The following is a 51,925-nucleotide window of genomic DNA, read 5'->3' as shown; positions in this document are numbered from 1 at the left end:
CGCGAGCCGAAAATCCACTTTGCAACGTGTTCTTCTTTGCAAAGTTAGTTGAGGTCGTGCCCACGGAAAGCGAAGTAATTAGTCGGAGCATTGCCAATATACATCAAACATTTCAAAATAACTACTTCGCTTAACGCAGTCATTGCGCTGATTTTATACTTTCTTAACTTATAAAAAAAGCCATCTACCAAAGAATATACTTTGGCTAGATGGCTTGCTTTTTCAATCAAGAAATACGTTTCCCTACTAGATATAGGATCCAGCTATTTTAACAAGCTATTACAAAATATAGAATACGCTCCAAATCCTTTATGAAGTATTATTCCATTTGCTTAGCTAAGAAGCTTGCAGCTGTTTCTACAGCTTTTTGCTCAACCTTACTAAATGCATCCCCTTCTTTGGAAAACACCATTACACAGCCAATTGCGTCACCGTTGGCAATAATTGGACTAACACAATAAGAATTCAACTCTTGCTCATTACCATCTGTTACTTCTAGCTGCTTCGCTTCTTTTTCAAATACTTGCGTACGATTTTCAATGATCTTCGCTAACTGAGCACCAATGCTTTTGTTTAAATAATCTTTCTTTGACTCCCCCGCAACTGCAATGACTTCATCACGATCTGAAATAATTACGGGTGACTGAAGCGAATCAAACAAAGCTTCTGCATATTCTTTCGCAAAATGCCCTAACTCATTAATTGGAGAATATTTTTTAAGAATTACTTCTCCTTCTCTATCCACAAAAATTTCTAGTGGATCTCCTTCTCTAATTCGTAGCGTCCTTCTGATTTCTTTTGGAATTACTACTCTTCCTAAATCATCAATACGACGGACAATTCCTGTTGCTTTCATACTAAGTAGCCTCACTTTCTAATGATGATTACTGCTCGTTTTTACACTAGTAAATCTTATCTCTTCGTGTAAAAATCACCAGGTGTGTTTTTAGTATGATGCAAAGCAGGATATCTATACATGAAGTACCAAAATTTTACGCATCTCGATTCGCTTTAGTTAATTTACCTATAAAATCTTCAACAATCTCATATCGTTGGTGCTTGTTATCCCTTGTATATTTAAACACGATCTTCAATTTATTGTTTTCTGTTCCCAATTGAACACCACGGCCAAATGTATTAGCAATTTCAAATAATTTAGCACCATCAATTTGTTGACTTCGATTTTCATCAACGAGCATTTCAATTTTATTCCCTTTCTCACTAAGTGAAGCCACACGTTCTTTCTTTGCAACTATCTTCAGTACAGTTACTGTGAATAAATGCTCTACTTCTTCTGGATAATCGCCAAATCGATCTATCAATTCATCTCGTAAATCTTCTACGTCATTTGTAGAAGCAATAGACTGAAATTGTTTATATATTTCGATTTTTTGCTTCTCGTCCTTAATATACGTATCAGGAATATATGCATCAATGCTCAATGCCAACTCCGTGTCAAATGGTGTGATTTCTTCAATTTCTTTTCCTTCTTTACGCGCATCAATGGCGTCTTTTAACATTTGCGAATACATATCAAAGCCTACAGAATCAATAAATCCATGCTGTTGTGCACCAAGGAGATTACCCGCTCCACGGATAGATAAGTCCCGCATAGCAATTTTAAAACCTGACCCAAGTTCAGTAAACTCCTTAATCGCCTGTAATCGTTTCTCAGCAACCTCTGTTAATACCTTATCCTTCTTATACGTAAAGTACGCATAAGCAACTCGATTTGATCGTCCTACACGACCTCTTAGTTGATACAGTTGACTTAATCCCATACGATCGGCATCATTTACGATTAATGTATTTACATTCGGAATATCTACTCCCGTTTCGATAATGGTTGTACTTACAAGCACATCGTATTCACCTTCTAAGAAAGCGAAAATAATATTTTCCAGTTCCGATTCGTTCATCTGACCATGAGCTACAGCAATTCTTGCGTCAACAAGCATACCAAGGTCTCTTGCTACTTTGTCTATGTTCTCTACCCGGTTATACAAGAAGAAGACCTGACCACCACGGGCCATCTCTCGTTCAATTGCCTCACGCATAAAAATTGGATTATACTCCATTACATATGTCTGAATTGGGAAACGATTTTCTGGCGGGGTTTCGATTACCGATAAATCCCGTACCCCTAGCATCGACATATGCAATGTCCTAGGAATAGGTGTAGCCGTTAGTGTAAGCACATCCACATTTGTTTTTAATTGTTTAATTTTTTCCTTATGTTTAACACCAAATCGTTGTTCTTCATCAACAATCAACAGGCCTAAATCACTATATTGTACATCCTTAGATAAAACACGGTGTGTACCAATAACGATGTCCACGGTTCCTTTCCTTAATCCATCAATCGTTTCTTTTTGTTGCTTTCGTGTTCGAAACCTACTTAATAACCCTATCGTTATAGCATGATCCTGAAAACGCTCGCGAATTGTTTCAAAGTGCTGCTGGGCCAAAATCGTTGTTGGAACTAGAATAGCAACTTGTTTACCATCCGCGATCGCTTTAAAAGCTGCACGAATTGCTACTTCTGTTTTTCCATACCCTACATCACCACAAAGCAGTCGGTCCATTGGACGTTCTCTTTCCATATCTTGTTTAATCTCTTCAATACAACGAAGTTGATCTTCTGTTTCTTGATACGGAAAAGACGCTTCAAATTCACGCTGCATTTCAGTATCCTCAGAAAATGCGTAACCCTTCTTCGCTTCTCTTTCTGCATAAAGCTTAATAAGATCATCCGCAATGTCTTCAACAGAGGACTGTACTTTTCGCTTTACCTTTGTCCATTCACTGCCGCCTAGTTTATACAGCTTCGGCTCTTTTCCTTCTGAACCAACAAACTTTTGAACTTGATCAATTTGATCTATTGGCACAAAAAGCTTATCATCACCAGAATACTTGATAAGCATATAATCCTTATGAAGATCATTTACTTGCAACGTTTCAATGCCTAAATATTTCCCAATTCCATGGTTCGCATGAACAACATAATCGCCAACCTTTAACTCCTGATAATTCTTGATTCGTTCGGCATTCGAAATTTTTTGCTGTTTTCGAGCTCGCTTGGTACGCTTTTTAAATAATTCCTGTTCTGTAATAAGCACCAATTTATGCATCGGTAACTCAATACCACTCGTAATATTCCCTGTAGCTATTGTAGGTTTGTCTACAGGAAGCTGTAAATCACTGGCTAACCCCACATCGATATCATAATCCATGAAAATGGAATGAATTTTTTCTGCACGCTTAGAATCGGGAGCTAATACGACAACCGAATACTCACCTTTTTCCCAGCGCTTTAACTCATTTTTAAATAAATGCATTTGCCCATGAAATTCTTGCATAGGTCTTGAAGACAAATTAATAATATTTTGCGGTTGTGTGTTTGGAATATGGCGTAAAAATACGGACATATATAAACGTGGCTGCTTCATATTTGACCAAATCGTATGCCAATCGAATGAAAATATACTGTCCTTCACCATCTGATTGGACTCCAACAAACTACTGTACCAATCAGCCTCCTCCGAATCCAGGTGCACCGCTGTCTCCTGTATACGGCTCATCTCATCAAGTATGATTTGTCCATCACTCGGCATATAATCTAGTAAACTAGCAGGGTTTTTGTAAAGATAGCCGATGTATTTATACATTTCCGGAAAGTGCTCTAAGTTCTTTAAGCGCTCAATATCCCTCTCCATGACCTCTAATAGTTTTTCTTTTGACTCTTTAGATTTCAACGATTTCAACGTTTTGGAAAGCGCTTCCTCAAGACGCTCCCCTCCAGCATGGATATCAGATTGTGATAAAAGTAGCTCTGTTGCCGGTCCAATTATTATTTCCTGTAATTTATCCAGTGAACGTTGGGTATCTGCATCAAAATATCGAATAGAATCGATTTCTTCATCAAACAACTCAATTCGAATTGGATGTTGTTCGGTTATTGGGTAAATATCAATAATTCCACCACGCCTGCTAAATTCTCCAGGAGTTGTTACCATCGATACTCGTTCATAACCCATATCTACCATCGAATTAAGATATTGTTCTACATCAATATCCTCCCCAACTGTAAATGGCAGCTGATAATTACTCCAATATTCTGGCGGAGGTAGTATACGCTTCAAAGCAGCAACAGGAGCAATTAATATACCAGATTTCTTCTTCGTCCAAGCGGTTAAGGATTCAATTCTCTGACTACGTAATTCAGGACTTGCTATTGCAATCTCTGAAGCAATTAATTCATTCACCGGATAGAGATGCACATCATCATCTCCCATAAAAGCTGTGAGGTCATCATATAACTGTTGCGCTTGAACTAATTGATGTGTAACTAATAATACCGGTTTATGAATTGAAGTATGAATGATAGAAACCAATAGACTTCTCGCCGAGCCAGACAGACCGGCAACAAGTTGCTCTTCCATTCCACTAGAAATTCCATGTATAATCGATTTTATATCATCTTTTGATTGTAAATAATTTTGAATACCTTTCATTACTAAACCTCCACGTACATAGGGTGTGCTAAAAGCGCATTGGCTTACTTACCTTTAACCTATCCTAATATTCATTCTTACATGACATTCTACATCTTTCATAGCTGATAAAGTCAAAGTGAGTTATCCACGATAATATGGACAAATACACCCTATGGACCAAATCCTTTTCTATCATTCTCTTTCAAACTAAAAGAAACGATCAAAGCCTCAATAACTATATCTGTGAAAGAAGCGCAAAAATGCCTTGGTTATTACACCAAAGCCTTTGCTGGTTATATTACTGAATAAAAAAATCTAGCTCATGGTAATGTGGATGATGTCCTAAGGCATCTTCACAATTTTCACAAATAGCTTCAATCTGCACATCACCATTTGACTTATATGTGATCATCTCTTCTTTTTCCTTTGCTGTCAATTGATCCAAACCCAGCATAGATGTATCAACTACCTGCTGTTTCAGTCTTCCTATTTCCTGACCGCAGTGTTTGCAAGTATACACAATAGACAAACTGGGAACCTCCTCGAATAACTTTCAACTCATATTAAAAGTTTATCCGAAAAACGCTTATCTTATACAATAAATAAAAGCTCCCGTTGCTATATGAATGTATGTATCCTATCCTATGAAAGCATCATTGATTATATTCATTCATTACCTGCGAAAACGAGGCGCTTAGCCATGCTTCACATGCATCCGCGGCTCTTCCAATACTGTCAGATACAGCTTCTGATTCTCCCTTTGAAAAATTACTAAGAACATAATCTACAACTGAAACAGAAGACGTTGGCCTTCCTACACCTATTCTGATCCGTTTAAAATCTTTTGTACCTAAATGATCGATAATGGAACGAATACCATTATGTCCGCCATGTCCGCCTTTTTGACGTAACCGGATTTTCCCAACAGGTAAATCTAAATCATCATAGATAATTAATATATCTTCTAGTTTTATATCATAATAATCCATTAATGGTCTAACAGCATCGCCGGATAGGTTCATAAAGGTCTGTGGTTCTAGGAGCAATACCTTTTCTCCGTCCAAGTGAACAATCGTATAATCACCCTTATACTTGGACTTATTCAACTTCCATGAATGACGATGAAGTAATTCATCAATGACCATGAACCCAACATTATGCCTTGTACCATTATATTTCTTACCAGGGTTACCTAATCCAATTATACATTTCATTTGCTTCTTCCTTTATCAGAAAATCTTTCCTAGAAAGTATCATACAATACAACAAACCCTCCTGTACAGGAGGGAGTCACTCATTGTTATATAATTTACATGTTTATCCCATATGAACGGGAAGTAAAACCATCAATGATGGAATGGTTGCTTTATTCCTTTTTTGCATCTGCATCATCTTCAGCACCTACTAATTTAGGCTCAGCATTCTCATCTGGAGCCTCTTCCACATCTTCCAATGTGTCAGGAGCCAATACCGTTGCAATCGTAGTGTCACTATCTTCAAGTACTTCGTAATTTCCTTTAATCGTTATATCCGAGACAGATATGCTATCTCCAATCTTAAGGTCTGTAATATCCACGATAATTTCCTCTGGAATATTTCCAGGTTTTGCTCGAACTTGTAACTCATACATTGGCTGTTGAAGTACGCCACCATCTTTTGTCCCTTGAGCTTCACCTTCTAAACGAAGCGCAACCTCAACATCCATCTCTTCAGCCATATTAACGATATAAAAGTCTGCATGAATTAGCTCGTCCTTCAATGGATCAATTTGGTAATCGTGTAACATAACATCTACCGATTTATTGTTTTCCACATTTAGCGTAATAATAGCATTTTTCCCTTCATCTCGAACCGTCTTTATTAATTCAATGCTATCTACAGATATGGATTCCGAATCCTTTTCTTTTCCGTAGATAACAGCTGGTACTCTACCACTATTTCGTATTTCCTTTGTTGCCGATTTAGTAAGATCCTCTCGTAATGTTGCTTCTAATTTAACTGCCACGTACATCACCCTCCAAGTTATTAGAAAAATCCTAGGCTTTTAGTTATAAGCCCTTTCTTCTTTTCTACTTTGTCTGTGTAATTCATGCAGTTGTCTATAAAAAAACATTCATATAGAGAATACCCATTAAATGCAATATCTAAACATTTAATCGAATAAGATACTTACTGATTGCAATTCGTGGACACGAATAATTGCCTCGCCAATTAACGGCGCAACCGATAACTGAGTAATTTTATTAAGCTGCTTGTCCTCTGGTAAAGGAATCGAATTCGTAATAACAAGTTCCTTGATTTTAGAGTCATTAATACGTTCAATCGCTGGACCAGATAATACTGGATGTGTACAACACGCATATACCGCTTTAGCACCATTTTCTACCAATGCATTTGCAGCAAGTGTAATAGTTCCTGCTGTATCAATAATATCGTCTATTAGAATAGCTGTCTTGCCTTCAATATTACCAACGATATTCATAACCTCGGCAACGTTAGGGCGAGGTCTACGTTTATCAATAATACCTATTGGCGCTTTTAGTCGATCAGCCATTTTACGAGCACGTGTAACTCCACCGTGATCTGGAGACATAATAATAATATCTTCTAAGCTCTTCGCTTCAAAATAATCAGACAGAATAGGAACACCTTGTAGGTGATCTATAGGGATATCAAAAAATCCTTGGATTTGTGGAGCATGTAAATCCAATGTAATGACACGATCGGCACCAGACGTTTCTAATAGATTTGCAACAAGCTTAGCAGCAATCGGTTCACGAGAACGAGCCTTACGATCTTGTCTAGCATATCCATAATATGGCATTACAATATTTATGGATTTAGCAGACGCTCGCTTCAAAGCGTCAATCATAATTAATAACTCCATAATATGCTGATTTACCGGGGAACATGTAGATTGTACAACGTATACATCACAACCACGTACACTTTCTTCGATGTTGATCTGAATTTCACCATCACTAAAGCGAGATACAGTACATTTACCAAGCATTGTACCAATATGCTCCGCAATATCTTCAGCAAGTTTAGGATTAGAATTTAATGTGAACACTTTCAAAGATGTATCTTTGTAAGTAGATGCCATGAGTTAGAACCCTCCGTTAGTCTTTTTGTCTGTTTTTAATTTTTGACGCATATCCTTCTTTATTCGTTTGTCTAGCTCTAGCTACAGACAAAGAATCTTCCGGTACATCTTTAGTAATTGTTGAACCAGCCGCCACATAGGATCCTTTTCCGACAGTAACTGGAGCAATTAGATTAGAATTACATCCAATAAATGCATCATCTTCTATCGTCGTCAAATATTTATGCTTTCCATCATAGTTTACTGTTATTGTACCACAACCAATATTGACATTGCTGCCAACTTTTGCGTCACCAATATAGCTTAAATGTGATACTTTACTCTTCTCAGCTAAATCGGTCTTCTTAATCTCTACAAAATTTCCAACTTTTGCTTGATCACCTATGGAGCTTTCTGGACGAATATGTGCAAATGGCCCAATTTTGACATGATTACCAATCTTACTATCACTAGCAACACTTTGTTTAATAACAGTCCCATTCCCCACGTAACAATTCGTAACTTCTGAATGTGGTCCAATTTCTGCATTGCCTTTTATAACCGTATCACCCTTTAATATCGTTCCAGGATGGATGATGGTATCCGGCTCTATCTCTACATCTGGTTCAATATACGTATTATCCGGATCGATTATCGCTACGCCATTTCGTAAGTGCTTTTCATTAATGCGTTGTTTCATGGTTTTTTCTGCTTCTGCTAAGGCTATACGGTCATTTACTCCTAGTGTTTCCTCAAAACTAGCTGTCATAAATGCACTGACCTTATCACCCTGTTTTTGAAGGATTTCGATAACATCCGGTAAATAGTATTCACCTTGTGCGTTATCATTGGACACATTTTGCAGCGCCTGAAATAGTGCTTGATTATCAAAACAATATGTACCTGTATTAATTTCATCAACGAGTAGTTCTTTTTCGGTGGCATCTTTTTGTTCTACGATTCTTTCTACTTCATCAACCGCATTGCGAATAACTCTACCATAGCCATATGGATTTGGAGCTTTTGCGGTTAATACAGTTGCTTTAGCACCTGTCTGCTCATGATGGTCAAATAGTGCTTGATACGTTTCGCTCGTTATTAAAGGGGTATCTCCGCAAACTACTAGTGTTGTTCCTTCATTTTCTTTTAATAAATCCTCTGCTTGGAGCACTGCATGCCCCGTTCCTAATTGCTCTTCTTGAATAACAAATTTACTTTCGTCGCCAATTTGCTCTTTAACCATATCTGCACCAAAGCCTACTACTGTAACAATTTCATCTAGCTTCACTGTGTTTATCTGATCAATGACATGCTTTACCATTGGACGACCTGCTACGGGATGGAGTACTTTGTATAGCTTAGATTTCATTCTCGTACCCTGACCCGCTGCTAAAACAACAGCATATCGCTTCGTCATAAGGAAACCTCCATCAATTCGATTTATCCATAATGAATATTATCTTAAAACCCTTTTCATTTCAATAGATAAAGCGTATAAAACAAGGTCCTCGGTAATGTAAAACTTTCCATACTTACCGCCTTTATGCACGTCTCAAGAAAGATACAGAGCGATTCGATTCATTCTAATAAGCTTAAGTAGACAAAAGCACAAAAACGATTCGAGCGAAAAAGGAGGCTTTGCGCTAGTTAGCAAATAAAATTATATTTTTTTAGACACAAAAACATTACTAAATCGCTTGCAAAAGAACAAAAGTCGCAAGCCTCCGATTAGAAACGCAGCGACTGGAGCGAGTCAACGGAGATAAAGGAATCACGGTGAGTTTTCTTATCGTAGGGCGATTCGTGAAGTTGCCTAGTTTCTGGGCGCTGGAGCTGGACGCGGCTCAACACGTCCATATTTATCCACATGGGCTACTTTTAAAATTTTCTAGACTACAAAAAAAGAAGGCTAACCTGATGTAGATTAGACCTCTAGTTGCATCCCAAATATTGTGTGCATATTAGGAAGCTCCAGCTTCTTCATACTCCACTTCAGCTTCTCCTGCACGATGGTATTCTTCTAATACAGCATCTTGAATCTTAGCACGTGTCCCAGAATTTATAGGATGTGCAATGTCTCTAAACTCCCCATCCGGTGTTCGTTTGGATGGCATAGCAACGAATAGTCCATTATTCCCATCAATAACACGGATATCATGAACTACAAATTCTTGATCCAAAGTAATCGATGCAATCGCTCGCATTCTTCCTTCCGTATTAACGCGGCGCAATCTAACGTCAGTTACTTCCATGATGTATCACCACCTTTTCCCATTTGAATCTATATTATCTAGTTCAACAAAACTATTTAAAATCCTGCTAAATTATTAAAAAAAATAAAATATTTTCAAATGGATGGAAAAAACAGGTGTTTTTGCCTTACTTACGATCGCCTATTTCTACAAAATTACCAGGATGAACCTCAATGCTTTTAGCTTTAAGATCGACATTTGATATTTTAATTAAGGAAGTATAATTTTCTACAACCCTTTCTTCTTCTTCATCGTCCGCCTCAGCCAATACACCTATTGCCTTCACTTGAGCATTGAATTCTTCTAATAAGTTAATCATTCCAGTAATTGTTCCACCAGCCTTCATGAAATCATCAATAATGCAGACATTTGCACCTTCTTCCAAGCTCCGTTTTGGAAGAACCATTGTTTGAATCTTTCTTGAGGAGCCAGATACATAATTTATACTAACGGATGACCCTTCGGTTACTTTGGGGTCTCTTCGCACAATTACTACAGGGACGTCAAGAAAAGAAGCCACCGAGTAGGCTAAAGGAATACCTTTTGTAGCAACCGTGACAACAACATCAATTTCCATCTGCGAAAATGCAGAAGCAAAAACCCGACCTATTTCTCTTACTGTTTTCGGATTACCTAAGAGGTCACTCATGTAAAGGTAACCACCAGGCAAAATTCGTACCGGATCCGCTAACTGGTGACACATTTCATGAATGAATGCTTCACTCTTTTCATGTAAATACTCTGGGATATACTTCACACCACCACCAGCTCCGGTGGTCCGTTGCAAATAACCCAATCCTTCATTACGAAATACAGCATCAATAATATCCATATCTTCGCTTACTGAAGCCTTCGTTGTTTCTAACCTATTTACGAAATAAGGTAACTGTTTATGCAATCTTGGATTCTCAAGAAAATAATTAGTCAACGCGACTAAACGATTACTTCTTTTCATAACTACACCTCAAAACCGAATATTTCCCTTTAATATACCATTATCATATGTGTTTTATCAATATTTAACCTAAAAGACGTACAAAATATACTTCATCACAAAATCCGCGCATACCGTTATAAATTCTTTTTGCCTTGCTTTCTTGCTCAACTAGACCATATACAGTAGGCCCACTTCCGCTCATTAATACACCTGAGGCTCCTGCTTGTCTCATTGCATCTTTGATCCGTTGCACTTCAGGGTATAATTGTACAGTAATTGCTTCTAAATTATTTCCTGTACTTCTGCAAAGCAGCTCAAAATCATTTGCTCTTAACGCTTGGATCACTCCTTGTGTTTGCTGATGAGCAAGTTCATCCACGATAATTCGCTGAAAAATGGTTCTAGATGACACACCTATGTCTGGCTTGGCTAAAATGACCCAGCATGGCGGAGGCGCTGGTAGGGCATTAATCACTTCTCCTCGCCCACTAGCTAGCGCGGTCTTACCATAGACACAGAATGGTACATCTGTTCCAAGTGTCGCGCCTAAATTTGCTAGTTCATCCATCGGTATATGTAGTGACCAAAGCCTGTTTAAACCTCTTAGAACAGCTGCAGCATCTGTGCTCCCTCCTCCTAATCCTGCTGAAACGGGTATGCTTTTCTCAATTTTGATATGAACCCCTCTACGAATTCCGTATTTCCGCTTAATTGCATCTGCAGCTTTATACGCTAAGTTCCGTTCATCGCTTGGCACAAATCTACTTTCCAACGAGATCTCTATTCTGTCCTGATTCAATTCAAATAATTCGATACGGTCAGACAAGTCTATTGACGTCATAATCATTTCAACGTTGTGATAACCATCATCTCTCTTACTTAACACATCAAGCGATAAGTTAATCTTCGCAGGGGCTTTCTCATAAAGCACCATCACCCGTCACCCTTCTTGTAGATAGATATTAAAATTGTAACATATTACATAATTGGAGGCGACTACAAGCAGGTACAAGTCCCGCCAAAACACAAAAAGGCAAACCCTTTAGGATCTGCCTTTTTGTTGCATGTTTGCTTCAGCAATTTCAATGGCTCGCTTAACCATATTACCAGCATCTCTAGCCTTGATACCGCCCCAACCTTCCTGCTGCACCGTGTCGTAAAATCCTAACTCTTTGGCGATTTCTTCTTTCAAATGGTCTGACATTATTCCACGTCGATTAGCCATGAAAGAACAACTCCCTTCGTATGATGAGTCTTACCTTACGACATTTATAGTTTGTAGCAGATTCGTTGTTTAATTCGCGTTATATGTATACAAAAAAGGAAAAATTTAAATGGAAAGTCAAACTACCTTCGTATAAGTAGTTCATCAAAATTACAGATAATTCAGTTATAAATCTATAAAATAAAAGCAGTAAACCTAAGGGCTACTGCTCAAGCACGGAAGCAATGGTACGTTCGTCTGTAAAACTAAGTTCCACTGTTTCTGTTAAAACGTCTGCATAGCTGTATGAAACACGTTCGAATGCATTTTCTTCTTGGTCAAGCTCAACAATAAACACAGAAGGATACGTTTCTGCTAATATTCCCGACCGCTCAATTGTTTTCCTTCTGCCGCCGTTCGCTCTAAGCTTTAACCGTTTACCAACATGACCTTCAAGACCTTGCTTTATTTCGATTAATGTTTTCGCCACTATACTCCACCTCACTGGATTTAGCATACCATAAACTTGTACAATAGTCAAATAAAACTATTTATTATAACAAGATATCAATTTTAATGTCAACAATTTATTTTGTCTATTTCGCTTATTATTTGGCATATGTTAAGTTTTTATGTATATTTTTTTAAATTAATTGGAACTTTGCTATTTACATGTGTATATTCCATGAAAAAATTACTCGTTCATTTACCAACTTGTACCATTTTTATCCAGCAACCTTACCTGAAGGCAAGTTGCTCATTCGTTTGATTCATCTTCTAAATAGGGTAACCCTGTTCTTAATAATCCTCTCGTTTCTATCCCACCCATTCCTTTATCACCTGTAAGTGTATTTCTTAGTGCTTCCCATACACTAACCTTTTCCATGAATGGTGTATAAGCAATCTTTGCTGCAATATAAACAGGATCTAACGCATGTATATTAATTCGTAGCGGAGAACTTGCGAAATTAGCACCTGCTCGAATTAGTGATTCAAAATGTGATTGGCAAGCACCTGCAAAGATAACTAGCTGATCCACATTAGGGTTAATCTTTCGTGCTTCTCGTACTGTTTCCACAAAAAACTTAGAATGTCTATATGCACGTATGTCATTTTTTCTGCCCTTGTTCTTAGAAAACGCATCATGTCCTGTAATGACGATAATGTCAGGCTGTATCTTCTCCACCAATTCACCTATTTGTATCGGCATTTCCCTTTCATGTAAATGCACTCCATGTACTTGTAATCCGATTCGTTGATATAATTCAATGCATTTCTTTAAATACATTTGATCGCCGTCTAGATGCAGAACTTTGGCTGGTAATTGAAAAAAAATCGGTTCATGCTGATAGCCTTCGGTTGCGTGATATTCACGTTTCTCTTTCATCAATTGATAGTCCTGCCGAAATAAACGGAAGGAAAATTCCTCTTTTTCCTTTCCTTTTTGTCTACGCTTCTCTAATTCTCTTTCTTGTATCTTCTTTAAATCAGATATAGGCGCATCTGCTTTCAGGCGGATATCTTCACCATATAAATCAGCACTATTTTTTTTCACACTAGCAACCCGAAACAACAAATCATGATTGTAAGATTTTCTTGTAACCAGATCACCCTTCGAATAGTTCATAACTGACACCTCACAGCCTTCCAAAACATTCTGATATAGCGTATGAGTCCATCATAAAATCTGTGCGTTTATTACAGATCACCTATATAATTACTTTTAACTACCTTGGACAGCAAAATGAGAATAAAACATAAAGTAAGTTACTTATAGAAAAAAGCTGAACGATTATTCGAAGCGTTTCAGCTCGCATTCGAATCCGTTCAGCTTTTGTGGGTCAAAACGTTTGTTGCGTTTCAATTTAACCTCATATAGGCAGAATTACATAAATGCTGCCTAGAGATAATGCTTCGTAATAACCGTCGCAGAAAATGAAGTAGTCTCTCGCAGAGACACCACTCATCCCAGCATTTTTTATATAGAACCATTCATTTACCATTTTTTCCGTCTCTTAACGGTTAGCGTTTATGTTCTATACCTAATTCACTCTTCATAAGCACATCATGTATTATTATTAACAGCTGAATAAAATGCATTTGCTAATACAGCAAATTCCTCAATAGACAATGATTCTCCACGTCTATTGCCATCAATTCCAGCTTCTTCTAATAGTTGTACAATCGTTTCTTTATCCCAATCAGGTTTAAAATGATTGACTAAATTATTGCGAAGTGTTTTTCTTCGTTGTGCAAAAGAAGCTTTAACAAGCATAAAAAAGAACGTTTCATTGTGCACTTGGACAGGCGGCTTTTCCAGTCTCACTAACTTTAATATGCTGGAATCCACATTAGGCTGTGGCATAAATGCTCGTTTAGGAACATGCATGACCACTTCTGCCTCCGTATAATACTGAACGGCAATGGTCAAGGACCCATAGCTTTTGCTATTGGGCTTAGCTGCCATTCTTTCAGCCACTTCTTTTTGAATCATTACAGTGAAGCTCTCTACAAAAAGATTGTCATGCAAAAGCTTCAGCAAAATAGGTGTAGTGATATAGTAAGGTAAATTTGCAACTAAATGTACCGGTTGTTCCTGCGAAAAGCAGGAGGAAATGACTTCTGATACATTTGCCTTCAAAATATCCTGATGGATAATTTGAATATTTGAGTAGGGTTGTAGGGTATCCTGCAAGACGGGTAATAAACGCTGATCTATTTCAAAAGCAACTACTTTATCTGCATGAATAGCTAATTGCTCTGTCAACGCACCGATACCAGGTCCTATTTCAATTGCACCTGCGTTTTTATCAATTCCTGCATGGGATATGATATTTTCCAATATGTTAGTATCAATTAAAAAATTTTGTCCCAGGCTCTTTTTAAACGAGAAGTTATACTTTATTAGTATTTCCTTTGTACGTGATGGTGTTGCAATATATTTATTCACTGTCATGCTTTTCCTCCCGCTGTATTTGTGCTAACGCATTATCAAATTCCTCTTTGGTTATTTCGAACATCGACAACCTTTTTAAAAGCTGCTTTCCGTTTGTATGACCAATTTGTAGCAGCTCACCCAATCGTTCCCGTCGTTTCTTTGCTTGCGCCCCTCCGATTAGTCCGCTGTTGATTACATTTTCCTTTGCAATTTCACTCGCGTGCGCTTCCTTTAGCTCATATACATCAGCGAGAGCCTTGCGAATCGTTTCAGGTGAAGCGTGTTCTATCCCTAAACTTTTGTTATTAGGATGCTTAGCTCGTGCCTCATGTTGAGTTAAAAACGCATGCTTGCAGCCTGGTACAGCCTGGTCAATAATATGACGAATGCGATCACCAGGATAATCTGGGTCTGTAAAAATAATAATCCCCCGTTTATCCTTCGCATGCTTTATTTGCTTTATAATCGTATCATTAATCGCTGATCCATTTGTTTCAATTGTATCAGCATTAACCGCCTGAAGAATCTTTGTTGTATCATCTCTACCTTCAACAACAATCACTTCTTTTATTTTCACATTTGTTCCTCTTTCTATACCCATAATAAATAATGCTCTTACCACTATATCATGGTAAGAGCATAAATATTAATTAATAACCTTTACTGTTACTGTTTTCCTTCCCCAATTATACGCTGCCTGCTTCGAAGGAACATGAACATCGATGCGATTTCCAACAATATGACCGCCAGTATCAGCAGCTATTGCTTCTCCATAACCTTCTACCCAAACTTTTGAACCTAATGGGATAACACTTGGATCGACAGCTATTACTTTTTTATTCGGATTTGCATTTAAATTGATACCCGTAGATGTATAACCAGAACAGCCGTTACAACTAGCTGTATACGCACTTGCACTCATTGTAAACACTTTTCCGCCAGAAGGCTTAGAACTTGATTTTTTCTTTGAGCTCGAATGTGACTTCTTGCTCGATAAGGTCACAAGCTTATTTTCCTGTTTCGTACCTACAGCTATAACTCGATTCTCACTTTTTTCAACAACATCCTTGCTTAGAAGCTCGCGGCTAACTTCTTTTCCGTTTTCTTTGACAATCTCATAGACTTTTTTCAGCTTACCGTCTTTCCCTTCCGAAAGAACCCTTTCTTCTCCCTTTGGAAGACTGCTATCTTTTCTTTTCTCTGTCTCGAAGGCAACCGCTTCTGTAACTTCATCCTTAACCTTTTTAACGCGAACAATCGTAATATTCGTATCTTTTTTCACCTTTTCATCCAATGCTGGCTTAATTCTATCCAAGCCTTCCGGATCAAATGAAATGTCTGATTGAGCTAAGATATCTTTTACTGTTCCACCTGTGGTCGGTTTTGATTTTGTTTGGTTGTTTCCATCGTTAATGGTAATCTGGTATGCCTGTTTTACTTGAATATGTAGTCCATCTTCAATGGTATCCCCTTGATTATGTGAGATATCATCATGCTGTTGAAATGAGAGATTCTTTTCTTGTAAAAATTCATCTATTGTGTCTGCAGTTGTATAGAATTCCTGCTTTTCTCCATCGATAGTTACAAAAACCTGCTTGGCTTTGTTGTACTCAATTTCCATACCGTTTTCAATAGAAGCATCTTTACTGTGTGACAAATGATCATGCTCCCCGACGGTAATTCCTACTTCTGCAAGCAGTTCTTCAACGGTATTTTTATGCGTTTTCACTGTTTGTTCTTTACCGTCTTCAGTTATGACTACTTCTGCCTTCGTAGCATCAAATAGTACTAATCCGGAAAATACAACAAGTGCCAAAACACCAATACCTGAAATAACCAGCTTCATTGTCGACGCCGGCATTAGCTTTGAAATCATTCGCATGCTTCTGCCTCCTCTTAATGCATTTTGATTATATTAACAGTTATATGCAAAGTCAAAGTATATCCGATTACGATTAAGTTACAATTAGATTACACATTAATTTGAGGAGCGGATTACTCTTTAATAAGTACAATGAAAGCATTGGTACAACTGGTTTTTCGCCATCTTTTAATTATCAATAAAAAAAAGGTTAGCTTAAATGCTAACCTTTTTTTTATACCGTTTTTTTCCTATTTTTTAACAAAATATTTTTCTTATTTTACAACCGTCATAATTTTATCCCGAAGAGAGAAATAGCGTTTTTTGTCGTGTTTTCACTAATTTCTTCCAAGGTTAAACCTCGCAGCTCAGCTATTTTTTCTGCTACTAATTTAACATAGGAAGGCTCATTTCTTTTACCTCTATTTGGATGTGGAGCTAAAAAAGGTGCATCCGTTTCAACCAACAGTCGGTCTAATGGCACCTGTACCGCTACTTCCTTTGGCTCTACTGCATTTTTGAATGTTACTGGACCTCCAAGAGAGATGTAAAAGTTCATATCCAGACAGGCTTGTACATATTTTGCTGAATCATTATAGCAATGCATAATACCGCCAATAGATGCTGCACCTTCTTCTTGAAGAATTTCAATAACATCTTCGGTCGCCTCACGATTATGAATAATGATTGGCATATTTAATTTCTTCGCCAACCGTATTTGTTTACGAAAAACGTCTTTTTGTACATCCTTCGGTGACTTGTCCCAATGATAGTCTAATCCCATCTCTCCGATAGCTACAACCTTTGGATGAGCAGAAAATTCCTCAATCCAGTTTAATTCTTCATCCGTCATATCTATAGCATCCACCGGGTGCCAGCCTACAGCCGCATAAATGGTTTCATATTGTTCTGCAATTTCGATAGCTAACGGGATCGTTTCCCGATCAAAACCGACTACCACCATATAGTTTACGCCGGTATCAAAAGCACGCTGAATTGTTTCATCGCGATCTTCAAAGAAATCCCTCGCATTTAAATGAACATGTGTATCAAATAACAAACCACTTCACTCCTTAAACACAAAGCTCAAACGCTATGTCATATATTTCACCTGTTTATCTTCAAATAAGCTTGGACAGACCGAAGCAAATAAAATTACTTTACTATATGACAAAATAAAACTTCCTTATGCTTAGAAAGGAGCTGTCCCAAAAGCCAGCTCCCTACTTATTCAAACCGAATATACTTCACTTTCCCTACAAGGTTCAACATGTCATGAACAAATTTACTCATAGCTAATGCCTTTCATACGAACCCCATTTCAACTAGAGTCATGTACTTTAAAAATTTAAAAATTGACGAACCTTACAAGCAGCCCGTTTTCCTATTTTTATTTCACGACAGATCCATTCGGCAGTGATTCTTCTACAGATGCTAAAACGAGCTTACCATGTTCATCTTCCCCACAAAGAATCATACCTTCTGATTTTTCGCCTCTTAGTTTTACAGGTTTTAAATTCGTTACACAGATTACTTTTTTACCTGGTAATTCATGTGGTTGATAGTACTGTGCAATACCCGAAACAACTTGCCGTTTCTCCGCTCCAAGATCTAATTGAAGCTTCAATAACTTATCAGCCTTCTTGACAGGCTCTGCTTTTATTACCTCTGCCACTCGCATGTCTATCTTCATAAAGTCATCAAAGGTAATTTCTTGTGTACTTTTGGTTTCTTCCTTCGTAGCTTTTTCCTTAACCTGTGCAGGATTTTGCATCATTGCTTTAATAGTTTGTACTTCTTTATCTACATCCAAGCGAGGAAAGATTGGCTTTCCTTTTTGAACTTTAGTACCTACACTAATTTGCCCTTCACGATAAATGCTATCCCATTCCTTTAATGCCGCTTCTGTGACATGGAGCTGTCGGAAGATTTCTGTAGGTGCTTCTGTTAAGAACGGCTGTAGCATAACTGCAATTTTTCTAAGATATTCAGCTAGATGGGCCATTACATTACCCAATCGTTCCTTCTGATCCTCATGTTTAGCTAATACCCACGGTTCTGTTTCATCAATATATTTATTTGTTCTACTAATTAACTGCCAAAGGGAGGATAGTGCTACAGAGAACTGCATATTCTCCATCGCTTCTTCTACTTTCTGAATCGTTTCTTTTCCAAATGCTTCAAGTGAAGCCTCAATCTCTGTTTCACTTGCTTGATATAACGGAATCTGACCATCAAAGTATTTATTAATCATAGCAACAGTACGGTTTAATAGATTGCCTAGATCATTAGCCAAATCGTAGTTAGTACGTTCTACAAATCCTTCAGGTGTAAATACACCATCTGATCCAAATGGAACTTCGCGAAGCAAATAATAGCGAAGTGCATCAAGGCCGTACTTATCTGTTAGTTGTACAGGATCAACAACGTTCCCTTTAGATTTTGACATTTTTCCATCTTTCATCAGTATCCAACCATGCGCAAAAACCTTCTTCGGCAAGGGAAGATCTAATGCCATTAACATAATTGGCCAATATATCGTGTGAAAACGAACAATTTCCTTACTCATTAAATGAACATCTGCTGGCCAGAACTTTTGATATTTACTATCATCGTCTGTACCATAACCTAAAGCTGTAATATAGTTAGTTAAAGCATCAATCCATACATATATCACATGCTTTGGATCACCGGGAACTTTAATACCCCAGTCAAAAGTGGTACGAGATACTGCTAAATCTTCAAGCCCTGGTTTTATAAAGTTATTCAGCATTTCATTTTTACGACTTTCTGGCTGAATAAACGTTGGATTATCCTCATAGAACTGCACAAGTCGATCGACATATTTGCTCATCTTGAAGAAATAGGATTCTTCTTTTACTTTTTCAACTGGACCGCCACAATCTGGACAATGCCCATCTTCCAACTGTCTCTCTGTAAAGAAGGACTCACAAGATGTACAATACCAGCCTTCGTATTGATCTAAATAAATATCCCCCTGTTTAACAAGCTGATCAAATATTTTGGACACTACTTTTTTATGACGCTCTTCCGTCGTCCGAATAAAATCATCATTTGATATTTTAAGTTTCTTCCATAAATCTTTAATACCACTTACAATGTCATCAACGTACGCTTGTGGAGTTACACCCTTTTCTGTAGCCTTTTTTTGGATTTTTTGACCGTGCTCATCCGTACCTGTTAAATACATTACATCATAGCCACGCATCCGCTTATACCTAGCAATTGCATCGCCAGCAACCGTAGAATACGCATGACCAATATGCAAATTCCCACTAGGGTAATAAATCGGTGTTGTTATATAAAACGTTTTTTTGTTATTTGGCATTCCCATTACCTCCTAAATCCACCAGCATCCTTTATTAAAACTATATACTATTGTAGCTTTTATCCGTTATTTTGCCAAATAGAGTGCAATGTCATCATGTCTTGTAAGAGAAACATAGAAAAACATCGAATTTTGTCGAAAAATATTAGATTGTTTATTTGCTTTTTTCAGATTTATACCTTATTTTAACCAATTAAGTAAAAGACAAAACCTGATATAATAGTATTTATACAGGTATTTCAAATTATTAAATTTTCAGGTAAATATTTATTGACAGAAAAAAGAAACACTGGTATTCTATTGCATAGAGTGATGTCGAAATATGACGATTTTTTTGCTTTACAAATTTTAAGGAAGAACGAAAGCCCTTGCTGACAATTGGCTCGTTTTTCTAACCTTAGGGGGAAAGAAATTGAAATCTACCGGAATTGTACGTAAAGTGGATGAGCTTGGCCGTGTTGTCATCCCAATGGAACTTCGTCGTACGCTTGAAATTCAGGAAAAAGATGCGATGGAAATCTACGTGGAAAATGACAAAATTATCCTTAAGAAGTACAAACCAAACATGACTTGTCATCTTACTGGAGAGGTTTCCGATGATAATCTCTCTTTAGCAAACGGCAAACTTGTCCTCAGCCCAGAAGGTGCACAAGAGCTGGTTAAAGAGATAGAAGCAAGATTTAATAAATAGTAAGATTATTGTCTCAAAAAGGTCTGACGCCTGTTCTACACGTTAGACCTTTTTTTATAGCAACAAATTAATCCTCGATATGATAGGCTTGATACACTTCACGTTTCGGAAGCTTTCGCTCTTTTGCAACTAGCTTTATTGCTTCTTTGCTAGGCATGTCTTTCTCATCTATATAGTAATCTACATGTTCAACAATAGTATAGCCATCCCACCATAATGAAGTTTCTTGAATTAACTGGTCTGTTCCATCAATAACCATACAAAATTCGCCTTTAAGCTCTATGTCTTTTGTATAGGTGATGACCTCATTCAGTGTACCTCGAATATATTCTTCAAACCGTTTAGATAGCTCCCGTGCTAGGACCACACGGCGATTACCAAGTACAGACTTGGCAGCCTTTAATGTCTCCTTTATACGATAAGGTGACTCATAAAATAATAAAGAGGCCTGTATCCGTTGTAATCTCTCTAGTTCTGCCTCCTTGTCTTTCTTTTTACGGGGTAAGAAACCATAAAAATAAAATTCATTTGCTGGTAAACCAGAACCGATCAGCGCACATAATGCTGCATTTGCTCCAGGCAGTACTACTACAGAAAATTCTTGCTCAATCGCCGCTTGAATTAACTCATGACCAGGATCGGATATCGCAGGCATTCCTGCATCACTTACAATAGCAATTGATTCATCGTTTTCCAATCGCCGTAACAGTTGTTCCTCTCTTGCCAGCTTATTGTGCTCATGATAACTAATTAACGGTGTTGAGATGTCAAAATGGTTCAATAGTTTTTTAGAATTTCGTGTATCCTCTGCTGCGATAATTGACACTGAGCGCAGTATATTTAATGCACGGAACGTAATATCCTCTAAGTTACCAATAGGGGTCGGAACAATGTATAATTTCCCTTTTTTTTCGTTATCAAAGCTTTGTTGAATGTTCATATTTTATCACTTCTTTCAAGGCTGCTCGAATAAGTTGTAATTTTTCCTTGCGAGTTAATTGTTTAATGGTATACTCTTTCTTCATTGCTTTTTCTTTACTGGAAAAGCGCTCGATATAAACAACTTGAAACGGACCTCTTCCACGGGTATATTTTGCACCCTTTCCTTCATTATGCATTTTCAGCCGGTTTTCCAAATTGTTTGTGTAACCTGTATATAATGAGTTATCTTTACATTTCAGAATATAGACCGTATGTTCATGTTCAGGCATATATAATCTCCTCTGCCTCTTCTGTATACGTACCATCCTCATTGTATACATATAAAGGTGGCAAGATTTTTAAATCTGGCTTCCCATCTCTAATTGCTTCAATTAATAGCATATTTGCTTCTTTCCCTTTTTTGGGGTAAACAAATTGAATACGCTTTGGCTCGAGCTTGTACTTACGAAATAGGCTAATAATATCAATAAGTCTGCCTGGTCGATGTACCATAGATACCTTCCCTCCTGGACGAACATGCAGCTTACATGCCTTCACAACGTCCTCTAGACTACAGAAAACTTCGTGTCTGGCAATTGTTAAATACTCATTTAGGTTATGTTCAGTAGCTGACGGGGTCGGAAAATAAGGTGGGTTACAGGTGACTACATCAAAACTACTTTGACCTATTATCGGTTGCATGCATTTTAAATCTCCATGCAGTATCTTTATTTGCTCACGTAAGTTATTCAAGTCGATATTCCTTTTCGCCATCTGGTAAATACGTTCTTGAATCTCCACACCTGTTATGTTACTTTTACTCCTTCTCGACAGTAATAATGGAATAACACCATTGCCTGTGCAGAGATCAAGTATGGCTCCTCTTTTTTTCGGAATATAAGCAAAGTTTGCAAGTAGTACTGTATCCAAAGAGAAAGAGAATGCAGAAGGACTTTGAATAATTTTCATGCTGTTATCAGCCAGTAAATAATCTAAACGCTCATCATCGTATAATTCAACCATATGTATGTCCTTTCTCGTAAGCAAAAAGTAGTCAACTGTAATAAAGGCTGTCCCGAAATCGAGACAGCCATACATTGCATTATTTCGTTTTATTCAGAAAGTCCAGACAAAAAATACAGTCTTCATTTCGTCTCGGACTACCGAATTCCAAGTTACAAATATGAAAGCCTTCTTCATACAATCTAGCTAGGTTATCATAACCTTCACCAGGAAAGCTCTTATTCACTTCTGCTTTGTTGTCAGATGTTTCCTCTTCATCTTCTTTTGAATGATCTAAGTGATTACGCAAATTGTGGTTCTCCATGGCAAGTCGATGATTTTCTTCCAATAAATCACTTAATTTGCCTTTAAGATCACCTAACTGCTCATATAATTCACCAATTTGCTTTTCCATATCTGATACCTGATCAAAAATTTGCCTGTTTTTCACGCTACTCACCCCGTTATTCTGTGGCTTGCGCTAAAATTCCTTCATCTATTAGTTCATCTAAAGTATATTCGATTACTCGTTCTTTTTCAGGGATTTCGATTTGGATGAGTCGTTCCAAGATGTTTAACCCTACAACCTTGCCTTTACCATAAGGTGTTTCTATCGTTTTCCCAATATCCGGCAATTCCCGTTTCGCTGTCTCATAATCATCATTTTCGTATTTTAAACAGCACATCAGTCTGCCACATAGACCTGAAATTTTTGCCGGATTTAGGGATAAATTCTGATCCTTTGCCATTTTAATTGAAACGGGTTCAAAATCTCCTAAAAAAGTAGAACAGCAAAGCATTCTACCACACGGTCCGATACCGCCAAGCATCTTCGCTTCATCCCGTACCCCAATTTGACGTAGTTCTATACGTGTTTTAAACATAGCAGCCAGATCTTTTACTAAATTTCTAAAATCAACTCTTCCGTCTGCTGTAAAATAAAATATTATTTTATTTCTGTCAAATGTATATTCCACTTCTACTAGATTCATATCCAAGTCATGCTCTTTAATCTTATCCATGCAGGCTTGAAAGGCCTTTTCTGCGCGTTCTTGATTTTCTAAAACGGTTAACTTATCCTTATCCGTTGCAATACGAATCACTTTCTTAAGTGGTAGAACAACATCTTCCTCGTCAACCTTTTTATTGGTAAGAACAACCTTGCCAAATTCGATTCCACGAATTGTCTCTACAATAACATAACTATCTAGTGAAATGGTAGCTTCCCCTGGATCAAAATAATATATTTTACCCGCCTTTTTAAAACGGACACCAATTACCTCTATCATTCCTTATCACCTCTGTATTTGAAGTGTTAGCTGTTCCATCACTAAGGTCGGATGGACATTTTGCTTCAATTTTCGCTTTGCTTGTAAAATAGCTTGTAAGACTGCTACTAATTGATTCTGAGAAAAGCGCCTTGCTGCCAATTCAAGCAATTCATCAGAAGGGGCGAAAAACACTATCCCAGCTTCATTTTCTATATGGTAATAAAGAATATCTTTCATTGCGATAAGCAAGAGATCCAATCCTTCTTCTTGCTCATTTCTATCTTTGAAATGAGTCACCCAATGCTGATGAATAAATAAGAATATATCTTCTGGATTGGTCGAAAGTACTTCTATTAATTGTACCACTATCTTTCTTGCAGAGGCAAACCACTCATCGTTAATTCTAGTAAAAGCATCATCTATACGATTCGTTAGAGTACTCATTAAAACAGCATTTCTCTCATGCATTCCTTCTTCAATGAGTTGTTTTTGCAACATCGTTGGATGAAGAGGCCTTAAGTCAATAACCTGACATCTTGAACGAATAGTCGGCAAGATAGCTTGACTGTTATCTGTTAGCATAATAGCAGTTGTTCGCTTACTAGGCTCTTCCAAAAATTTAAGAATACGATTAGCAGCATTTACTGTTAGCGTATCTGCACCTTTAATGATATATACCTTTTTATTAGATTCTAGACCCGAATAGGTAAATTCCTTTTGTAAATTCCTTATTTGATCGATCTTAATTGATTGTCCATCTGGTTCAATCCAATGAACATCTGGGTGATTCCCTGAGGTAATACGTTTACAAGCATTACACGTTTGACAAGGTTCATTTACAGCATTAGTTTCACAAAATATGCCTTTGGCAATTAATAAAGCGATTGCTTCTTTGCCGGTCCCTCTTTCTCCTTGAAGTAAATACGCATGAGAAATGCGGTCTTTTTTCATACTGTTTGTTATTATTTTACTTGCCAACGGTTGTACTTCTGCAACCTCAGACCATGTTTCCATATGTATCCCCTTCAATAATCTATCTTAAGATTCTACGTATATATGTTAACTAATAAACCTTTTATCTCTCCAATTAAACCAAGTATGTCTACCGTCTTTTTCTCTTGATTCATAATTTCCTCTGTTAATTCTACTAGTTTTTCATCTATTTGCTTTACTAGCATTAACTTACGATTTTGACGATCCATGCCAAAACTATGTGATTTTTGCAAATCTAATCCACTATACACAGCTTCCTGCAAAAATCCTTTCACCAAGCGTTTGAATTTAGCAAGGTCACGAAATGTTCGAAAACGTGCCAGCTTGTCTCCCTGCATGGTAATGCTTTTCATGAGTACTTGTAATTCCTGCTGCTTCAAATTCAAAGCCTGGGACTGTAGCGTTTTCTGAAAAGACCTGTTGTCCTCATTCGTCGTTCTGGTATATTTAGTTTCCGGTTGTGTTCTTAAATCCTGGCTAATTTTCATCTGCTCAGTCCCTTTTTCAAGTAAATGAACTTCATAAGTAAACGTGTTATTTCCATGAAATCACCGAATAATGCTATAAGGCGGTTTCGATGATTGCTTAATTGGAACAAACAGCGGCTACTCTACACGAAGCGTGTTCAAGCTAGACATAGCAAGGAGGTCACATAGCCCCCTTGGAAATCAGTATACCAATATTCACAGACAGATTGTTCGGATTTCAACTAGTTGGAGTAATTTTTCTTTACACCATATTAAAATTGAAAAAACGATTCGATTGGCAATATAAATACAGTGGCTCCGCCTACTTCAACTTTGACTGGCTTTGGTATATAGGAATCTGCATTCCCACCCATTGGCGAAATAGGGGCAACCATTTGTTCTCGATGAGAGCAATTATCTTTAATAATATCTAACGCCTCATCAACATACTCATCCTCACAACCAATCATTAAAGTTGTGTTTCCTTCTTTTAAAAATCCACCAGTAGTAGCGAGTTTGGTTGTTTTAAAATTCTCTTCACCTAAAGCATCAACTAAGCGATTAGAATCTTTATCCTGTACCACTGCGATCAATAACTTCATTCTTGCCAGCTCCTTTATTTTTCATTAGTTAAGTCAATAAAGAAATAATACGATCGTAAGCATCTTTTTCAACCATTTCTATCGTTTGGTCTGCATTAATTGTTTGAATTCGTGCAGGGAATCTTTCTGCAAGTATATGATACGCTTTATAGACTTGTTCATGGAACTCTAGATTTTCTAAATCTAATCGATTCTGTTCTCTATCTTTATTCGCCGCTATTCGTTGTAGTCCTTTTTTCGGTTTAATGTCAAAGAACAATGTCATGTCCGGCATACAATCTCCAATAGCAAACTGATTGATTGCAAATACCTCATCCATCCCTAATCCTCTTGCATACCCTTGATAAACCAGGCTACTATCAATAAAGCGATCGCATAGCACTATTTTACCCTGCTTTAATGCAGGTAACACCTTTTCAACTAGATGCTGACTTCTTGCGGCTGCATATAACAAAGCTTCTGTATGCTCTTCCATTTCTGTATGCATCGGATCAAGAATAATGGTTCGAATCTTCTCAGCAATTTCAATACCTCCAGGTTCACGTGTTGCTAGCACTTCGAACCCATGATCACTTAGCTTCTTTCTTAAAGAATGGAGAATCGAGGTTTTACCAGCACCCTCGCCACCTTCAAATGTAATAAATTGTCCACTCACGTATCTTCTTCTCCTTCTTTTATACCTGTAAAAACATGGATGCCATCTGTATGACGTTGCTGCATACGAATACCCTGTTTGCGTAATTGGTTAATGGCTTCTATATGTAATGTTGTAATTTTTTCTCCTTTAAGAATTAATGCAATACCTGGCGGATATGGAATTACCGCTTCTGCTGCGACATGTCCTACTGCCTCATTAAAAGGCATGTAAACGGTATGCAGATTTTGCATCAATGGATAGGACAAAGCTAATTCCTGTATTCGCTTCGGAAAAAAGCTTTGTACTTTTATTGTATCATGCTTGGCACTATTTTTTAATTGATCCTTCACGCTTTTTACAGCTTTTTTCAAGCGCTTTTCCCAAGGAAATGGTGCCAACCCGTGAATAAATAGTAGTTGATTATGTGTCACTAACTCTGGGTATATTTGTTCGAATTCAAAGTGTTTTGCTACTTCATTTGCTGCAATACTTTCATTCATCTGAAGTGTTATTTTCAAAGGGTCATCACTTGGCACAATTCTCCAATAGCTCGAATCATCAAAAATAGTTTTGACCTTATCAACACTAGCTAGAACCCTTTTAATAGCTACTTGTTTAAAGTCTGCCAAAAAGGCGCGAGCAATATCCAACGATGCCATAATTGGATATGATGGGCTACTGGATTGAATAATTTGTAAAAAATGTGCGACACGATGCTTCGAAACAATAGCTGAATTCAAGTGAAGATATGCACCCATTGTTAAAGCCGGAGCCATCTTGTGGGCAGACTGTACAACGATATCCGCACCAAGAGCTATTGCAGACTCTGGAAATGGAGTACCCAATGAAAAGTGAACACCGTGGGCTTCATCAATAAGGACGGGAATATGATATGAATGAATAAGATCGATCATTTTTTTTAGATTGAATGTTTTGCCAAAATAATCCGGATAAGTAAGCACTACTGCTTTCGCCTGTGGATAAAGTGCTAACGCTTCCTGTAACGTCGATACACTCGGGCTCGTATATCGATCTACTATCTCATTATATTCTGGAGCAATAAACACTGGTTTTGCACCACTTAATTCCAAAGCATTCATAATCGATTTATGACAATTGCGTTGCACAATAATTGTATCATTTGCTGTACAAGTTGCTAGGACCATCGCTAGATTACCAGTCGTACTTCCACCAACAAGGAAAAATGTATGATCAGCTTGAAAATAATCGCCTGCCAGTTGTTCAGCATTTGCAATTGCACCCTCGGGGGCGTGCAAATCATCTAGGCCAGGTAGCTCCGTTACGTCAAGCCTTAATAAGGATGAATAATAATCCTTTGCGAAGGAAGGAAATATCTCACCATTTTTATGACCAGGTACATGAAAAGAAACGGGTTGATTCAGTTGAAATTGTTGTAATGTAGAAAATAATGGGGTTAGCTTTTGATTCATTCTTTTATCTCTCCAAGCATGTTACTTCTTTACATATCTCTTATCTTATCATAGCAATACCGTCTTTTCATTTAGTCATTGCCAACCCTTCATGGCTTCTTATAAAAATAGGATGAGAAAAAAGTAATGAAGAAACAACAAAAAACAAACGATAATTATTTTAAATTAATTATCATTCGTTTTTTGATTAAAATCATTCATTTAGCACCTGAAATATGCGAGACTCCGGCGGGAACAGCACGAGTCCGAAAATCCACTTGGTAACGTGTCTTTCTTTACCAAGTTAGCTGAGTCCGTGCCCACGGCGTGCCCACGGAAAGAGCGTATATTTTCATGGTGCGGCGATGATAGTCCTATTAATAAACCTGATCATTCGTATTTTAAGTAATGAAGTTGTGTTTTGTCCGAGCCTCTTGATCTAGGAATATAGTTTTGGTTTATTAATATTTTTTAATTTTTGCAGATAATAGTTGTACTTCGCTTCTCTGGGCTCTGTGTGTATCATATTATGCTCACATTCAGAACAAATAAATAACGTGTACAAATGAATACCTGTCTCCTTTTCTTCCTCACAAATGCCACAGCGCTCATATGTCATATTCTGTTTCATTTCCCCACCTCCGTTACAAATTAGTATCTCCTAATCTAACGGATTCTATACAGGCAATCTTTGAAACTTTTTGTAAGAAATAGATAACAAAAACGTACCTCCATATCCTTTTACGTAATAATAAACAAATGAATAGCTGATAAAGAAGCTAGTCCAAATATACCGAGAAAGCCTGCGATAATTGCAGTAAATACATTAATCGGAATATGCAACCCAATAGCTCCACCGAATACATTAATAAAAAAGAGAAATAAGATGCCTATCCCTAATTTCACCGTAGTATGTCCAATAAAGCGCATTGGTTTGATTGGCGCGCCAACAAGTAATAAAATAATAATTAATGCTACCATTATTGAAATAACTAGTGTAGAACTCATACCGATCAACCCCTCTCCCTTGTCCTTTTATATTACATATGCAGGACAAAGGAGAATAAGAACAACCTAACATCGAAAAAGCCCAACACCATCTGTTTTCTCTGGTAGAAATATCGAAGGTTTACTAAAGAAAGCGGAAGCATGATGCGGTTAGTATGGGTGGCAAAACTATTACACGTGTGAAGCATTAATGGAGGCGATTATAGCTTACATCCAATTTTATAATATCTACGAAGCGGAGAATAAAATATTTCATTCCAAAAAACGAACAACTAGAAATGATGTCCGTGAACGAAGCTTCTCCGGAAATATACTTTGCTTTCCTCCCGCAGGATAAGGAACGCTTCGATAGCGATACATCACATATAGAAAAAGCGCTCCTTTTTCAAGGAGTTTACGTATATTTCCGGAGAGATTAGAGTAGTGTATTTTCCTTCATTAGAAGGAACCGTTTTAGTTATGTCCCAATCCTAAAGCAGCCGCCTAACGTGACCATGCATCGTTCACCCTTAAATTATGTTTCGAGGCTCCTTTATCTAAAATACTTGTCTCTCCCTAAAAGTCTTTTTTACTGTTCATGCAAATCAGATGCTTGTTTATCTGGTGTTTGCACTTGGTTCTTCACCTGTTTCTCTATCTCTATATCTACAGATCTATTTACAGCAGTTTTTTTCAATAGAGATGGTTGGAGTGGAACAACAATAAATTCATCAATAAACCGATTAAATCCTATTAATTGAAAACGCAATTCGTTTGCTTCACAAGATACCTTTCGTTCAAACACTTCAGAGAATACTTCTCCAGGAGCTAGATAAATAGACCTTTCATCTATCTCTATTGGAATTGCCACATCAGAGATATTCTTTATCTTCATTTCTATCCATATTACACAGTCTGTGTCATAGGATAATACAGTAGCGTCAACATCCAAAAGATCCTCTGTAGTAGCATGGACGACCTTCCCCTGTGATTGGGATTCAGTTATAAACCATGCCTTTGTCGTAGATGTAGCTATACTAGATCCTACCAAATATACAAACAAGCAGCATAAAAGCAATTGAAAAGCTTTCTTCTTGTATATCACAAGTTGTCACCCCTACGAATTATTGCTCGTATGCTGCACCGTCATCTGTTTGTTTACCAATCACACGAAAGGTAGCATCGTATTGCGCTCCCTGATATTCATTACCTGCACTCTCATCAAGTTTGATAGCTATCATAATATCAATATATTGGCCTTCATCTAGCTGCCAAAACGAATCCTCTTCACCCTCTCCAAATACAAGCTCTCCAGAATTTCCCCCGTTTAATAGTTCCCCAGAAAACTCCACACCTTCAGCTGTGTTCGCAGCAGTAAAAGTCCGCTCATTTGTTTCCCCATTAAAAAGGTTTTCTAATTGAATTTTTGATTCTTCATAGGTATTTTGGTCCGGCGTAACCGTGTATTTCATAGCCATATATCCTACCTCATATGCATCTAAGGATGCCTTGTCAATGGAATGGGAATAAGTCGCCCTCAGAAACGTGTCTAAATCACCCGTATTCTCGATCGTCACCCAATTCCCATATTCAAGCTGGGAAGGAGCAAATTTAACCCCAGAAAAAATTGGTGTTTCTATATTGCTATTATCATTTATTTGCAACACTCCGTTTTCCATGTCCCCGTGAGCCTCTGTTTCTGAAGTGAACCACGCGTATGTTCCTAAACCAGTTGATGCTACCAATACTCCGGCAAAGGTTGTACCTAATAGTGCTTTCTTCCATTTTTTCATAAATATCCTCCTTAGCTACAATTCATTTTTTTGATTCGTTGCATCTTCGTTTGTCGTTCGCGATATTCGCTCATATACCTCTAAACAAATGTATCCAGTAAATGGGAGAACAATAAGTAGAATAAACCCAACTGGGCCACTTATAAATTTAGCAATATATCCTGCATGTGGAATGGTGGCTACCTGTTTACCCATGACCTTATTTGCAGTTACCATCGACTCATCAATCACATTATTATTGTCTCCCTTAGCAACAAACTGGATATTGCCTTGATGGGAAACTACTTCATTTACTCTGTGTGTAACATACTGATTTGTCCCTTTCTTAAACGTAATCATGTCATTTTCCTGAATCTCTGCTGGAGCTAATCTTTTTACAATGACCATATCGCCAGTTTCGAAAGTCGGATTCATACTATTAGATAATACAGAGAAAGGCTGATATCCAAACAATGAAGGAGGCTGTTTAGGATATAGCAACAATTGAACCACCATATATAAAACGATAATAATTAGTAAGGTAAGTAAAGTACGTATCATTATTTTCCATGCTTTCCTGAACCCGTTGTTAATTTCCATCCTCCTCACTCCCATAAAGTTTTTAAGAGAAGCTGTCTCTCGAGACAGCTCTCTTACTAAACAACTGGAGTATACGCTTTGTCCCGCAGGTAACGGTCTCACCAAAGGTCTTATCAAGGTTGCTCTTTAATGAATATTCCAATTGCTGTTACGCATCGTTTAAGACTGCTTATTTTACTTGTTTGGCTCTAGACCTAAGGATTTTAGAAAATCATTTAATCCTTTATTGCCTAGTTTTTCTAGTGGTCTTTTTTGACCTGGTGCATCAAATCCAATTTCTAAAAAGTTCTTCTCTATAAATCGGATGTCTGCTTCATCCACTACCCCGTCCTTATTAACATCTGCTTTATCATTTTCTTTTCCATAATGGGCAACAACTCGCATCACGTCGTGGATGTCAACCACTTTATCTCCATTGCTATCTCCAGCAAGATTCATCTCAGGATAAACACGCTTCGATTGTCCAATTAGTTCACCATTTTTTTCTATTCCTACCTCTGTCTCCAACACGTTATTTAAATGACCTGGAACATCTACATAAACCTTATATTTTTCTTCCGTCACGGGTAAGCCCTTGATGGTAAAGCTTCCTTGCTCCGTAATAGTACCCGTATATTTCTTGCCGTTTTGTGCTTTTGCGTATACCTTTACTCCGATTTCGTTATAATCTTTTCGTAATAAAAATCCATCTTCATGAAGAAAAGCTTCTGGTTTAATAAATCCAGTGATCGTCGAATGTTTTGGAATAATGGTATACTTATCATGAGAAAAAACAGGAATGATTGTCTGTTCTGTTTCCCCAGCTTGTTTATAGCTAAAATCAGCAACAGACAAGCTTGCCAAACCACTATAATAATGGTCATCTGTCAATTTAAACGTGACATCAAGAAACTTCATATCCCCATCAATACCGGAAAAACCATTTCCTTCTACCGAAGCTCCTACCTTTACAAAGTCTGTCCAATAGTCTTCCCTAAAGGTTGGTTCATCTAATTCAACGCTCCATCCATTTTCATTTGCATGTTCCGCAAATGCCTCATTTACTTGGACATTTTCAAACGAATAAAGATCATTTGCATATTCAACCTCAAATTCGCCAGACATTAGTGCTTGAACGTTTTTTAAGCTTAATGTCACTGTAAATGTGTCACCTTTTCTTATTTCTTCTTCATCGTAGTTCGTAATTCCATATGCCGTACCATCCTCCACGAATGTATACCTCGTTTTATTCATAAAATTAGCATTCGTGGCTAAATCAACTGGTAACAACTCTAGATTTACTGGTCCATTTTCTAGCTCTTCTGGTAATAAACCAAATTTCATATCCCCATTCGCCTCTACAGGAATCTTGCCTGGGAACGGTGAATTCTGATAATAAGCTACGATATTTTCCGACTGATCATACTCTAGTCCTTTGGAATTGAGTACATCAATCGTAGAATCATAGACATTTGTATGAACCCATAGCGCATGATAACCATCTTCATCGGTATACATCGATTCATCCACTTCATGTACACCAGGCTCAAGATCGTTAAATGTTATTTCTGGCGGTGTATTATCGACAACAGTGACATTTTGTACCGTGTACGTTTCTCCGTTTTCATCATGACCAATCACTTCTAGGATATAATCATCTTCTGGTAGCTTCATTCTTTCTTTAGCTATTGGGTTTTCAGGGTCATTGGTAAATGGAAATACCGTCCCCATAAATGCTTGTAATATATAATACTCTCGATCAACATCCATATTGCTGCTATCTAACGTACCAACTAACCCGATTGGCTCATTTGTTTCTCCATCTTTTACAATTACATCCATTGTTTCCATCGGGCTCTTAATCTTTAAAGCCATATTAATAAATGGAATTAAAAATGGATGGAATGTCCATTCATTGGGAACTGCTTCTCGATCTAAATCAACATAATCAATCCCTTTATCGGTAACGCGAATAGCAAACGGTACTTGGAAAGCCTCTTCACTTTGTTCATTTTCAATATGAATATAACCTTCAAATGAGCCGTACGATGCATTATCTGGAACTTCAATAGTTGCATCTATATTTCCTGACTGTTCAGCTCCTATAGTTAGCGATTCCGGTATATTTACTGCAATTCCTTCGTTGTCTCCTTTTAGGAATTCAACATTTACGGCATACGTTTTCTCCTCCGTTGAGCGATTCTCAATTCGAAGGGCTTTCGTTTTTTCTAGCCCCTGACCTTTTTCAAGATAGTAACTACCATAACCAATGGATCCTGTAACTTCATCGATCATGATAGACTCTTCACCATCTATCATCTCTGTTTGATCAAGGACTTTAATTGCTGTCTTAGCATGAACGGCATCATAAGCATTAATACGTCCTGCCCCTACTTCATAAACAGAATAATCCTCTTTTAAATCAACAGATGTATTCATTAAAGCTGCTTTCACTTCAAACGGACTGTAATCTGGATGGGTTTGTAAGATAAGTGCTGCTGATGCTGCAACATGTGGCGAAGCCATCGAAGTACCTTGAATCCGAGCATATGCTAAATCATAGTTATTACTTTCCGGATCATTAACATAGGAAGGGTACGTAGAGAAAATGGCTACTCCAGGCGCCACGACATCTGGCTTAATATCATAATTTTGTGCTGCAGGTCCTCTTGAACTAAAATCTGCTAAATGATCGCCTTCTGAATTCGTATTTGTTAGTTCACCAAACACCAGCAAAAAATCCTCTGAAAGCGCTTCTTTGAGAGCTTGTCCATCTCGATTAGATAAACGGAATGCTGGGAGATATGCTGTACTTTCTCCAATATAATAAGGAATTTGTCCTTCTTCATGATTAAATACAATGACAGCTTCAGCGCCTGCATCCTTTGCATTCTTAACTTTTTCGTCAAACGTAATCTCACCACGCTCAATTAGAGCAATTTTCCCTTCTACATTAATCTCTGAAAAATCCTCTGCATACCCTAGGCCTGCATCTACTACAGATAAAGATTGACCTCGGAGCGCTTCAAGGTCGTCTGTAAAATTCTTGGCAAGCAGTTGCAAATCTGTTAATACAATATCTCCTGCTGTAGCATCGAATGTTGGTATTGCCTGTGACACATCGCTAGCTCCAACAGAAATTGGAAGCGCTGCCGCTCCTGGTGATCCTACCGTTTTTTCTCCCGGTCCAGCATTACCTGCAGCCACTACCGTTACTACATCTGATAATACGGCATTATTAACAGCTACAGATGTCGGAGACAACGGATCATTTGTACCAGATCCTAACGAGAGATTAATAACATCCATTTCATCCTTGACAGCTTTATCAATCCCCGCGATGACTCCATTAGTAGATCCCGAACCATAAGGTCCTAACACACGATAATTATATAAATCTACTTGGGGAGCTACACCTTTAACTGCATAATCAACATCATTACTTTTCGTACCGGCAATTGTGCCAGAAACGTGTGTGCCATGTGAGGTGTAATAGCTTATCCCATTAATAAATTCCGCTTCTCCTGACTTCTGCCAGTCCTCATACGTAGTCTCCATCGGATCCGCATCATTATCTACATAATCCCAACCCTTAACCTGATCTGGATCAATATCAGCAGGGTCTTCCCCTTCTGTAAAACGGTAACCATCATAGGCATTTGTTAAATCAGGATGATTATAATCTATTCCTGTATCAATTACCCCAACTTGTATTCCTTCCCCTTTTATTCCTTCTTCATGTAATTGATCTACCCCAATTTGCGGAACACTATCAGCCATTTTGGGTTCTATTTTGTTTTGATCTATGATTGGAAGATCTAGGTTAACGGTTTCATCCTTCCATACCCGTTTAACAACACCTGTTTGAATTAAATCTTTTACCTTGTTTCCAGGTAATGTCATCGCCACACCGTTTATCGCATGTCGATACTCATAAGTAATAGCTGGTTCATTAGCAGCTTTTGTTTTCTTCATCTTTTGTAAGGATTCTTTAAATTGTTTATGTGATGCTTCTACCTTGTCTGATGCTTGAGTTAACGTCACCTTGCTACGTGACTTCATCGCTTTCGCCTTTGCTACCTCTACTTTTGCTGGATCCTGCTTAAATTCAACAATAACCTGTACAGGCTCTGACGTTTCTACATTAATATCTGGATGAATAGTAAAACCTTGATTTGCCTCTAATTCATGGATGGCTTTGCGCTCTTCTGCTGATAAGTCACTTAATACCTCTTTTATTTCCTTCCCCTTAGCTGAGGCGGCAAATGGGTATACAGGAACTAGGGACATGAGCAGTAATATAATAGATAAATAAACAGTGAGCCATTGCAATCTACGTTTTAGCATGACCTATTTTCTCCTCTCTTTCCTTTTGAATTAGATTTGTAATACTTCCCTCCTTTTTGCATTTGTAACTGCAAGTACAAATCCGTTCTTATTCCATATGTTATATTCACATCACAATACTGTAAATTGGGGTAATTCTTTCATTTCTGAATATTTAAAATAGAACTTTTGCATTACTATTACTCCCTTGGGGTATTAACAAGGTTGCAAGGATATTAATAAAAACCTATCTTGCTAGGCATTAGCTTGGTGTAACACCTTTACGAATGAAAAAAATTCGCATCAAAAGCACTATTAATAATTACCCCAAGTTAGCTATAATTGGTATAAAGTTAGCTATTTATATCGGAAGTTCTATTAATCCTCGTACAAAATAATGATAAAAATTATGTAATGAAGATCTCTTTAAAAGGGGGCCGCATCGATGTATGAAGGAAAGATTATTAAATTTTACAGAGAAAAAGCTAAAATCACCCAGGAACAGCTTGGTCAAGGCATTTGCTCTGTAACACATATTAGTAAAATAGAAAGAGGATTAACGGAATATTCACCAGAAATCACGATGTTATTAGCTCAAAAACTAAGTATTAATTTAGAAGAAGAAGCAGCTAGTTTAAAAAATGTAAAAAAGAAGCTTGACCAATGGAAAGAAATGATAATTTCCCAAGATTATAGCAGTGCGACTACCGTTTATCATGAATTTCAAACAAACGAAATGATTGCTATTTCAGGATATCACCTCTACTATTTACTCTTAAAGGCCATCTATTATTTAAAGCAAAATAGTGTGGATAATGCTGTAGAGTTAATCGACTTTCTGGATAAAAAACGGAATAAGCTCAATAACTATGAAGAGAACCTCTTGCAACATGTAAAAGGTATCTACTATATGACGATTGATGAGCATCTTAAATCTATCGATCTACTAAAAAGTATTAATTTTGATATGTATTCCAATGCTATGGTCTATTATGATTTGGCAGCAGCTTATCATCATATCCATTCTCCCGTATTAGCATATTACTATGGGGAAAAAGCGTTGAATGCCTATAAGCAAAGAAATTATTTTCTTGGGGTTATTGATACGGAAAACCTTATGTTAATTGAAGTAGAGTCCGGCCAGCATCGAAATTTTAAGGAAACGAAGGAGCAATACGATGAATTAATTCGGCTTTGTGATCTATGTAACTCTCCAGAAAAGAAAGCTAAAATTCTACATAATTATGCCTACGAACACTTAAAGAGAAAGAAATACCGTGAAGCTGGTAAACTATATAAAGCATCCATGGATTTAAAGCAACAGAAATCAAATATTTATTTATTATCATTAGAAGGGTATGTACGTTGTGGTAATGAAGGAGGATTTATTGCAAAAGAAGCATTACTAGCTTTAGTAGAAGAAGGCTTAGCAGTAGCTACAGAAATAGGAGATCCCTTATATCAGCATGTATTCTGGCTACATTATTATACGATTCTTGACCTAGAAGAAAAATATTATTTCTATCTTACAAAAAAAGCATTACCTTATTTTAAAGAGCATGGTTTTTTTGTAACCATGCAACGCTATGAAAGGGAATTATTTAATTATTATCTGAAAAATAACCAGCTACAAAAAGCAGTTGAAACTGCAGATTATATTATTAATAAAGACGAGAGCACTTTGTTAGTTTAGATTTAGCCAATTCTATTCATAGGTTAGGGATAACTGAATGAGTAAGTTATGCGATGGTTAGCTTCAGTTATTCCCTAACGACAGCAATCCTATCCCTTTGCTTTGTTTCTCGTCAGTTCAAGTGTAAAGAATATAGGAGCCTGCGTTTTTTATTATGCTTAATTTTTTCAAAGCTCAACATATATAATAGAGCCAAAAAGACAAGTGCATCCATGCCTTGTCTTTGAAGTATACGTATCAATTAATATAGTAGTTTATGAAAAAACCTTCAATTAATGGTAGTTTGCTCGTAAATTACGATGCCTTGCCTCTCGTAGTAAGAATAAATATTTCGCTTGTGCAAAAGCCTCCCAATGATATCCATCACTTGTCGATTCAATGCTTCTAGAAACCATTGACTCGATTTGCTTCCTCTCTTTCTCCAAACGAATCATCGTATCTAACAACTCACCGTCAACATCTTTTCTCGTTATCTTTTTCTTTGCCATGTATTCACCTAATTCCTACAGATCTCTTCTACCTTCTAATGCCTTCGATAGGGTTACTTCATCTGCATATTCCAAATCTCCCCCTACTGGTAAACCATGAGCAATTCTTGTTGTTCGAATTCCAGATGGTTTTACAAGTCGGGATATATACATTGCAGTTGCTTCACCTTCGATATTAGGATTTGTAGCCAATATTAACTCCTCAACTTCTTCATCCTTTAGTCGATTAATTAAATCGGGAACGTTAATATCCTCTGGTCCAATCCCATCCATAGGGGAAATCGCTCCATGTAATACATGGTATTTCCCATGGAATTCCTTCATTTTTTCCATGGCAATAACGTCCTTCGGATCCTGTACAACACAGATAATCGATTGGTCACGGGAAGTATCCTGACAAATAGAACATGGATCTTGATCCGTAATGTGGCCACAGGTGGAGCAATGTGTTAGCTCTCGCTTTGCATTGACCAATGAATTGGCAAATTCCAAGACATCGTCTTCTTTCATATTTAACACAAAGAATGCCAGGCGGACAGCCGTTTTTGGCCCGATTCCAGGCAATTTTGTAAAGCTATCAATCAATTTAGAAATTGGTTCTGGATAATACATCTACGCGCCTCCTAGAATTAGAACATTCCAGGCATGTTTAACCCTTTCGTGAATTGTCCCATTGTATCATTCGTTTTATCATCAATTTGTTTTAATACATCATTCGTAGCAGTCAAGATTAAGTCCTGTAGCATTTCAGCATCATCAGGATCAATAACCTCCTCTTTGATTTGAATATCTGTTATTTCTTTTTTGCCGTTGGCGTATACTGTAACCATTCCACCGCCAGCTGATGCTTCGAATGTCATTTCATGTAATTCATCCTGTGCCTTCATCATTTTCTTTTGCATTTTTTGCATTTGCTTCATCATATTACCCATATTTCCCTTCATGGAAAATTCCTCCTTTAATTCGTATAATGCTTCGATTAATCATGTATTTCCAATACGTCATCACCAAAAAGCTTTCTTGCTTCCTCAACTAGTGGATCTGCAGTTTGTTCCGCTTTTGGTTCCGATTTCTCTTGACTTGATAAATACTCTGTTCGTAAATCTGTCCAATCCTTTTCTGGAATTGGGATAATCGTTAATGATTTTCCTAGTACATTGGAGAGTATAGATTCTACTGTCTCCCGATTATCTAAGAACAGAGAACAGTGTATTTCATATTTAAATGCAACGACAAGCGCTTGATCCGATGCTGCTGCTGGCTTACTATCTTGGATAGTAGCATGAGCGGGAGCATTAGCTTTCTTTAAATTTGCTAAAAAGGTAGCCCATTGAGAATGAACTTCCTTCAATGCTGGCTTCTCCGCTTGTTTAAGTACCTCGCGAATTCGCTCATATGGGATCTTATAACTGTTCTTCGATGATCTGGATGGTGCTCTTCTAGATTCACGTTGTGGTGCAGATTGTGCACTAACAACAGGGTTTTCCTTTAATAAGCTCAATTCCTTTTCAAGCTGACCAATTTTTGCAGTTAACCCTGCAATTGCATCAGATTCTACCACTTGTTCTGAACGTCCTTGTTCCACATTAGCGTTTGTGATGGACAAGATGGCAATCTCAATATACACTTTCGGGCTATTCGTCCACTTGATTTCCTGCTGGCATTGATTTAATTGTGTCATTGCTTCCTGAACCCAAGCATTGGATACGTGATTAGCTAAATGCTTAAAACTTTCGTCAGCGCGTGCACGCTCTAGCATTCCTTCAAGTGTTGGCGCACCCTTGTATAGTAACAAATCGCGTAGAAAGTAGATCATATCATAAACAAATCGAGCTGGATCTTTTCCTCCCTGGAGCAGTTCATCCAACTGCATTAACGCTTGTTGTACATCTTTTTCATACATGGACTGGACAATTTTCATTAAAGTTTGTTGCGATACACCACCGGTAACCGCTAAAACATCCTCCAGTTCAACCGTATCCTCACTATAGGAAATAGCCTGGTCAAGAATACTTAGTGCATCACGCATTCCACCTTCAGCAGCTAAAGCAACCGTATCTAGTGCTTCTTTTGAAACGGATATTCCTTCTGCTTCTATAATGGTTTGCATTCGCTCGACGATAGCCTGATTAGAAATTGGCTTAAAATCAAACCGTTGGCACCTTGATAGTATCGTTAATGGAATCTTATGTGGTTCTGTTGTAGCTAAGATAAAGACAACATGCTTTGGGGGTTCTTCCAGTGTCTTTAACAATGCGTTAAATGCATTTACCGATATCATGTGTACCTCATCAATGATATATACCTTATAAGGTACCACACTAGATGCATATTTTACTTTATCTCTAATTTCTCGGACATCATCAACGCTTGTATTAGATGCAGCATCAATTTCGATAACATCGGAAATGGACCCATCCTGAATGCCACGGCATGCCGCACATTCATTACAAGGTTCTTTTACCGGCGAACGCTCGCAGTTAATCGTTTTGGCAAAAATTTTCGCAGCACTTGTTTTCCCTGTCCCACGTGGTCCGGAAAACAAATAGGCATGAGAGAATTTTTCTTGTACAATCGCATTCTGCAAAGTTCGTGTAATATGGGTTTGCCCAACCACATCCGCAAAATTCGTTGGTCGCCAAACCCGATATAAAGCTTGATAGCTCATGATACAATTCTCCTTTAAAATCTCCTTCTAATTATACTCTATTTAAGGGGGGAATGTGAACCATAGCGATAAAACAAATGGAAAAAAGAGATGAATAAAAATAATATTTCTGGTTTTAAAAATATAGGCCATTTAGAGTAAAAAATACGAGGAAAGAACAAAAGATTTACTAAAAGTGCAATAGAATTCATACACAAAACAAAAAAGTTACGGACTCAAATCAAATACGCCTGAAGATTTAAATAAATTTTTTGGAAAATATTGAAAAACGATAGGATCAAGGTAAAAGTTAAATTTATTTACATGTTTGTATCTAATTGTTTGACTATTTATATGAAGCTTTCTTTTTAGCATGAAGTATACCCCAAAATAAAGTAAAAGAGCAATAAGTAAAAACATCCATAATGACAATTGAATTAGCATCCTCTATTGACTTGTAATGACATTTTCACTTTCTCCATTCAATGAAACATCTATAAAACGGATGCCTCTTTGTAAGATTATTATTTTAACATAATTAAGAAATTACATATGTTGATAATTTTCAGTTTGTTTTTAATAATGATATATATCTAGTAATTCCACCTAAATTATGTCTTCTTGTAATTTTTCCTTTATAATGGATAGAGATTATTAAAAAGAGGAGCTTGATCATGAGTTTATTAGAAGAGATTTTAACCTATAATAAAGAATTTGTTGACAATAAGGAATATGAAAAATATCAGCGCAATAAACTCCCAAACAAACGAGCCTTAATTCTTTCTTGTATGGATACTCGACTCGTCGAGCTATTGCCAAAGTCCATGAATATAGCGAATGGCGATGCGAAAATTATTAAAACTGCCGGAGCACTTGTATCCCATCCTTTTGGTAGCATCATGCGAAGTATTCTCGTTGGAGTGTATGAACTTGAAGTAGATGAGGTTTGTGTGATTGGCCATTATGATTGTGGGATGGCCGGTGTAGAGGCTGATCGAACAGTTGAAAAAATGAAAACTCGTGGAATTAGTCAAGAAAAACTAGATACACTTCACCATTCAGGTGTTGATTTCAAACATTTTTTACGAGGGTTTGATAGTGTCGAGGATAGTGTGAAGCATAGTGTTTCTACGATTAAGAACCATCCGCTTATGCCAGAAAGCGTACCAGTCCATGGCTTAGTCATCGATCCGAATACAGGTAAACTCGATCTAGTTGTAGACGGTTATCTAAAATCATGACATGACCCATCCATAAGGGACTGTCTCATAAGGTACATGAAGACACAGCAACCGGAATATACGAGACTCCTGTGCAAGATACAATGGTGTGAAGCCCGAAATGTTGGGTTTATACGCAAGAAGAGGCTGAATCACTGCCCACGGAAAAGGAGTTTATTCCCGTTGACTAGGAACAGGGGCTGCCTTTTGGGACAGCCCTTTTTTATTTAGCATATAATCTGGTAAATAACCCCGGATACTTTGTCACAATCCCCATCTCGTCTACTTCAATCGTCGATTCAAACGTATTACTTTTGTAATTAAATACCTTCCGCTTATCTGACTGTTCTACAAGATGATACCGTTGTTTAACTTTAGTCAATGTAAAGTCTGGAACAGCTATAAATACCATGTCAAAATCACTGGATTGACCAGTCTCCCACATAAAACGATTGATTGGCAAGGAGTTGGTAAAAGGCGTACACGATAAATCAATATCCATTGCACCTCGTAAATGAGTAATCTCCTCTCCCGCTTCATTAAACCACTCTCGTTGATCGTTAGAGCGTAGTACGATTTGCTTTCCACTATCTGCTTCAGCTCTCAATTCTCGAAATTTCCAATGCCTATTCAGTTCGATTTGATAATGAACAAGATAAGGAGCCTCTTTCTGACCGTTTATAACCGTACTTGTAATCTGTATACCATCTTGCATATATTTCATTTGCAAAAATTCTGTTCCTACGTTCTCATGATGTTCCCATATTACTTTTCGATCCATTTTGTACCTCTCCCTTTCATATCTATTTAGCACTTCTATTATTAATATTGCTTGGGTTACCTATTATCTTCACTTCTATATATCTTTTGGTTCTCTTACTCTTACTACTGAGGAAAGGATACTCGTTTTCCACCGAGAAATGCACGTTACCCTAACACAAACTTTTACGGTGTCTCTGTCACTTTCTTTCCACAGGAGTGTCGTAATTTTCCTCCATTATCCATCGTTGATTAATACAGGTACCGTACCGACTCCATCACAATGAATATACGTCTAATTAATGGTGCCTAAAAAATTATATCCCATTTAAAAAGTCCCCTAGCTGCAAACAGCTAGGGGACTTACTAATCTTATGTAAACCGTGCACCCATCTTCGATACGACAACCCTATACGTTACTCAAGTTCATGGCTCAACCTAGGCTTCCCCGCGGCACACAGAAATGACCACTTACTGCTGCTTCCTTCCGGACCTGACAGGATTCATGGGTTTCTGTTGCGCAGGACCTAAGCGTCAACACCACTCCCTTAAGGCAGACTATAAAGTCATCGTACCTCAGATGGGAATTCAGCCTCGCTATAGCGGATTGCAAGTACAGGGCACCGCTACCTCCCCGCTTAGCACGGCATTAATCATTATAACGATAATATTAAAAAAATGCAATGGTAGAGCATGGAAAAATAACTAATCTGTTAAAATAGATTTTCGCTCTTAAGCTTACCTTAGCTCTTCTTTTTTTGCTTACGTAGGTCTTTGAAAAAATTTCTTAAAAGATCTCCACAGTCTGTTTCTAGCACACCCTTCGTAATGTCTACCTGATGATTAAACCGCTTATCTGCTAATAGATTCATTAGTGTACCAGCACAACCTGCCTTTGGATCTTTTGCTCCATATACAACACGCTTAATTCGAGATTGGACAATTGCCCCAGCACACATCGGACAAGGCTCTAACGTCACATACAGTGTACAATCCTCTAAGCGCCAACTGCCAATTACATCATTGGCTTGTTCGATAGCAATCAATTCAGCATGTGATAACGTACTTTGTGATGTTTCACGCTGATTATAGCCTCTAGCAATTACTTCACCTTGATATACAATAACAGCTCCAATAGGAACTTCATTTTGTCTTGCAGCTTTAGTAGCCTCGTCTATGGCTAACTCCATCATTTTTTCATCCAACAATTTTGCCCCTACCTTTCAATAATAGTTTGAAAAACAAGAATACGGAAATAACTAAAAGAAAAGCATCATTAAACATCAATTCCTTTAAATTAGAGAGGAGTAATTGGATTGCATTCATCGCTTGAAAACACCGCTGTTTTATTTGTAGATATTGTAAATGATTTTAATTTTGATGGTGGTAATAACTTATTAGCAAATACGAAAGATATACTTCCTCATTTATTACGATTACGCAACTTTGCAAAAGAAAAGCAACTTCCTATTATTTATGTTAATGACCATTATGGTCTTTGGCAGGCTGACTTTCATAAAATTATCAATTACTGCCATAATGATAGGAGTAAACAAATCATTGAACCGTTAAAACCAGACGATAATGACTATTTTCTAATTAAACCACAGCATTCCGCCTTTTTTCAAACGCCATTACAATCTCTGCTAAATGAATTAGGAAAAAACAACTTATTAATGGCAGGAATTGCGGGTGATATTTGTATTCTATTTACTGCAAAGGATGCCTATATGTATGGGTATGATATGCACATCCCAAAGAACTGCATGGCTTCTGAAGGTAAGGACAATAATGAATATGCTCTATATTTATTACATTCTGTCATGAAAGCAAATATCACAGCTATATAGTTGGAATAACAAGAAATCCCTTCTCATAGATTGTTAATAGCAGATCGATAAATAGGTGTGTTCAAAGAGAGGTTAATTCATTTTTGAACAACCTCATGAAGGAGGGATTCTATATGCAAATTCACGTAGTTAGCCCAGGTGAATCGTTATATGGTATTGCAAATACATATAATACAACAACACAGGCGCTTATCGATGCCAATGAACTAGACGCTCCAAACAATTTAGTGGTCGGTCAGGCATTAGTTATTCCTATCGTCGGACAGTTTTATTTTGTCCAACCTGGTGATAGTTTATTTTCCATCGCTCAACAATTCGGAATGTCTTATCAGGAGCTAGCACAAATAAATGGTATCTCGCCAGGTAATGTACTTCCGGTTGGATTTAGGCTTTATATACCACCAGGGCCTAAATCACCTATCACAAGCAATGCCTATATCGAACCAATGGGAGATTCTGTTTCTGATACGCTAGAAAATGCAGCCATGAAAACCACTCCATATTTAACCTACTTAGCGATATTTAGCTATCGTGTTGGTAGAGATGGTAGCTTAACACCACCACCATTAAATGGATTATCGGAAATCGCTGAACAGAATAACACGGCAAAGATGCTGGTTGTGACTAATCTGGAAGAGGGTCAATTCAGCCAAGAACTTGGACATATTATTGTAACCGTTCAAAGCGTTCAAAACACACTCCTAGATAACATCGTTAATACAGCTACTTCTGGTGGATATAGCGATGTGCATTTTGATTTTGAATTTCTTCCCCCAGAGGACAGAGAAGCATACAATGCGTTTTTAAGAAAAGCAAAGGAACGCTTATCCCAAGAAGATTTATTAATGTCCACAGCATTAGCACCAAAAACCAGTGCCACACAGACTGGACAGTGGTATGAGGCACATGATTATGCAGTACATGGTGAAATTGCTGATTTTGTTGTGCTAATGACCTATGAATGGGGCTATACCTACGGACCACCAATGGCTGTTTCACCAATTGATCAAGTAAGGGAAGTCGTTATGTATGCATTAACGGAAATGCCCGCTACGAAAATCTTATTAGGTCAAAATTTATATGGATACAACTGGACACTGCCATATCAGGCAAATGGTGGGGAGCCGGCTCAGGCTGTAAGTCCACAGCGAGCTATCGCGATTGCAAGAGAAAACAATGCAGAAATTAGATACGATGAAAAGGCTCAGGCACCTTACTTCACGTATACCGATAATACAGGAAGTCAACATGAGGTATGGTTTGAAGATGCGCGGTCCATTCAATCCAAATTCAATCTCATAAAGGAATTAGGTTTATTAGGCATATCCTATTGGAAATTAGGGTTAGCTTTCCCACAAAATTGGCTGTTACTACAGGATCAATTCACAATTCAAAAATTGGACTAGTGACAGTTACAATCTAACAGATCCTTCCATTTGCTATAGAATGCTGAAGCTTGGATTACACGTATCTTAGCTAAAAAAACTGAGCAAAATTCGCTCAGTCCTTATCACTAAATGCTCAGATTTACGCTTCCTCTAGTAGCTATTATGGAATAATAGCTACTGCTTGACCACCACTCCGGCTGCCCACTTCCCTTTCCGTGGGGTTTGTCCTTCAGCTAACTTTGCAACGTGTTCTTCTTTGCAAAGTTAGTTGAGGCCGTGCCCGCGGAAAGGGAAGTAATTAGTCGGAGCATTGCCAATATACATCAAACATTTCAAAATAACTACTTCGCTTAACGCAGTCATTGCACTGATTTTATACTTTCTTAACTTATAAAACAAAGCCGAACGATCCGTTCGGTAAGGCTACATAGTGCAATAGCTCACGCGGGCTGGTCACAAGCGCCTCTCTCCAATGCAGCAAATAGAACCATGCTTTTATAAATTTTTCAATTCTTATTCGTCTTTAAAAACAAGCATTTTAGCAATGCCAATTTTTAGCTTATTTCGTTAACACATTTACAGCTTCTCGATTAAATGCTGGTATGTCATCTGGTTGACGACTTGTAACAAGCTGATTTTGGCATACTACCACTTCTTCATCTACTACGTTTGCCCCCGCATACTCCATATCGACTTGAATCGATTTAAATCCAGTTGCTTTTCGCCCTTCAAGTGATTTCGCCGTAATTAGCAACTGCGGCCCGTGACAGATCGCAAATACTGGCTTCTTTTCATCCATAAAATGTTTTGCAAATTTTACAAAGCGTTCATCTGCACGTAACATATCTGGAGAAAAGCCACCTGGAATAAATAACGCATCAAAATCACTTGGGTTTACATCATCAATACCTTGATCAATAGTGATGATAGCTTCCTTATTTTTTCCTGTTACATTCTTTCCTTTTTCTTTATCAATCGTAACGACTTCATGACCAGCTTCCCGGAAAGCTTTAGCTGGCTCTGTATATTCCACATCTTCAAACATATCTGTAATAACAGTTGCTATTTTTTTACTCATGATATATCCACTCCTTTACGATGACTACATAATTATATGTTCCCAATAATTCTTATATAAAACATATTTTTTACAGTCCCATTAGTTCACGAAGCTCTTCTTCATTTTTAATTAAATCCTTTAATGTATATGCTTCAAGAACCTTAAAAAAAGCGACTAACGCCCTATTTAATACATGTTTTAATGTACAGCCTGGAGAAATAACACAGTGGTTTGTTCCTTTATCAAAGCATTCTAAAATGACAAAATCAGCTTCAAGCTGTCGAACAAGTCTACCAACATTGATTTCTTCTGGTGGCTTAGCCATTCTAATTCCTCCATGCCTGCCTCTTACCGACTCTATCAATTCCATCTTTACAAGCTCATGTACTACTTTCCTTACATGTTCTTGTGAAATCGTATATACCTCGGATATCTCTTTAATTGTAGCCAGCTCTTGATCTGATTTCATTCCCGTAAATATTAATACACGTAATGCGTAATCTGTATATTTTTTAAGATTCATGGATACACCTACTTGTTCATGTTTTCACATTATTGTAACATATTTTGCTTATTTTCCTGTTTTTTTACCAGTTAAATCATTATAAAATAAACATGTATACAAAATACATGTTTATTTCAAAGGGAGTGCTTAGTTATGTCAACACAAACAGTCGAGCTAGATGAGCAAACAAAGGACATTATTAAAGCTACTGTGCCAGTATTACAACAACAAGGTTCAGAGATAACGAAGCGATTCTATCAGCTAATGCTAACAAATCATCCAGAATTAAAGAATTTATTTAATCAAACCAATCAACGGAGAGGTGCTCAGCCCAAGGCCTTAGCGAATACCGTTTATGCTGCTGCGGCAAATATCGATCATTTAGAAGAAATAGTACCCCATGTCATGCAAATTGCACATAAGCATAAAAGTCTAAATGTTCAACCAGAACATTATCCAATCGTTGGCAAGTACCTATTACTAGCAATGAAAGATGTTTTAGGAGAAGTAGCTAATGATGATGTGATCGACGCATGGGAAAAAGCATATTATGTCATAGCAGATCTTTTTATTAACGTGGAAAAAGAATTATATAATAAGACATTGCAATCATCCGGTGGCTGGGAAGGTTTTCGAAATTTCAAAGTGACAAAAAAGGTAATTGAGAGTGAAGTTATTACATCTTTTTATTTAGTTCCCGAGGATGGTTTACCATTTCCTAGTTATCAGCCTGGACAATACATTACTGTAAAAGCAGACATAGATGGTGAACCATATACCCATCTTCGCCAATACAGTTTATCTTGTGCTCCGGATGAAGGGTATTACCGCATTAGTGTTAAACGTGAGGATGAGAATGAACAAGGCCCAGCAGGAATTGTCTCTACTTATTTACATGAGAAAATTAATGAAGGAAGCATTTTACCTATAAGTGCACCGGCTGGAGACTTCATACTTGATCAACAAGATCATCGACCACTGATACTAATTAGTGGAGGTGTGGGAATGACACCAATGATGAGTATGTTAGAAACGGTGATAAAAGAACAGCCTGAACGACAGGTTATCTTCATTCATGCTGCAAAGTCAGAAAATTATCATGCGTTGAAAGAGAGAGTTGCTACCATTACTAATTCTAATAATCATGTGACAAGCTATACGATCTATAATCATCCCAAAGATACGGATCGATGTGATAAAAAAGGCTATATAGACGCTGAGTGGGTATCTTCAATTTTACCAACATCAGATGCTACATGTTACATTTGTGGACCAAAAGGATTCATGCGTACAACCTATGTAAGCTTAAAAAAATCACATGTAGCTGACAAAGATATTCATTTCGAAATTTTTGGCCCAGCTGAATCCATTACTGCATAAACGACAAAAACCAAAGGTTAAGGGAGTAATCCGCTTATCCTTTGGTTCTATTTACATATCTAGTCTTTCTTTTTTATAACCGTTTGAATAACATGAGACAAGCCAGTATGCTTTTTTCCTTCTTTTCGATCTACTTCTCCATAATAGAAATGCAAACAATGATGAGGCATTATCCATTGTAATACATCCGATGGATGATACAGCATTTCCTTCTCCCTTGGTCCACCTGTTTGGTAGTCTAATTGATCCTCTGAGTATACCTCAAACATTACATAGCCACCTGGCTTTACAGCAGCAATTATATTATGAATAAAAAAATGTTGATCTTCCGCTGGAACATGCCCAAAGACCATAATCGCCGCATCAAATTGGCGAGATATCACCTTTTCCTTAGTCAAGTCCATGGGAATAGCTTGTACGTTTACTCCTTGCTCTACAGCTAATTGTTTTGCCTTTTCTAATCCGACAGTAGATTGATCATAAGCAATAACCTCATGCCCTAAACCAGCTAAATAGATGGCGTTTCTGCCCTCTCCCTCTGCAAAGCATCCTATAGTTGAATTTTTAGATAAGAGGTGACTCTTTTGCTGGATGAATTGATTTGCCTGTTTCCCATATACAAATTCTTTATCTGAAAAGTTTTGATCCCAAAATTCTTTAGACATTTTAAGATTCCTCATTTCCTCAATTTATGAATATGTCCCATATTGGAAATGTAACAGATTTCAAAGTAAATAAGAAATAACTAGCTTATAAAGTGAGCGGTGTAAAAGGAGTGTTGTATCCATTCCGTTCGATAGCATTTCAAGAGCAAAAGGCGTAAGCGTCCGAGTAGAAACGTAGCGACTAGAGCGAGTCAACGGAGATAAAGGTATTACGATGAGCTTGCGCGCCGATGATGACTTAGATTAGGGCGATTCATGAAGTCGCCTCGTTTCTGGGCGCTGGAGCTTCACGCGGCTCAACACGCCCATATATATCCACAGGCTCAAATTTTATAATTTCCGTAATTTCCTAGACAAAAATCCCCCCAAAGCAACAGATTATATTTTTTGATCTATCTACTTTGGAAGGGAGCATATTTTAATCAGTCTATAATTAAGCGTCTTCGTTATCTAAATTATTTTACCCTCTGTGGCTCTACCATCTATTCTTCTAATGTTGACGTATCACCAGTAGGCAATCCTAGCTCCCAAGACTTCAATAGTCGACGCATGATCTTACCACTTCTTGTCTTAGGAATGGAGTCTTTTACTTCTAGTTCACGTGGTGCAGCATGAGCACTTAGCCCTGTCTTAACAAATAAGCGTATATCCTCTAGTAATTCATCCGTATTCTGATACCCATCATTCAGCGTAATAAACGCTTTAATGATCTCTCCTCGCTCTGGATGTGGTTTCCCAATAACGCCGGCTTCAGCAACAGCCGGATGTTCTATTAATTTACTTTCTACCTCAAATGGGCCAACTCGTTCACCAGAAGTATTGATAACATCATCTAAACGCCCCTGGAACCAGAAATAGCCATCTTCATCTTTATAAGCACTATCTCCTGATACATACCAACCATGGATAAAGTAGCTGTCATACTTGCTTGGATTCTTCCATACAGCCCGCATCATAGATGGCCAACCTTTCTTAATAGCTAAATTCCCCATTTGGTTTGGTGGTAGTTCATTTCCTTCATTATCAATAATAGCCGCTTCAATACCTGGTAATGGTTTCCCCATTGATCCTGGTCTTATCTCCATTGATGGAATGTTAACAATAAGCTGTGCACCTGTTTCCGTCATCCACCATGTATCATGAATCCGCAAATTAAATGCTTTTAATCCCCAAGTCACTACTTCTGGATTCAATGGCTCTCCAACACTCATAATATGTCGTAAGGAAGAAAGGTCATATTTCTTCACTACGTCTTCTCCTGCACTTACTAATTTACGAAGTGCTGTAGGTGCCGTATACCAGACACTAACCTTATACGTATCTAGTGTTCCATACCAATCATCCGGTGTAAATCTTCCACCTCGAATAACATTAGTCACACCATGCAACCATGGTGCGAAAATTCCGTAACTTGTTCCAGTAACCCAGCCTGGATCAGCGGTACACCAATATACATCCTCTTCCCTTAGGTCTAATACCCACTCGCCCGTAGCATAATGTTGAATCATAGCATTATGGACATGGTACACACCTTTTGGTTTTCCAGTAGATCCAGATGTGTAATGGAGTAACATACCATCTTCTAAATCTACCCATTCCATTTCTGTTTTATTAGAAGCATCCTTCATTTCTCTTTGATAATCAATATAATGATCCGCAGATTCGTTATGTTTCCCTACAAGCACTATTTTTTCTAAGTTTGGTAAATCCTCCTGTGGAACTCGATACAATAAATCAGGTGTTGTAATTAACACTTTTGCTTCACTATCCTGCAATCGATCGCGAACCGCTTGCTCCATGAAAGCTTCGAATAAAGGTCCAGCGATGGCACCAACTTTAAGGATACCGAAGAAAGCTGCATAAAATTCTGGGCTTCTTGGCATGAACAGAAATACGCGATCTCCTTTTTTCACATTATACTTACGTAAAACATTAGCAAACTTATTACTCTCATCACGTAGGTCACCAAAGGTTACCTTCTCTTCTCTATCTGGATCAGAATACAGTAATGCAACCTGGTCCTTTTTCTCTGGATTTTCCGCATGGCGGTCTAACGCCTCATAGGCAATATTAACCTTTCCCGTTTCATTCCAGGAAAAATGTTTCTTCATATCATCCCATGAAAAAGTTTCCCTAACTTTTTCATAATCTTTCAGATTATGATTACCTTCTTTAACTGGTATCTTCTGCATATCCATCCAATCACCTCGTTTTATAAATTGAAATCGGTTACAAATAATAGAAATATCTCCTTGATACGTTTACAAGTACTAATTCTATTTATGAACCGATTAAAAAACAATGTATTAAAAATTATGCAAACTTTTTGGTAACTATTATTTATTTTAGAACATTCTGTGACATTTTTAAAGTAATAAACTATTTATTTATTAGAAAAGTTGGCGTATAACACTGATTTTATAACTACCACTATAAAAAAACTGAGCAAAATTCGCTCAGTCCCTATCAC

At 37.5% G+C, this 51,925-nt stretch carries 50 protein-coding genes and 1 other RNA gene; 6 read left to right on the top strand and 45 right to left on the bottom strand.

The window, feature by feature from the left end; genetic code table 11:
- Positions 1 to 319: 319 nt before the first annotated feature.
- The 18 genes from spoVT to metG all read right to left on the bottom strand — a co-directional run bounded on the left by spoVT (position 320) and on the right by metG (position 20,122).
- On the bottom strand, positions 320 to 856 hold the full coding sequence (gene spoVT / locus JUJ52_RS11520) for a stage V sporulation protein T (RefSeq protein WP_205389398.1): 537 nt from the start codon (positions 854 to 856) through the stop codon (positions 320 to 322).
- Positions 857 to 992: 136 nt separating this feature from the next.
- Complete coding sequence (mfd, locus tag JUJ52_RS11515; RefSeq protein ID WP_026680181.1) at positions 993 to 4,514, bottom strand: transcription-repair coupling factor; 3,522 nt, start codon at positions 4,512 to 4,514, stop codon at positions 993 to 995.
- Between the two features lie 280 nt (positions 4,515 to 4,794).
- The gene (gene fin, locus JUJ52_RS11510) at positions 4,795 to 5,016 is read right to left on the bottom strand and encodes an anti-sigma-F factor Fin (RefSeq protein WP_308036030.1); all 222 of its coding nucleotides are present in this window, start codon (positions 5,014 to 5,016) and stop codon (positions 4,795 to 4,797) included.
- Positions 5,017 to 5,149: 133 nt separating this feature from the next.
- A complete protein-coding gene (pth, locus tag JUJ52_RS11505) occupies positions 5,150 to 5,710 on the bottom strand; it encodes an aminoacyl-tRNA hydrolase (protein WP_026680179.1) in 561 nt (186 codons plus the stop codon).
- 152 nt (positions 5,711 to 5,862) lie between these two features.
- Complete coding sequence (locus JUJ52_RS11500) at positions 5,863 to 6,501, bottom strand: 50S ribosomal protein L25/general stress protein Ctc (RefSeq protein WP_121604275.1); 639 nt, start codon at positions 6,499 to 6,501, stop codon at positions 5,863 to 5,865.
- 147 nt (positions 6,502 to 6,648) lie between these two features.
- Positions 6,649 to 7,602, bottom strand: a complete 954-nt coding sequence (locus JUJ52_RS11495) for a ribose-phosphate diphosphokinase (RefSeq protein WP_026680177.1) — start codon at positions 7,600 to 7,602, stop codon at positions 6,649 to 6,651.
- A gap of 16 nt (positions 7,603 to 7,618) precedes the next feature.
- Positions 7,619 to 8,998 carry a bifunctional UDP-N-acetylglucosamine diphosphorylase/glucosamine-1-phosphate N-acetyltransferase GlmU gene (gene glmU / locus JUJ52_RS11490; RefSeq protein WP_205389397.1) on the bottom strand — a complete coding sequence of 460 codons (1,380 nt, stop codon included), beginning with the start codon at positions 8,996 to 8,998 and terminating at the stop codon, positions 7,619 to 7,621.
- Between the two features lie 544 nt (positions 8,999 to 9,542).
- Complete coding sequence (gene spoVG, locus JUJ52_RS11485) at positions 9,543 to 9,833, bottom strand: septation regulator SpoVG (protein WP_026680175.1); 291 nt, start codon at positions 9,831 to 9,833, stop codon at positions 9,543 to 9,545.
- A gap of 127 nt (positions 9,834 to 9,960) precedes the next feature.
- The gene (gene purR / locus JUJ52_RS11480) at positions 9,961 to 10,788 is read right to left on the bottom strand and encodes a pur operon repressor (protein ID WP_166530493.1); all 828 of its coding nucleotides are present in this window, start codon (positions 10,786 to 10,788) and stop codon (positions 9,961 to 9,963) included.
- A gap of 64 nt (positions 10,789 to 10,852) precedes the next feature.
- On the bottom strand, positions 10,853 to 11,704 hold the full coding sequence (ispE, locus tag JUJ52_RS11475; RefSeq protein ID WP_026680173.1) for a 4-(cytidine 5'-diphospho)-2-C-methyl-D-erythritol kinase: 852 nt from the start codon (positions 11,702 to 11,704) through the stop codon (positions 10,853 to 10,855).
- Between the two features lie 108 nt (positions 11,705 to 11,812).
- Complete coding sequence (locus JUJ52_RS11470) at positions 11,813 to 11,995, bottom strand: small, acid-soluble spore protein, alpha/beta type (protein ID WP_026680172.1); 183 nt, start codon at positions 11,993 to 11,995, stop codon at positions 11,813 to 11,815.
- A 202-nt stretch (positions 11,996 to 12,197) separates the two neighbouring features.
- Positions 12,198 to 12,464: a biofilm formation stimulator Veg gene (gene veg, locus JUJ52_RS11465; protein ID WP_026680171.1), complete on the bottom strand. Its 267-nt coding sequence runs from the start codon at positions 12,462 to 12,464 to the stop codon at positions 12,198 to 12,200.
- A 267-nt stretch (positions 12,465 to 12,731) separates the two neighbouring features.
- Entirely contained in the window at positions 12,732 to 13,601 is an 870-nt protein-coding gene (yabG, locus tag JUJ52_RS11460) for a sporulation peptidase YabG (protein ID WP_026680170.1), read from the bottom strand.
- Positions 13,602 to 14,039: 438 nt separating this feature from the next.
- A complete protein-coding gene (gene rsmA, locus JUJ52_RS11455; RefSeq protein ID WP_308036029.1) occupies positions 14,040 to 14,924 on the bottom strand; it encodes a 16S rRNA (adenine(1518)-N(6)/adenine(1519)-N(6))-dimethyltransferase RsmA in 885 nt (294 codons plus the stop codon).
- Positions 14,917 to 15,489, bottom strand: coding sequence for a ribonuclease M5 (rnmV, locus tag JUJ52_RS11450; RefSeq protein ID WP_121605829.1), 573 nt, complete (start codon positions 15,487 to 15,489; stop codon positions 14,917 to 14,919). Before rnmV ends, rsmA begins: the two co-directional genes overlap by 8 nt.
- Before the next feature lie 69 nt (positions 15,490 to 15,558).
- A complete protein-coding gene (locus JUJ52_RS11445) occupies positions 15,559 to 16,794 on the bottom strand; it encodes a resuscitation-promoting factor (RefSeq protein ID WP_026680167.1) in 1,236 nt (411 codons plus the stop codon).
- A 268-nt stretch (positions 16,795 to 17,062) separates the two neighbouring features.
- Positions 17,063 to 17,833: a TatD family hydrolase gene (locus JUJ52_RS11440; protein ID WP_205389395.1), complete on the bottom strand. Its 771-nt coding sequence runs from the start codon at positions 17,831 to 17,833 to the stop codon at positions 17,063 to 17,065.
- 330 nt (positions 17,834 to 18,163) lie between these two features.
- Positions 18,164 to 20,122, bottom strand: coding sequence for a methionine--tRNA ligase (gene metG, locus JUJ52_RS11435; RefSeq protein ID WP_121604271.1), 1,959 nt, complete (start codon positions 20,120 to 20,122; stop codon positions 18,164 to 18,166).
- 412 nt (positions 20,123 to 20,534) lie between these two features.
- Between metG and JUJ52_RS11430 the strand changes: the two genes are divergently transcribed.
- Entirely contained in the window at positions 20,535 to 20,813 is a 279-nt protein-coding gene (locus tag JUJ52_RS11430; RefSeq protein WP_026680165.1) for a transition state genes transcriptional regulator AbrB, read from the top strand.
- Between the two features lie 67 nt (positions 20,814 to 20,880).
- On the opposite strand, the gene rsmI is transcribed toward JUJ52_RS11430, so the two are convergent.
- From rsmI to JUJ52_RS11350, 16 genes are all read right to left on the bottom strand, one after another.
- Positions 20,881 to 21,753, bottom strand: coding sequence for a 16S rRNA (cytidine(1402)-2'-O)-methyltransferase (gene rsmI, locus JUJ52_RS11425; RefSeq protein ID WP_121604270.1), 873 nt, complete (start codon positions 21,751 to 21,753; stop codon positions 20,881 to 20,883).
- Complete coding sequence (locus JUJ52_RS11420) at positions 21,731 to 22,024, bottom strand: GIY-YIG nuclease family protein (protein WP_026680163.1); 294 nt, start codon at positions 22,022 to 22,024, stop codon at positions 21,731 to 21,733. Before JUJ52_RS11420 ends, rsmI begins: the two co-directional genes overlap by 23 nt.
- Positions 22,017 to 22,757 (bottom strand): tRNA1(Val) (adenine(37)-N6)-methyltransferase, encoded by a 741-nt coding sequence (locus tag JUJ52_RS11415; RefSeq protein WP_205389394.1) that lies wholly within the window; start codon positions 22,755 to 22,757, stop codon positions 22,017 to 22,019. Before JUJ52_RS11415 ends, JUJ52_RS11420 begins: the two co-directional genes overlap by 8 nt.
- Before the next feature lie 79 nt (positions 22,758 to 22,836).
- The gene (yabA, locus tag JUJ52_RS11410) at positions 22,837 to 23,187 is read right to left on the bottom strand and encodes a DNA replication initiation control protein YabA (protein ID WP_026680161.1); all 351 of its coding nucleotides are present in this window, start codon (positions 23,185 to 23,187) and stop codon (positions 22,837 to 22,839) included.
- Between the two features lie 13 nt (positions 23,188 to 23,200).
- Positions 23,201 to 24,025 (bottom strand): PSP1 domain-containing protein, encoded by an 825-nt coding sequence (locus JUJ52_RS11405; RefSeq protein WP_026680160.1) that lies wholly within the window; start codon positions 24,023 to 24,025, stop codon positions 23,201 to 23,203.
- 6 nt (positions 24,026 to 24,031) lie between these two features.
- Positions 24,032 to 25,021, bottom strand: coding sequence for a DNA polymerase III subunit delta' (holB, locus tag JUJ52_RS11400; protein ID WP_026680159.1), 990 nt, complete (start codon positions 25,019 to 25,021; stop codon positions 24,032 to 24,034).
- Positions 25,022 to 25,053: 32 nt separating this feature from the next.
- Positions 25,054 to 25,488: a YaaR family protein gene (locus tag JUJ52_RS11395; protein ID WP_026680158.1), complete on the bottom strand. Its 435-nt coding sequence runs from the start codon at positions 25,486 to 25,488 to the stop codon at positions 25,054 to 25,056.
- 251 nt (positions 25,489 to 25,739) lie between these two features.
- A complete protein-coding gene (locus JUJ52_RS11390) occupies positions 25,740 to 26,069 on the bottom strand; it encodes a cyclic-di-AMP receptor (protein ID WP_026680157.1) in 330 nt (109 codons plus the stop codon).
- Positions 26,070 to 26,097: 28 nt separating this feature from the next.
- Entirely contained in the window at positions 26,098 to 26,724 is a 627-nt protein-coding gene (gene tmk, locus JUJ52_RS11385; RefSeq protein WP_026680156.1) for a dTMP kinase, read from the bottom strand.
- Positions 26,721 to 28,157 (bottom strand): aminotransferase class I/II-fold pyridoxal phosphate-dependent enzyme, encoded by a 1,437-nt coding sequence (locus JUJ52_RS11380; protein WP_205389393.1) that lies wholly within the window; start codon positions 28,155 to 28,157, stop codon positions 26,721 to 26,723. The genes tmk and JUJ52_RS11380 overlap by 4 nt, the downstream gene beginning before the upstream one ends.
- A gap of 418 nt (positions 28,158 to 28,575) precedes the next feature.
- Entirely contained in the window at positions 28,576 to 28,767 is a 192-nt protein-coding gene (locus JUJ52_RS11375) for a sigma factor G inhibitor Gin (RefSeq protein WP_026680154.1), read from the bottom strand.
- Positions 28,768 to 28,877: 110 nt separating this feature from the next.
- Positions 28,878 to 29,144 (bottom strand): pro-sigmaK processing inhibitor BofA family protein, encoded by a 267-nt coding sequence (locus JUJ52_RS11370; RefSeq protein WP_026680153.1) that lies wholly within the window; start codon positions 29,142 to 29,144, stop codon positions 28,878 to 28,880.
- A gap of 568 nt (positions 29,145 to 29,712) precedes the next feature.
- The gene (locus JUJ52_RS11365; RefSeq protein ID WP_026680152.1) at positions 29,713 to 30,228 is read right to left on the bottom strand and encodes a hypothetical protein; all 516 of its coding nucleotides are present in this window, start codon (positions 30,226 to 30,228) and stop codon (positions 29,713 to 29,715) included.
- Positions 30,229 to 30,247: 19 nt separating this feature from the next.
- Positions 30,248 to 30,916, bottom strand: a complete 669-nt coding sequence (locus JUJ52_RS11360) for a hypothetical protein (protein ID WP_205389392.1) — start codon at positions 30,914 to 30,916, stop codon at positions 30,248 to 30,250.
- 15 nt (positions 30,917 to 30,931) lie between these two features.
- Positions 30,932 to 31,495: a signal peptidase I gene (locus JUJ52_RS11355; protein WP_205389391.1), complete on the bottom strand. Its 564-nt coding sequence runs from the start codon at positions 31,493 to 31,495 to the stop codon at positions 30,932 to 30,934.
- 174 nt (positions 31,496 to 31,669) lie between these two features.
- Entirely contained in the window at positions 31,670 to 35,821 is a 4,152-nt protein-coding gene (locus tag JUJ52_RS11350; protein ID WP_205389390.1) for a S8 family serine peptidase, read from the bottom strand.
- Between the two features lie 424 nt (positions 35,822 to 36,245).
- On the opposite strand from JUJ52_RS11350, the gene JUJ52_RS11345 reads away from it, so the two are divergent.
- Positions 36,246 to 37,493 (top strand): helix-turn-helix domain-containing protein, encoded by a 1,248-nt coding sequence (locus tag JUJ52_RS11345; protein ID WP_026680149.1) that lies wholly within the window; start codon positions 36,246 to 36,248, stop codon positions 37,491 to 37,493.
- 272 nt (positions 37,494 to 37,765) lie between these two features.
- On the opposite strand, the gene JUJ52_RS11340 is transcribed toward JUJ52_RS11345, so the two are convergent.
- Genes JUJ52_RS11340 through dnaX form a run of 4 tightly spaced genes read right to left on the bottom strand, consistent with a single transcriptional unit; the run spans position 37,766 to position 40,649 of the window.
- On the bottom strand, positions 37,766 to 37,981 hold the full coding sequence (locus tag JUJ52_RS11340) for a YaaL family protein (RefSeq protein ID WP_026680148.1): 216 nt from the start codon (positions 37,979 to 37,981) through the stop codon (positions 37,766 to 37,768).
- A gap of 15 nt (positions 37,982 to 37,996) precedes the next feature.
- Entirely contained in the window at positions 37,997 to 38,593 is a 597-nt protein-coding gene (gene recR, locus JUJ52_RS11335; protein ID WP_026680147.1) for a recombination mediator RecR, read from the bottom strand.
- A 17-nt stretch (positions 38,594 to 38,610) separates the two neighbouring features.
- Positions 38,611 to 38,925: a YbaB/EbfC family nucleoid-associated protein gene (locus JUJ52_RS11330; protein ID WP_026680146.1), complete on the bottom strand. Its 315-nt coding sequence runs from the start codon at positions 38,923 to 38,925 to the stop codon at positions 38,611 to 38,613.
- A 35-nt stretch (positions 38,926 to 38,960) separates the two neighbouring features.
- On the bottom strand, positions 38,961 to 40,649 hold the full coding sequence (gene dnaX / locus JUJ52_RS11325) for a DNA polymerase III subunit gamma/tau (RefSeq protein WP_205389389.1): 1,689 nt from the start codon (positions 40,647 to 40,649) through the stop codon (positions 38,961 to 38,963).
- 653 nt (positions 40,650 to 41,302) lie between these two features.
- Here dnaX and JUJ52_RS11320 point away from each other — a divergent pair.
- Positions 41,303 to 41,869: a beta-class carbonic anhydrase gene (locus JUJ52_RS11320; RefSeq protein WP_026680144.1), complete on the top strand. Its 567-nt coding sequence runs from the start codon at positions 41,303 to 41,305 to the stop codon at positions 41,867 to 41,869.
- A gap of 202 nt (positions 41,870 to 42,071) precedes the next feature.
- Here JUJ52_RS11320 and JUJ52_RS11315 read toward each other — a convergent pair whose 3' ends face one another.
- The 3 genes from JUJ52_RS11315 to tadA all read right to left on the bottom strand — a co-directional run bounded on the left by JUJ52_RS11315 (position 42,072) and on the right by tadA (position 43,815).
- Complete coding sequence (locus JUJ52_RS11315) at positions 42,072 to 42,629, bottom strand: putative glycolipid-binding domain-containing protein (protein WP_051388259.1); 558 nt, start codon at positions 42,627 to 42,629, stop codon at positions 42,072 to 42,074.
- A gap of 359 nt (positions 42,630 to 42,988) precedes the next feature.
- An RNA gene (gene ffs, locus JUJ52_RS11310) (signal recognition particle sRNA large type) lies at positions 42,989 to 43,254 on the bottom strand.
- Positions 43,255 to 43,350: 96 nt separating this feature from the next.
- Positions 43,351 to 43,815: a tRNA adenosine(34) deaminase TadA gene (gene tadA / locus JUJ52_RS11305; RefSeq protein WP_026680142.1), complete on the bottom strand. Its 465-nt coding sequence runs from the start codon at positions 43,813 to 43,815 to the stop codon at positions 43,351 to 43,353.
- A gap of 108 nt (positions 43,816 to 43,923) precedes the next feature.
- Between tadA and JUJ52_RS11300 the strand changes: the two genes are divergently transcribed.
- Positions 43,924 to 44,457, top strand: a complete 534-nt coding sequence (locus JUJ52_RS11300; protein WP_166530503.1) for a cysteine hydrolase family protein — start codon at positions 43,924 to 43,926, stop codon at positions 44,455 to 44,457.
- Positions 44,458 to 44,570: 113 nt separating this feature from the next.
- Entirely contained in the window at positions 44,571 to 45,863 is a 1,293-nt protein-coding gene (locus tag JUJ52_RS11295; protein WP_205389388.1) for a glycoside hydrolase family 18 protein, read from the top strand.
- A gap of 541 nt (positions 45,864 to 46,404) precedes the next feature.
- Here the strand turns inward: JUJ52_RS11295 and JUJ52_RS11290 are convergent.
- Together JUJ52_RS11290 and nsrR are read right to left on the bottom strand one after the other, a co-directional pair.
- Positions 46,405 to 46,923: a type 1 glutamine amidotransferase domain-containing protein gene (locus tag JUJ52_RS11290; RefSeq protein ID WP_228088977.1), complete on the bottom strand. Its 519-nt coding sequence runs from the start codon at positions 46,921 to 46,923 to the stop codon at positions 46,405 to 46,407.
- A 70-nt stretch (positions 46,924 to 46,993) separates the two neighbouring features.
- Positions 46,994 to 47,428, bottom strand: coding sequence for a nitric oxide-sensing transcriptional repressor NsrR (gene nsrR / locus JUJ52_RS11285; protein WP_026681839.1), 435 nt, complete (start codon positions 47,426 to 47,428; stop codon positions 46,994 to 46,996).
- A gap of 135 nt (positions 47,429 to 47,563) precedes the next feature.
- Between nsrR and hmpA the strand changes: the two genes are divergently transcribed.
- Entirely contained in the window at positions 47,564 to 48,790 is a 1,227-nt protein-coding gene (hmpA, locus tag JUJ52_RS11280) for an NO-inducible flavohemoprotein (RefSeq protein ID WP_026681838.1), read from the top strand.
- A gap of 59 nt (positions 48,791 to 48,849) precedes the next feature.
- On the opposite strand, the gene JUJ52_RS11275 is transcribed toward hmpA, so the two are convergent.
- Both JUJ52_RS11275 and acsA read right to left on the bottom strand, forming a co-directional pair.
- A complete protein-coding gene (locus JUJ52_RS11275; protein ID WP_026681837.1) occupies positions 48,850 to 49,455 on the bottom strand; it encodes a class I SAM-dependent methyltransferase in 606 nt (201 codons plus the stop codon).
- A 482-nt stretch (positions 49,456 to 49,937) separates the two neighbouring features.
- Positions 49,938 to 51,653, bottom strand: a complete 1,716-nt coding sequence (gene acsA / locus JUJ52_RS11270; RefSeq protein ID WP_026680139.1) for an acetate--CoA ligase — start codon at positions 51,651 to 51,653, stop codon at positions 49,938 to 49,940.
- Between the last annotated feature and the right edge of the window lie 272 nt (positions 51,654 to 51,925).

Origin of the sequence: Virgibacillus sp. AGTR, from assembly GCF_016919725.2 — a bacterium.
Taxonomy (GTDB): Bacteria; Bacillota; Bacilli; order Bacillales; family Amphibacillaceae; genus Virgibacillus; species Virgibacillus salarius.
This window is presented reverse-complemented; position numbering and strand designations above follow the sequence as displayed.

Bases quoted from the DNA above. Each gene is read 5' to 3' on its own strand.
- spoVG (WP_026680175.1), bottom strand. From the start codon at position 9,833: ATGGAAGTAACTGACGTTAGATTGCGCCGCGTTAATACGGAAGGAAGA.
- nsrR (WP_026681839.1), bottom strand. From the start codon at position 47,428: ATGAATCTTAAAAAATATACAGATTACGCATTACGTGTATTAATATTT.
- JUJ52_RS11355 (WP_205389391.1), bottom strand. From the start codon at position 31,495: ATGGAAATTAACAACGGGTTCAGGAAAGCATGGAAAATAATGATACGT.
- recR (WP_026680147.1), bottom strand. From the start codon at position 38,593: ATGTATTATCCAGAACCAATTTCTAAATTGATTGATAGCTTTACAAAA.
- JUJ52_RS11470 (WP_026680172.1), bottom strand. From the start codon at position 11,995: ATGGCTAATCGACGTGGAATAATGTCAGACCATTTGAAAGAAGAAATC.
- JUJ52_RS11360 (WP_205389392.1), bottom strand. From the start codon at position 30,916: ATGAAAAAATGGAAGAAAGCACTATTAGGTACAACCTTTGCCGGAGTA.
- glmU (WP_205389397.1), bottom strand. From the start codon at position 8,998: ATGACGAAGCGATATGCTGTTGTTTTAGCAGCGGGTCAGGGTACGAGA.
- JUJ52_RS11495 (WP_026680177.1), bottom strand. From the start codon at position 7,602: ATGGCATCTACTTACAAAGATACATCTTTGAAAGTGTTCACATTAAAT.
- rsmI (WP_121604270.1), bottom strand. From the start codon at position 21,753: ATGAACATTCAACAAAGCTTTGATAACGAAAAAAAAGGGAAATTATAC.
- hmpA (WP_026681838.1), top strand. From the start codon at position 47,564: ATGTCAACACAAACAGTCGAGCTAGATGAGCAAACAAAGGACATTATT.
- holB (WP_026680159.1), bottom strand. From the start codon at position 25,021: ATGGAAACATGGTCTGAGGTTGCAGAAGTACAACCGTTGGCAAGTAAA.
- yabG (WP_026680170.1), bottom strand. From the start codon at position 13,601: ATGAACTATTCGAAGGGTGATCTGGTTACAAGAAAATCTTACAATCAT.
- JUJ52_RS11295 (WP_205389388.1), top strand. From the start codon at position 44,571: ATGCAAATTCACGTAGTTAGCCCAGGTGAATCGTTATATGGTATTGCA.
- JUJ52_RS11340 (WP_026680148.1), bottom strand. From the start codon at position 37,981: ATGGCAAAGAAAAAGATAACGAGAAAAGATGTTGACGGTGAGTTGTTA.
- JUJ52_RS11415 (WP_205389394.1), bottom strand. From the start codon at position 22,757: ATGGTTGAATTATACGATGATGAGCGTTTAGATTATTTACTGGCTGAT.
- JUJ52_RS11395 (WP_026680158.1), bottom strand. From the start codon at position 25,488: ATGAAAATTAGCCAGGATTTAAGAACACAACCGGAAACTAAATATACC.
- JUJ52_RS11445 (WP_026680167.1), bottom strand. From the start codon at position 16,794: ATGCGAATGATTTCAAAGCTAATGCCGGCGTCGACAATGAAGCTGGTT.
- JUJ52_RS11275 (WP_026681837.1), bottom strand. From the start codon at position 49,455: ATGTCTAAAGAATTTTGGGATCAAAACTTTTCAGATAAAGAATTTGTA.
- pth (WP_026680179.1), bottom strand. From the start codon at position 5,710: ATGAAATGTATAATTGGATTAGGTAACCCTGGTAAGAAATATAATGGT.
- acsA (WP_026680139.1), bottom strand. From the start codon at position 51,653: ATGGATATGCAGAAGATACCAGTTAAAGAAGGTAATCATAATCTGAAA.
- JUJ52_RS11345 (WP_026680149.1), top strand. From the start codon at position 36,246: ATGTATGAAGGAAAGATTATTAAATTTTACAGAGAAAAAGCTAAAATC.
- JUJ52_RS11320 (WP_026680144.1), top strand. From the start codon at position 41,303: ATGAGTTTATTAGAAGAGATTTTAACCTATAATAAAGAATTTGTTGAC.
- purR (WP_166530493.1), bottom strand. From the start codon at position 10,788: ATGAAAAGAAGTAATCGTTTAGTCGCGTTGACTAATTATTTTCTTGAG.
- mfd (WP_026680181.1), bottom strand. From the start codon at position 4,514: ATGAAAGGTATTCAAAATTATTTACAATCAAAAGATGATATAAAATCG.
- JUJ52_RS11370 (WP_026680153.1), bottom strand. From the start codon at position 29,144: ATGAGTTCTACACTAGTTATTTCAATAATGGTAGCATTAATTATTATT.
- JUJ52_RS11290 (WP_228088977.1), bottom strand. From the start codon at position 46,923: ATGAGTAAAAAAATAGCAACTGTTATTACAGATATGTTTGAAGATGTG.
- metG (WP_121604271.1), bottom strand. From the start codon at position 20,122: ATGCCAAATAACAAAAAAACGTTTTATATAACAACACCGATTTATTAC.
- JUJ52_RS11315 (WP_051388259.1), bottom strand. From the start codon at position 42,629: ATGGATCGAAAAGTAATATGGGAACATCATGAGAACGTAGGAACAGAA.
- spoVT (WP_205389398.1), bottom strand. From the start codon at position 856: ATGAAAGCAACAGGAATTGTCCGTCGTATTGATGATTTAGGAAGAGTA.
- JUJ52_RS11330 (WP_026680146.1), bottom strand. From the start codon at position 38,925: ATGAAGGGAAATATGGGTAATATGATGAAGCAAATGCAAAAAATGCAA.
- JUJ52_RS11350 (WP_205389390.1), bottom strand. From the start codon at position 35,821: ATGCTAAAACGTAGATTGCAATGGCTCACTGTTTATTTATCTATTATA.
- JUJ52_RS11380 (WP_205389393.1), bottom strand. From the start codon at position 28,157: ATGAATCAAAAGCTAACCCCATTATTTTCTACATTACAACAATTTCAA.
- ispE (WP_026680173.1), bottom strand. From the start codon at position 11,704: ATGGTGCTTTATGAGAAAGCCCCTGCGAAGATTAACTTATCGCTTGAT.
- dnaX (WP_205389389.1), bottom strand. From the start codon at position 40,649: ATGAGCTATCAAGCTTTATATCGGGTTTGGCGACCAACGAATTTTGCG.
- JUJ52_RS11405 (WP_026680160.1), bottom strand. From the start codon at position 24,025: ATGATAGAGGTAATTGGTGTCCGTTTTAAAAAGGCGGGTAAAATATAT.
- JUJ52_RS11390 (WP_026680157.1), bottom strand. From the start codon at position 26,069: ATGAAGTTATTGATCGCAGTGGTACAGGATAAAGATTCTAATCGCTTA.
- JUJ52_RS11375 (WP_026680154.1), bottom strand. From the start codon at position 28,767: ATGAAACAGAATATGACATATGAGCGCTGTGGCATTTGTGAGGAAGAA.
- JUJ52_RS11420 (WP_026680163.1), bottom strand. From the start codon at position 22,024: ATGCCTGAACATGAACATACGGTCTATATTCTGAAATGTAAAGATAAC.